This is a genomic window from Streptosporangium sp. NPDC023825 (assembly GCF_040639575.1).
Taxonomy (GTDB): domain Bacteria; phylum Actinomycetota; class Actinomycetes; order Streptosporangiales; family Streptosporangiaceae; genus Streptosporangium.
In genome coordinates, this window is record NZ_JBFAAE010000025.1 from 57672 (window position 1) to 115342 (window position 57671).

Genomic DNA, 57671 nt, shown 5'->3' on the forward strand with positions numbered 1-57671 from the left:
ACAGCCTGTGTTACTCCACCGCCGGCTTCAACCAGCTCCACGACTACACGATGACCCTGTTGCACGCCCTGGAGAGCCAGGGCCTGCGGCCCGAGCACTACCATCCCGAACTCGGCCACGGCCAGCACGAGCTGTCGATCCACCACGCCCCCGCCCTCCAGGCCGCCGACAACCACGTGATCTACCGCGAGACGGTCAGGGGCGTCGCCGCGCGCATGTCGATGTGGGCCTCCCTCGCTCCCAAGCCCCTCGCCGGCCAGCCGGGCAACGGCGCCCACCTCCACGTCTCACTCTGGGACCCCGGACTCCGGGCCAACGCCTTCGGCGACCCCTCCGACCGCTACGGCATGTCGGCCGTCGCCTATCGCTTCATCGGCGGACTGGTCGCCCACCTCCCGGCACTCACCGCGCTGACCTGCGGATCGGTGAACAGCTTCCGGCGCCTGACACCGAGGTCGTGGTCGAGCGCGTACGCCTGCTACGGCATGGACAACCGCGAGGCGGCGGTGCGGATCTGCTCCCCCACGGGACGCGACGCCGCGGCGTCCGCCAACCTGGAACTCAAGCCCTCCGACTCCTCGGCCAACCCCTACCTGTCGCTGGGCGCCGTCATCCACGCGGGCCTGGACGGCATCCGCCGCGGCCTCGACCCCGGCGACCCCGTCAACGTCGACCCCGCCACCCTCCCCGCCGGACGCGTCCGCCGCCTCCCGGCCTCCCTGGACGAGGCCCTGGACGCCCTGGAGGCCGACGACGTCCTCATGAACGCACTCGGCCCCCTGCGCGCCTCCGCCTACCTGGCCGTCAAACGCTCCGAGGCCAGGTCCTTCGCCGCCCAGGACGCCGCCTACGAGCTGTTCCACCACTCCCGGGTCTTCTAAATCCTTAAGCCCTAATATCGCCGTACATCCCCGCATATATGGGAGTGCGCGATAAAAAGCAGAACCGGAACGGCCCTGGTACTCGTCCTCCTGCTCGGCGGATGTGGCTTCGGAGACGGGCGGGACGCTTCCCCGGTCCCGTACGTGACACCGTCGGCGCTGCTTCCCGAGCCGCCGCCACCGGCGCCGTCGTCGGCGCCGTCACTGACCCCCCGGCCCGCGTCGCTGAGGTCACAGGGGTCACCGCCCGCCGAGGGAAAGGGCGGCCGCGACCCCGGCGACGTCAACGGCGACGGCTTCGCGGACCTGACCTTCGTCATGCTCCACGGCCCCTGGTCGCCCGACCTCGTGATCGTGTACGGCTCGAAGAACGGCCTGGATCCCTGGACCAGGACGGTGGTGCCCGGCGCCCACCTCGTGTTCGGCTGGCCCACGAACACGGCCGACCTCGACGGCGACGGCTTCGCCGACGTCCTCGTCCACGGCCACGTGGCGAGGGCGGGCGGTCACCCGGACATCCCGTACGTCCTGTGGGGCGGCCCGAAGGGGGTGGACCCGGAGGCGAGGCCGACCGCCGTCCGAACGCCCCTACCCCCCGACCATTTCTTCGCGGAGACGACGCCGGGCGACTTCGACGGCGACGGCGCGGCCGATCTGGCGCTGTGGACGCCGACGACGGAGGAGGCGAGCGGGAACGAGTCGACCATGAAGAGCCTCATCGTGCTGTACGGGCCGTTCACGCGGGAGGGCGTCCCCCGCCGTCGCACCGTCCAGCCCTCAAAGGTCACCCAGGACTCCGGTGGCCTGGTCGCGGGCAGGATCGGCGAAGGGCGCGCCACCGACCTGCTCGTGCGCGAGCCGAACGACGGCGAGCAGTCGGCGTCGTGGCTCGTCAGGGGCGGCCCGGGCGGGCTGTCCCGCCGGAGCCACCGGCTGAACGAGGGCAACGCCGTCGCGCTGGGGGACTTCGACGGGGACGGCAGGGGCGACGTCGTGGTCGCCGACAGCGGCGGCCGCAACAACGAGCCGGGGTACGAGACCGAGCCGCCCCACGTCGACGGCGTGATGACCGTCCACTTCGACGGGGCCCGGCGCGCGCCACAGGTGTTCAGGAACGTCGAAGCCGCGCGGACGATGGTGGCGGGAGACTTCGACGGCGACGGGACCGACGACCTCGCGATCGCCCGCCGCCCCGGCGGCGTCGAGCTGCTGCGCGGCGGGGGAAACGGGCTGCGGCGCGGCGGGAGGACGATCCGCCGGCTCGGACCGGCCACGGACCCGGCCGGCCGCAGGCTGCGCCCCGACGAGCGCCCGGCCTTTCCCCGGGCATCGGCCGACTACGACGGCGACGGACGGGACGAACTGCTGCTGAGCTGGTCCCCCGTCAACCACGTCCCGGAATGGGGCTCGGCGCTGTCGCTGTGGTGGGTGACGGACGGCGGCCGCGACGAGAACGCCTTCGGCACCGGCGGCTGGTGAGGCACCGGGTCCCGACGAGATCACCGCCGCTACGGAGCGGCCGGATAACCTTCCGTGCTGATCGTCAGCAGCACCGGCTCCGGCATCGTGAACGGTTTGCCGAAGGAGCTCACGTTCTCGCGGGTGTAACGGTTGACGTCAGGCTCGCTGAACACCCTGATGGTCTCGCACTTACGATCGATGATCACGTAGACGGGGATCCCCATCGAGGCGTACGCCTCCGGCTTGTCGCCGTAGTCCTCGGAGCGGGTGTTCTTCGACACGACCTCGATGACAGCCGCCACGATCTCCTTGCGCACCGGGTTCTCGTCGTCGCTGAGGCTTCCGGCAGGGATGATCACGATGTCGGGCTGCGGCCCCCGATGGTCACCCGGGGTCCCGACCCCCATATCCGGCAGGGCCCACCACGCGTCGGAGGGAATCTGGCGGATCGTCTCGCTGACGATCAGATTGTGAAAGGCCGACGCGGACGCCTGCATCACGATCTTCCCGGCGTACCACTCGACCTTGTACCCGTCACGCTCCGCCGCCAACGCGAGGAGCTCACTGAACGTCTTCGAATCATCTGACATCTCGGCCCCTCCTCACTTCGCCCACATCCAATGATGCCAGCGAACGAGATGCGGCGCCGCATCGGACGGACCGTCCTCAGACCGTGGTGGCCACAGCGGTGACCACGGCCGCCGTCGCGTCACGGTGTGGCCGCGCGGGTCACCCCCTCGCGGTGAAGACGATCTCCACTCTCCGGTTCTTCGCCCGGTTCTCCTCCAGCGGCCGCCCCCGGACGACGTTGGGCACCCGGGGACGCCTCTCGCCGAAACCCGCGACCTGGAAGACCACCCCCGTCAACGTTTCCTGGAGGGAGCGCCGCACGGCCTGCGCCCGCCTGAGCGACAGCGCGGTGTTGTAGGCGTCGTCGCCCTGGTCGTCGGTGTGCCCCTCGATCCTGACCGTCCCGCCCGCGGAGTCGGCCCGGACCCTCGCGGCGACCCGCCCCAGCCGCTGCCGCGCCCGCGGCGTCAGCACGGCCCTGTCGAGCGCGAACAGCACGTCGCCGGCGATCGCCACGGTGACCTGCTCGCCCCGCCGCGCCTCGCTCTCGGCGCCGTCGAGCGACTCCACCTCGGCGACGACGTCCTCGACGGGAGCGACGACGTCCTCCACCCCGGCCGTGACGTCGCCTCCCGGATCCGCCCACGCGGCCGTCGCGGGGCCCGCGGCCAGGGCGAGCCCGAGTGCCAGGATCGTGAGGCGTTCAGGAGATCGGGACATCGGTGAACACACCCAGCACCTTGAGGTCCACATTGATCTTCGTGACGTCCGGCGGCGGAGCGGCGAACGTGGCGTGCAGGGACAGCACCTCACCGGGCTCGGTGAACACGTCGTACTCGGAGCACAGGCACTTGGCCCTGGGATACTTCCCGGTGCGCGCGACGACGTACCGCTTGCCGTTGACCGGGTCGACCAGGCTGACCCCGGCCACGGTCAGGCCGAGACCGCCCGGGGTGTCGCCCATGTCGCTGTTCATCTGCCACCGGTCGTCACCGTTGTTGGTGACCGTCCAGGTCAGCGTGGAGAGCCGGCCCTGGCGCCGGATGCCGGTGATCTCCACGGTCAGGTCGGTGCCACTCGCCTTGACCTTCTTGCGGGCGATCACCCGCTCGCTCTCGGCGGGCGCGTCCACCTGCCCGGAAGGCTCGGCGGGCTCGCCGGTCTCCGTCGTCCCCGTGGCCTCCGTCGGCTTCGCGGTGTCAACGGGGTCCGCGACCTCCAGCGTCGTCGTCACCCGCTCCTCCCCGCCGCCCCCCTGCTGCCCGGGAAGCATCCCGCAGCCGCTCAACGCGGCCGCCAGCACCACCGCGACCGCCCCCGGTGTGAGCCCTCTTCGCATCCGTCCCCCTCCGCCCGTCGTGGATCGCGTCGAGCCCGACCGTACGCGGGCCACCTTCAGAACCCGCATAGACCCGCACAGACCTGTACAGCGCGCTATACGCGCAGGCCACGGCGCCGCGCCGCCTCACGGGCGAGCTCTTCGGCCTCGGCGAGGCCGTGCCGGTCACCGAGAGCGTCAAACTCTCCCACAGCGCCCGATACGGCATCAACCGCCTCAGCCACCTCGTCGAGATCCAGCAGGGCCGCCGCCAGGGTCAGCAGCGCCCGCGCGACGCCCCTGCGGTCCGCGTACTCGCGGAACGTCCCGAGTGCCTCCTCCGCGGCCCCGCGGGCGGCGTCGGGCCGTCCTTCGGCCAGGGCGACCCTGGCGACGAGCACCAGTCCCGCGGCCTCGGGGAGCCGGTCCCCCAGACGCCTGGCCAGACCGAGACCGCGTTCGGCCCGCTCGCGCGCCTCCGCGGGGCGTTTGCGGTCCAGGTAGAGCCCGGCGAGGTCGAGCGAGACGGTCGCCTCGCCGCGCGGATCGCCCAGCTCGCGGTAGGCCGCGAGGCTCCCGTGCAGCAGGTCCTCGGCCTGCCGCGCCCCGCCGAGCGCGCGCAGCGCGTCGGCCCTGCCGCGCCGGTCCCCCGCCGCCGAGAACGCGGCCAGGCAGGCCACGAAACAGGCCTCCGCCTCCGGCCGCCGCCCCTGGGCGAGGCGTACCAGGCCGAGCCGGTGGCGGGTACGGGGCACCTCGTGCGCCTCGGCGAGCGGAAGCGCCCGCTCGAGGGCGTCGGCCGCCTCCTCCAGACGGCCCTCCGTACGACGAAGGTCGGCCAGGGAGCGCAGCAGCAGCGCCTCGCCGTGGCGGTGGCCGGTGCGCCGCGCGGCCCGCAGGCCGAGTTCCACGACCGCGTGCCAGTCCTCGCGGTGCGCGCCCAGTTCGAGGAACGGGGTCAGGTAGAAGGCCAGCCGCCAGGCCGCCTCGTCCAGGCCGGCCCGCCGGAGGTCGGCGACGGTCGCGACCAGGAAGCCCCGCTCGGCGGCGAGCCAGCGGGCCGACTCCCGCAGCCGCGCGGTGTCCAGGTCCGCGGCCTGCTCCGCCGTACGGGCCTCGGTCCGGCCGGAGCCCGGTTCGGCGGGCAGGAGCAGTGCCCTGGCCCGCCGGGCGCGGTCGAGGATCTCCCTCGCGGCCGCGGCGAGGACCCGGGCGGGCGGCCCCTCCTCGGCGGCCAGCCGCTCGGCGGCGTAGAGCCTGGTCAGGTCATGCCGGTCGTACCTCTCCTGGCCGCTCGCGTCGAGCCCACGCGCCCGCAGCAGACCCGCCTCGGCCAGCGCCTCCAGCAACCGGCCGGCGGGCTCCCCGAGGACGGCGGTGGCCGCCCACGGGGCGACGTGGGGCGCGGACAGCGCGCCGAGACGGCGCAGCAGCAGGCGTTCCCGCTCCGAGAGCGCGTGGTAGCCGAGCGCCAGGCTGCCGCGCACGGCCAGGTCCCCCGCGCTGAGCTCGTCGAGGCGGCCCCGCTCGTCCTCCAGACGTCCCGCCAGGTGCTCCAGCGTCCAGCTCGGCCGCCGCGCGAGCCTGGAACCGGCGATCCTCAGCGCCAGCGGCAGCCCTCCGCACAGCACCGCGATCCGCGCGGCCGCCCGCGGCTCGGCCCGCACCCGCCGCTCCCCCGCCACCCGCGCCAGCATCTCCACGGACTCGTCCGCGTCGAACACGCCGAGCTCGAAGGCTCGCGCCGCCTCCAGGCCGGACAGCGGCGAGCGGCTGGTCACCAGCGTCATGCAGCCGGGCCCCGCGGGCAGCAGCGGGCGTACCTGAGCCTCGTCGGCCGCGTCGTCCAGCACCACCAGCAGCCGCCGGCCGCTCACCATGCTGCGGTAGAGGCGCGTCCGCTCGGCCAGGTCGGCGGGCACCGCCCCCCGCGGGCAGCCGAGCGAGCGCAGCAGGTCCTCCAGCACCGCGCCCGGCGTCCTGGCCCCGAGCGAGGCGTGCAGCCGCCCGCCGGGGAAGTCGAGGCCGGCGGCCGCGTGAACCGCCAGCGCGGACTTGCCCGTCCCCGCGGGCCCGTGCAGCACCAGGTGGACGGGCGCGCTCCCGGCGACGGGAACGGACCGGCGGATCCACTCCAGCGCGTGCTCGCGCCCGGTGAAGTCGGCGACGTCGGGCGGCGTCTCGTTCGGCACGGCCCGCGCGCGAGCGCCCCCCGCAGGCTCGTCCGGCACGGCCCACGCGGGAGCGCCCCCCGCAGGCTCGTTCGGCACGGCCCGCGCGGGAGTGCCGCCCGCCAGCACGCGCTCGTGCGCCTCCCGCAGCTCGGGACCCGGCTCGAGTCCGAGCTCCCCGACGAGCAATCGCCGCGCCTCCCGGTAGGCGCCCAGCGCCTCCGACCTGCGCCCCGCCTGGCCGAGAGCGAGGACGAGCTGCGCCCACGCCCGCTCCCGCAGGGGGTGCGAGGCCACGAGCGCGCGCAGCTCCCCCGTCACCTCGGCGCCGCGGCCGAGCGCCACGTCCAGCTCGACGCGCTCCTCCAGGGCGGTCAGCCGCAGCTCCTCCAGCGGCAGGGCGTACGCCCGCCGCAGTTCGGCCGAGTCGACATCGGCCAGCGCGGGCCCCCGCCACAGCGACAGGGCGGCACGCAGGCCGTCGGCCGCCTCGGCGGTCCTGCCCGCGTCCCTGGCCCGCCGGCCCGCGCTCACCAGGCGCTCGAACCTGTGCGCGTCCACCTCGTCGGGATCGACGTCGAGGAGGTAGCCGCCGGGCACGGTGCGGATCCCGCCGACCACCTTGCGCAGCGCGCTGACGTACACCCGCAGCACCGGTTCCGCCGAGGCGGGCGGCTCCTCGCCCCACACCTCGGCGATCAGCCGGTCGACGGTCAGCGTGCGTCCCGGCCTCAGCGACAGGGCGGCCAGGAGCGTGCGGTGCTTGGCGGGGCCGGGCGTCAGGTCACGCTCCCCCTCGACGACCCGCAGCGTTCCCAGCACGCCGAACCGCACGTTCATCCCTCCGCCGGGCGGACCTCGAACGTGCGGAACCCGACCCGGACGGGCGTGGCCGCGTCCGGCGCCGCGTGGACGCCGGTGGCCCCCGGGCCGTAGGGGTCCTCCGCGTCGACGACCTTCCCCACCGGCTCCTCGTTGAGCCACATGCCGAGGACGACCCGCTCGCCCTGCTGCGCGCACTGGGCGACGACACGGTTGTCGTCCGCCTTCCTCATCCGCACGGGTCCGTGCAGGACGGTGCCCCGCCCGCCGTGCCGCTTGATGATCGAGGCCTCGCCCGAGGCGGTCACCGCGAACTCGTAGCGGTCACCGGTGCCCACGTCGCCTCGGCACCACACGCCGAAATCCCCCGAGCCCTCCTCCAGCCGCATTCTGGAGCTGACCACGACGCCCCCGGCGGACCCCTCGGAGAAGGGGGCCGACTTCCACAGCCGCCATCCGGAGTTGGCGGTCAGCCGGTAGACCCCGCCGTCCAGCCTGGCACTGCCGCCGTCGGACGCGCCGACGGCCCAGGAGCCGGCGAAGCCGGCCCGGTAGGACGACGCGGACGTACCGAGACCGGCGTAGAACGTCCACCCGCCCGCCAGAACCGCGACGAGCGCGGCGGCACCCGCGATCCACGGCCACCGCCGCCCCCTCGCGGTCACCGCACCGGCCTTGGGGGACACAGCGGGCTCCCCGGGCGCGGCGGATCCGCCGGGCACGGCCGCTCCCCCGGAGGCGGCGGATTCCCGGGGCACGCCCGGCCCCCTGGGCACACCCGATTCCCCGGGCAGGGCCGGCCCCCTGGGCAGGGCCGGCTCCTCAAGGACGCCCGCTCCTCCGCCTCCGCCACCGGCCCAGGCGCGCTCGACGGCCTGGCTGGCCGTCGCCGGGGTCGGCCGGCCGCCGACCAGCTCGTCCAGCAGCCGCTGCGCGCTCGGCCGTCGCGCGGGGTCCTTGGCCATGGCCCCCTCGACGACGGCACGCACGCGCTCGTCGAGACCCTCGAGGTTCGGCCCGTCGTTGACGATCCGGTAGAGGACCTCGGACGGCGCGCCGCCGCCGAACGGCAACCGTCCCGTGCCGGCGAACGCGATCACCCCGCCCCACGCGTAGACGTCGGCCGCGGGCGTCAGCGGCTCGCCGCGCACCTGCTCGGGCGCCATGAACGCCGGCGTGCCCAGGATCGTCTGGCTGGCCAGGCTCTGGGTGTCGACGAGCTGCGCGATACCGAAGTCGATCACGCGCGGGCCGAGCGGCGACAGCAGCACGTTCGACGGCTTCAGGTCGCGGTGGATCACTCCCGCCCCGTGGATCGCGTGGAGCGCGGTGGCGATCCCGACCGCGAGCGCCTCCAGGTTGGCACCGGTCAGCGGTCCCTGCTCGCGTACGGCCTGCGCCAGATCGGGTCCCTTGACGTACTCGGTGACGAGGTAGGCGACGCCGTCCTCGACCCCGGCGTCGAGCACGGGAGCGGTGCAGAACCTGGCCACCCTGCGCGCCGCCGCGACCTCGCGGTCGAAACGCCGCCGGAAGGCCGGGTCACGGGCCAGCTGCGGGTGGATCACCTTCACCGCGGCCAGGCCCCCCGTCGGGGTCGTGGCGAGGTGCACCACGCCCATACCGCCCTGGCCCAGCTCACGCCTGAGCACGTAGCCGCCGATCATGTTCACCGGAATCACCTTATGCCGTCAAATCCGCGCACACCGGCATTTTGTACGCCAAAGAGCTCAGCCCTGAGCTCCTTCCCGCGGAGGCGCCCCGGCTGCGGCGGCCGGCCCTCGAACCGCCCCGCACGGAGGCTTCAGCACGGGGACGCGTCCCGGGCGGCCGGAAACGGGGCGACCACGGCCCGCACCCCCGTACGACGGCACCGTACGGGGAAAAGGTCAGCGAACCGGATGCCCCGCCCCCCGCAGCGCGTCCTTGACGTCACCGATCTTGAGCTGCCCGAAGTGGAACACCGACGCCGCCAGCACCGCGTCCGCCCCCGCCTCGACCGCGGGAGGGAAGTCCTCGACGGAACCGGCCCCGCCGCTGGCGATGACCGGAACCGACACCGCGGCACGCACGGCCCGGATCATCTCCAGGTCGTAGCCGTCGCGGGTGCCGTCACCGTCCATGGAGTTGAGCAGGATCTCACCGACCCCGAGCTCCTCGCCCCGGCGAGCCCACTCCACCGCGTCGATGCCGGTGCCCCGGCGGCCGCCGTGCGTGGTCACCTCGAAACCGGACGGCGTCGGCGGTCCGTCGACGACCCGGCGGGCGTCCACCGACAGCACGATGCACTGCGCCCCGTACCGCCGCGACGCCTCGGTCAGCAACTCGGGCCGGGCGATCGCCGCCGTGTTCAGCCCCACCTTGTCGGCACCGGCCCGCAGCAGCCTGTCGACGTCCTCGACCGAACGCACCCCCCCGCCCACGGTCAGCGGGATGAACACCTGCTCGGCCGTCCGGCTGACCACGTCGTACATCGTCGACCGGTCGGAACTGGAGGCCGTGATGTCCAGGAACGTCAGCTCGTCGGCCCCCTCCGCGTCGTAGCGGCGGGCCAGCTCGACCGGGTCGCCCGCGTCACGGAGGTTCTCGAAGTTGACGCCCTTGACCACCCGCCCGGCGTCCACGTCCAGACAGGGAATCACTCGTACCGCGACAGTCATCTGCAACCTCTCAGGAACTCACGGCGGCGAGGGCGTCCTCGAGGGTGAAGGCCTGCGCGTACAGGGCCTTGCCCACGATGGCACCCTCGACGCCGATCGGGACCAGCGAGGCCAGGGCGCGCAGGTCGTCCAGGGACGAGACGCCGCCGCTGGCGACCACCGGCTTGTCGGTGCGGGAGCAGACCTCGCGCAGCAGGTCGAGGTTGGGGCCGCGCAGCGTGCCGTCCTTGGTGACGTCGGTGACGACGTAGCGGGGGCAGCCGTCGCCCTCCAGGCGGGCGAGGACCTCCCACAGGTCGCCGCCCTCCTGGGTCCAGCCGCGGGCGGCCAGGGTCGTCCCCCGCACGTCCAGCCCGATCGCGATCCGGTCACCGTACTCAGCGATGATCTTGGAGCACCAGGAGGGGTTCTCCAGCGCCGCGGTGCCGATGTTCACCCGGCGGCAGCCGGTGGCCAGCGCGATCTCCAGGGAGGCGTCGTCACGGATGCCGCCGGACATCTCCACGTTGACGTCGAGCGCGCCGACCACGGTGGCCAGCAGCTCGCGGTTGCTGCCCCGGCCGAAGGCCGCGTCGAGGTCGACCAGATGGATCCACTCGGCACCGGCCTCCTGCCAGGCGAGCGCCGCGGACAGGGGGTCGCCGTACGACGTCTCGGTGCCGGCCGCGCCCTGGACCAGGCGGACCGCCTGACCGTCGGCGACGTCCACGGCGGGGAGCAGCTCAAGCGACATCGGTTCACGACCTCCGGTCGAAGACAAGGGTGAGAAAAAGCGGTACGAACAGCAAAGAGATGACAAGAGCCCCGAACCGGGCCGCCCACGAGGACCACAACAGCCAGACGATCACCTGGACGATCAGGAACAGCACCACCGCGACACCGTTCTGCGCCCGGCGGCGGCGGGCCATGATCCCGCCCTGGGACACGATGCGGACGGGCCTGCCCGGCAGCAGCGCGACCATCCTGCCGACCCGCTCGCGCCGCCGCGCCAGCCGCGCCTCCCGCTCGGCGCGCAGAGCCGCCTGGCGCGCCTGCTCGGCCTCCCGCTCGGCCCTGCGCCTGGCCCGCTCCTTGCTCATGGGGAACTCACCGGGCGCCCACCGGAAACCCGGCCGGTACCGCGGACGGGAAACCGGACGGGAAACCGAACGAGACCCCGGCCGGAATCCCGAACGGAAATTCGCCCGCGGCCCGCGCGATCACGTGAGGGTCCCGAGCCAGTTGGTGAGCAGCTGCGCTCCGGCGTCGCCCGACTTCTCCGGGTGGAACTGGGTGGCCGCCAGCGGGCCGTTCTCCACCGCCGCGACGAACGGCACGCCGTGCTCGGACCAGGTGACCAGTGGATCGGCGAAACCCGGTCCCGCCTGGAGCTCCCAGGAGCGCACGCCGTACGAGTGCACGAAGTAGAAACGCGTGCCGGCGTCGAGCCCGGCGAACAACACGGTCTCGGCGGGCGCCTTGACCGTGTTCCAGCCCATGTGAGGCAGGACCGGAGCCTCCAGGCGCTCCACCGTGCCCGGCCACTCCCCGCAGCCCTCGGTCGTGACGCCGTGCTCGACGCCCGTCTCGAAGAGGATCTGCATGCCGACGCAGATGCCGAGGACCGGCCGCCCGGCCGACAGGCGCCGCGCGATGATCCGCTCGCCGCGCACGGCGCGCAGCCCCGCCATGCACGCGGCGAACGCCCCCACGCCCGGCACGACGAGGCCGTCGGCCTCCATCGCCGCCTCGTAGTCGGCCGTCACCGTGACCTCCGCGCCGACCCGGGCCAGCGCGCGCTCCGCCGAGCGGAGGTTGCCCGAGCCGTAGTCGAGAACGGTTACCTTCTTCACCACCAGAGCACCGCCGCCGTGGTCGCCAGGGCCGCGAGGGCGGCGAGCAGCAGCGCGCCCTTCTTCAGACCCTGTTTGAGGAATGAGACGATCCCGCCGACGAGGAAGAGGGCCACGAAGGCCATCGCGACGGCCGTCCAGTTGTCGCTCACCGGCGCGTCCTCCTCCCCGCGACGGTCACAGCACGGGAAACGGTCACAGCACGCCCTTCGTGCTGGGCACCCCGGTGGCGCGCGGGTCGCGCTCCGAGGCCGCCCGCAGCGCCCTGGCCAGCGCCTTGAACTGCGCCTCCACGATGTGGTGGGCGTTGCGGCCGTACGGGACGCGCACGTGCAGGCAGATCGCGGCCTGCGCGACGAACGACTCCAGGATGTGCCTGGTCATCGTCGTGTCGTACTCCGGGCCGATCATGGGAGCCATGCCCTCGGGCTCGCTGTGCACCAGGTAGGGGCGCCCCGACAGGTCGACCGTGACCTCCGCGAGCGACTCGTCCAGCGGGCAGGACGCGTTGCCGAACCTCCGCAGGCCCGACTTGTCGCCCAGAGCCTCGCGGAACGCCGCCCCCAGCGCGAGCGAGGTGTCCTCGATCGTGTGGTGGGCGTCGATGTGCAGGTCGCCCTCGGTCTTCACGGTCAGGTCGAACAGGCCGTGCTTGCCGAGCTGGTTCAGCATGTGGTCGAAGAACCCGACACCGGTGGACACCTCGACGTTCCCGGTGCCGTCGAGGTCGACCTCGACCAGCACCGAGGTCTCCTTGGTGACGCGCTCGACGCGACCGCGGCGCGGCGCGGTCTCGATGCCGGCGCCGCCGGTGATGCTGCTCACAGGATCTCCTCCAGGGCGGCGCGGAACGCCGCCATCTCCTCAGGGGTACCGATCGAAACTCTCAGCCACCCGGGCGGCCCCACCTCGCGGATCAGCACCCCGCGATCCAGCAGGCCCCGCCACACCGCGTGCCTGTCCTCGAAGAGCCCGAACAGCACGAAGTTGGCGTCCGAGTCGGCGACCGTCAGCCCCCGGCCGCGCAGCCACTCCACCGTGGCGTCCCGCTCGGCCCGCAGCGCGTCGACCGCACCGAGCAGCTCGGCGCCGTGGGCGAGCGCGACCCGCGCCGCCGTCTGGGTGAGCGTGGACAGGTGGTACGGCAGCCGGACCAGCAGCAGCGCCTCGATCACCGCCGGGTGGGCGGCCAGGTAGCCGAGCCGGGTCCCGGCCATGGCGAACGCCTTGGACATCGTCCGCGTGACGATCAGCCGGGGGTTGTCCGGCAGCAGGGTCAGCGCCGACGGGGTGCCGGTGCGGGCGAACTCGAAGTAGGCCTCGTCCACCACCACCATGCCCGGCGCCGCCTCGACGATCCCGGCGATCACCGCCGGGTCCAGGGCGGTGCCGGTCGGGTTGTTGGGCGACGTCAGGAAGACGACGTCGGGCCGGTGCTCCTCGATCGCGGCGACGGCCTTGTCCGGGTCGATCCCGAAGTCGTCCTCGCGCATCCCGGAGATCCACTCGGTCGAGGCGCCGGTGGTGATGATCGGGTGCATCGAGTAGGAGGGCTCGAAGCCCATCGCGACGCGGCCGTGGCCGCCGAAGGCCTGCAGGATCTGCTGGAGGATCTCGTTGGAGCCGTTGGCCGCCCAGACCTGCTCCACGGCCAGGCCGTGTCCCAGGTAGGCGGCCAGCTCCCCGCGCAGGGCGAGCGCGTCGCGGTCGGGGTAGCGGTTGAGCTCGCCCGCCTGGGCGCGTACGGCCTCGGCCAGGTCGGCGACCAGGGACGCGGAGGGCCCGTAGGGGTTCTCGTTGGTGTTGAGCCTGACCGGGACGTCGATCTGGGGGGCACCGTACGGCGTGCGCCCCCGGAGGTCGTCGCGGATCGGCAGGTCTTCGAGTCTCACGCCGGGATCCCCCCGTCGAATCGGGCACGGACATCCCCGGCGGGCCAGGGGTGGGGGTTCCCCATCGAGGCGCGGATCGCCGCGCGACCGGTGGGCACGGGCCGGGAGGTCCTCACGAGGGCACCTCCCAGTCGAACCGCGCGCGGATCGCCGCACCGTGCGCGGGGAGGTCCTCGGTGTCGGCCAGCACGCACACGTGGGCGGCGGCACCGGCGAGGGCCTCGCGGCTGTAGTCGACGACGTGGATGCCGCGCAGGAACGTCTGCACCGACAATCCCGAGGAGTGGCAGGCGCAGCCGCCGGTGGGCAGCACGTGGTTGGAGCCGGCCATGTAGTCGCCGAGCGAGACCGGCGCGTAGGAGCCGACGAAGATCGCTCCGGCGTTGCGCACCCGGGCGGCCAGCGCGTGCGCCCCGGCGGCGTGGATCTCCAGGTGCTCGGCGGCGTACGCGTCGACGACGCGCAGCCCGGCCTCCATGTCGTCGACCAGCAGGATGCCCGACTGGCGCCCCGACAGGGCCTCGGTGATCCGCCCGGCGTGCTTGGTCGCGGCGACCTGGCGGGGCAGCTCCCGCTCGACGGCCTCGGCCAGCTCCACCGAGTCGGTGACGAGCACGGCGGCGGCGATCGTGTCGTGCTCGGCCTGGCTGATCAGGTCGGCGGCGACGTGCACCGGGTCGGCCGTGGAGTCGGCGAGGATCGCGATCTCGGTGGGACCGGCCTCGGAGTCGATGCCGATGCGCCCCTTGAGCAGGCGCTTGGCGGCGGCGACCCAGATGCTGCCGGGGCCGGTGACCATGGCGACCGGCGGGCACTCCTCGGTGCCGTACGCGAACATCGCCACCGCCTGGGCGCCGCCGACCGCGTAGACCTCGTCCACGCCGAGCAGCGCGCACGCCGCCAGGATGGCCGGGTGCGGCAGCCCGCCGAACTCGCGTTGCGCGGGCGAGGAGACCGCCAGGGAGGGCACCCCCGCCTCCTGCGCGGGGACGACGTTCATGACCACGCTGGAGGGGTAGACCGCCCGGCCGCCGGGGACGTACAACCCCACGCGGTCGACGGGCACCCAGCGCTCGGTGACGGTGCCGCCGGGCACGACCTGGGTGGTGACGTCGGCGCGCCGCTGGTCGCGGTGGACGAGGCGGGCGCGGCGGATCGACTCCTCCAGCGCCTCCCTGACCTTCGGGTCGAGCCTCTCCAGCGCCCCGGCGATCGCCTCGGCGGGCACCCGGGTGGACTCCAGCTCGACCCCCTCGAACCTGGCGGTCAGCTCGCGCACGGCGGCGACCCCGCGATGATGCACGTCCTCGCAGATGGGCCGCACCTTCTCCAGGGCGGCTTCGACGTCGAGGTCGGCACGGGGCAGCACGTCGCGAAGGTCCTCGGGCAGAGGCCCTCGCAGGTCGGTACGCGAAATCACCCGTTCAGTCTACGGAGGTCCGCCACCCGATATCGTCCCGTCCATCATCCGGACGACGCCTTTACTATGTAGATTTTAACCAGCCGCTACGCTTCCCCCGTGAGCAAGAGCAAGAACAAGGGCGGCCAGGGAACCCCCGCGACGGTGGCCCTGGCCCAGGCCAAGGTCGATTTCACCCTGCACCCCTACGAGCACGACGCGAACGCGCAGGCCTACGGCGAGGAGGCGGCCGACGCCCTCGGGGTGCCGTACGGGCAGATCTTCAAAACCCTGGTGGCCGAGGTGGAGAGCGGGCTGGCCGTCGCGGTGGTGCCGGTGGCCGGCAAGCTCGACCTCAAGGCCTTCGCGGCGGCGCTGGGGGGCAAGCGGGCGGCGATGGCCGACGCGGCCAAGGTCGAGCGGGTCACCGGCTACGTGGTCGGCGGCATCAGCCCCCTCGGGCAGCGCAGGCGCCTGCCGACCGTGGTCGACGCCTCCGCGCTCGGCTTCGCGACGATCTACTTCTCCGCCGGGCGGCGCGGGCTGCAGATCGAGACCGCCCCCTCGGAGCTGGTCCGGCTCACCCAGGCCGTCACCGCCCCCATCGGCAAAACCGGCTGACCGCCTCGCGGATCCCCGCAGGACCCGCCTCGCGGGTCTCCGCAGGACCCGCCTCGCGGATCCCAGGGAATCCACCTCGCGAGGCCCACAAGACGGACCCGCTCCCCCCGCCAGGTCCTGTCGAAGGTTGCCGACGCGGCGCGCGGTGGCGTTCGGTCAGACTCGGTTACGACAGGACACACCTGACCAGGGACATCGGGGGGAAGATGCACTACCTGACCGCCACCGAGATGATCGAACTGCTGCGTACCAGGCAGGTCGGTGCGGTCGAGCTGCTCGACGCGCACCTGCGGCGGATCGAGGAGGTCAACCCGGAGGTCAACGCGATCGTCACGCTGGTGGCCGAGCGCGCCAGGCGGGAGGCCGCCGAGGCCGACCGGGACCTGGCCCGCGGCCGGTGGCGGGGGCCGCTGCACGGCCTGCCGGTCGCGCACAAGGACCTGGCCGACACCGCGGGGATCCGCACCACGTACGGCTCCCCGATCTTCGCCGGCCACGTCCCCGACACCGACGCGCCGATCGTGCGGCGGATGCGCGAGGCCGGGGCGATCACGGTCGGCAAGACCAACACCCCGGAGTTCGGCACCGGCTCGCACACCGTGAACGAGATCTTCGGCGCCACCCGCAACCCCTACGACCTGTCGAGGTCGGCCGGGGGCAGCAGCGGCGGGGCCGCGGCGGCGCTGGCGACCGGCATGGTGGCGCTGGCCGACGGCTCCGACATGGGCGGCTCGCTGCGCAACCCGGCCTCCTTCTGCAACGTGGCGGGGCTGCGGCCCACCCCGGGGCGGGTCCCCTCCCCCTCGCCCGTCGCGGCCTGGTTCACCCTCGGCGTGCCGGGTCCCATGGCCCGTACCGCGGAGGACCTGGCGCTGCTGATGAGCGCGGTGGCGGGGTTCGACGCCGCCTCCCCCCTGTCGATCATCGGGAGCGGCTCCGCCTTCGCCGGGCCGCTGGACCTCGACCTGACCGGGCTGCGCGTGGCCTGGAGCCCCGACCTGGGCGGGCTGCCGGTCGACGCGGAGACGGCCGAGGTCACCGCGGACGCCCCGGCCGCGCTCGCGGGGCTGGGCGCGCGGGTGGAGCGGGTGGAGCTGGACCTGTCCGCCGCCGAGGACGCCTTCCGGATCTACCGCGCGTGGTACTACGCGCTGTCCTTCGGCGACCTGCCGCAGGAGAGCCTGGGGGCGAACGTGCGCTGGAACGTCGAGCGGGGCCGCGAGGTGACCGGCGCCGACCTGGCCCGCGCGGAGCGGCTGCGCAGCGGGCTCTACCAGCGGATGAACTCCTTCTTCGACACCTACGACTTCCTGATCGCGCCGGTCAGCCAGGTGCCGCCGTTCCCGGTGGACGACCCGTACGTCTCGGAGATCAACGGGGAGGCGCTGCCCGACTACCTGGCGTGGATGCGCTCGGCCTACTGGGTCAGCGTGCTGCACGCCCCGGCGGCGTCGGTGCCGTGCGGGTTCACCCCCGGCGGGCTGCCGGTGGGCGTGCAGATCATCGGGCGCCCCTTCGCCGACATGGCGGTGCTGCGGCTGGCCCACGCGTTCGAGCGCGCCACCGGCCACGGCTCGCGCAGGCCGCCCCTCTGACCCCGGCCCCCTCCGGCCCCGCTGACTCCGGCGCGGCGCCTACCGGCCGCTGATGTCGTACGACGACAGCGGCCCGTAGGGGTCGTTCCCGCCGAACGGGCGGCGCAGCGGGGAGTCGCGGTAACCCGCGATGCCCTCCAGGGCGAAGAAGAGACCGGCGGCCAGCGTCGGCCACGCGAACAGCACCCCGCCGGCGGTCAGCGTCAGCGGCCCCGCGATCAGCGGCCTGGACGTTCCCGAGGCGGTGACGCTCACGGCCCCGAGGTTGACCGCCGCCCCGACCACCAGCGCCAGGTACGCGCCGAGCAGGCCGCCCGCGGCCAGGCCCACCACCACCGGCAGCGGCCGGCCCCCGCGCGACACGCGGTAACCGACGGCTCCGCAGACGAGCCCGAGCACGCCGGTGATCACGGCGAACCAGCCGTCGGCGGCGATCAGCGCCTGCGTGGAGGGGTCGGCCAGCAGCGGTCCCCGGCTCGTCGCGACGTACGGGGCGCGCGGCGCCACCAGCGACCACAGGATCCCTGCGACGGCTCCGGCCGGCGCGAGCACCAGCACGGTGATCACGAAGTCACGCACGCCGCGCACCATGGTTCCCTCACCCTCTGTGCAGATGTGCCCGATGTTACATAGCCCTCGGCCCGGCGCCATCCGAGGCTTCGACCGAATCCCGTTACTCTGGCGGTGTGAATGAAGAGGTATGGCTGATCGAACCCTCCGGGCCGCTGCGCGGTGATGTCGAGGTCCGCGGTTCCAAGAACGGCGTCTCCAAGCACATGGTCGCCGCGATGCTGGGCACCGGTGAGAGCACGATCCAGAACGCCCCGGACGTGGGCGAGGTGGGGATCACCGCGCAGATGCTGCGGGCGCTCGGCATCGACGTGGAGATCAGCGCCGGGGAGATCTCCGTCGCCCCGGGCAAGCAGATCAACCCGCACGTCCCCGCGGCGTTCACCGGTCTCAACAGGATCCCGATCCTGATGCTCGGCCCGCTGCTGCACCTGGCGGGCGAGGCGTTCGTGCCGCTGGTGGGCGGCGACCCGATCGGCCGCCGGCCCGTCGACTTCCACGTCGAGGCGCTGCGCGCGATGGGCGCCGAGGTCGAGGTGAGCGACACGGGGGTGTACGCCAAGGCCAAGCGGCTGCGCGGCACCCGGATCGAGCTGCCCTACCCCAGCGTCGGAGCCACCGAGACGATCCTGATGTCGGCGGTGCTGGCCGAGGGCAAGACCGTGCTGAAGGGCGCGGCGATGGAGCCCGAGGTGGTGGAGCTCGCCCTGTTCCTGCAGCGCATGGGCGCCCGCATCGAGCTGAGCCCCGACCGGCGCATCGTGATCGAGGGCGTGGAGCGCCTGCACGGCGCCTCCACCTGGCTCAACGGCGACCGCATCGAGGCGTTCTCCTACCTGGCGGCCGGCCTGATCACCGGCGGGCAGGTGCGGGTGCACGGCTGCCCGCAGGACCGGCTGGTGACCGCGATCACCACCCTGGCCAGGATGGGCGCCGAGGTCGACATCACCGACGACTACCTGTCGGCGTCCGCGCCGCACGGGCTGCGGGCCGCGGCGGTGCAGACCGACACGCACCCTGGGTTCATGACCGACTGGCAGACGCCCCTGATGGTGCTGTTCACGCAGGCCCAGGGCATGTCGGTGCTGCACGAGACGGTCTTCGAGAACCGCCTGGTCTACGTGCCCGCGTTGCAGAAGATGGGCTGCGAGATCGAGGTGTTCGACGTCTGCCTCGGCGGTCCCGCCTGCCGTTACCACGACACCAACGCCAAGCACTCGGCGGTCGTGCGCGGCGTGTCCAGGCTGAGCGGCGCCGACGTGACGCTGCCCGACATCCGGGCCGGGTTCTCGGCCGTGCTGGCCGCCGCCGCGGCCGAGGGCACCTCCACGCTGCGCGGGGTGCACCACATCGAGCGGGGCTACCACCGGCCGTTCGAGCAGTTCGCCTCGCTCGGGCTGAAGATCAGTCGAGAAAAGGTGCAGGACGGGTAAGGATTGTCAATCGGGCGTTTGTAGGTGATCACCCGGTCGCACGTTACTATGCGTGACATCGCGCCCAGAGGTGAGACGTGGTCCCGGCGCGTGCCTGCGCGGGCTGGTGGCCTGCGGGGTGTTCGGCGGGCTGCTGGCCGCCCTGGCCGCGCTGCCTCTGGTCGGCACGGCCGGGCTCACCGTCAACAGCGTCGCGAGGACCCTCACCGACCTGCCCCCGAGCCCCCGGGAGAACCCGCTCCCCCAGCGCACCGTGCTGCTGGACAGGAACGGCAAGCGGTTCGCCCAGTTCTACACGGAGAACCGGACGGTGGTGACGCTCGCCCAGGTCGCCCCCGTCATGCGTGACGCGATCGTGGCGATCGAGGACTCGCGTTTCTACGAGCACGCGGGCCTGGACGTCAAGGGCACCCTGCGCGCCCTGGTCACCAACACCAAGGCGGGCGAGGTGCGGCAGGGCGGGTCCTCCCTCACCCAGCAGCTCGTGAAGAACATCCTGGTCGAGAACTCCGAGAGCGACACCGAGCGCGCCCAGGCCCGCGCGCCCAGCATCCAGCGCAAGATCAACGAGCTGCGGTACGCGCTGGCGATGGAGCGCAAGTACAGCAAGGCCGAGATCCTGGAGCGCTACCTCAACATCGCCTACTTCGGCGCGGGCGCCTTCGGGGTCGAGGCCGCCGCCCAGCGGTTCTTCTCGGTCCCCGCCGCCCGGCTGACCCTGCCCCAGGCGGCGACGCTGGCCGGCGCGGTCCGCACGCCGTACGCCACCGACCCGTCGCTGGACGTCAAGCGCAGGGAGCGGCTGCGCGAGCGCAGGGACATCGTCCTGGACCGGATGGCCCAGCTGTCGTACGTCACCTCGGCGCGGGCCGAGGCCGCCAAGAGGCGCCCGCTGGCCATCCGCCTCAAGCCGGAACCCGGCGGCTGCCAGGGGAGCGACTACCCCTACTTCTGCCTCTACGTGCACCGGGAGCTGCTGACCAACACGGCCTTCGGCCACACCCGCGCGGAGCGGGAGCGCCGCCTGGCCAGGGGCGGCATCGTGCTGCGCACCACCCTGGCGCCGAAGGCGCAGCGGGCCGCGCAACGCGCCATCGCCGCGCGGGTCGGCAGGAAGGACACCGAGGTGGCGGCCGAGGCCATGATCCAGCCGGGCACCGGGCGGATCCGGGCCATGGCGGCGAGCAAGAGGTACGGCAGCAACGCAGGAAATACCGCCAACGCCAAAAACGGTCCCGACACCACCTACAACCTGGCCGCCGACATGGCGCACGGCGGTGGCCAGGGCTTCCAGGCGGGCTCGACGTTCAAGGTGTTCACCCTGGCGACGGCGCTGGCCCAGGGCTGGCGGTTCGACCAGGGCTTCATGACGCCCGGCAGTTTCGTGCCCGACAGCGGTTTCACCGACTGCCGGGGCCGCAAGGTCAACGACCCCCGCGCGGAGATCTTCAACGCGAGCGGCGAGGGCAAGGGCGGCCCGCAGAGCCTGTCCACCGGCACCTGGAAGTCGGTGAACATCTTCTACATGATGCTGGAGCAGCGGGTGGGCCTGTGCCCGGTCGTCACGACCGCCAGGGCGCTGGGCATCGCCCGCGCCGACGGCACCCCGCTGCGGGAGGTGCCGACCTTCACCCTCGGCGTGAACGAGATGGACCCGGTGACCGTGGCGGCCGCGTTCGCCGCGTTCGGGGCGCGGGGCCGCTACTGCCGTCCGATGGCCATCGTCGAGATCGTCGAGCGGGACGGCAGGCGCTTCAAGGTGCCGCCCAGCTGCTCGCGGGCGATCGAGCGCGACGTGGCCGACGCGGTCAACCACCTCCTGGCCGGGGTGTTCACCAAGGGCACCATGACCGGCCAGAGCATCGGCCGCCCGGCCGCGGGCAAGACGGGCACCAACAACGGCTACACGTCGGCCTGGTTCGCCGGCTACACCCCGGACCTGGCCGCGGCGGTCAGCGTGGGCGACATCCGGGGCTCCTACCGCTACCCGCTGACCGACGTCGAGATCGGCGACGAGTACTTCGGCGCGGTCCAGGGGGCCTCCCTGCCGGGGCCGATCTGGGTCTCGTCGATGTCGGCGGCTCTCGACGGTACGCGCGAGAGCCGCTTCCACCACCCCGACATGGGCCGGTTCGGCGGCGGGTTCACCCCCGGCATGGAGGAGGAACTGGCCAGGGAACGCGAGGAGCGCGGCGAGGACGGCGAGGACTCCGAGGGCGACAGGCGTCGCGGCGCCCGGGGGGACCGCGAGGACCGCGGCGTCCGGGGGGACCGCGGCGCTCGGGGGGACCGCGGACGCCGCTTCCGCGAGGAGCGCACCTACCGGGAGGAGCGCCGGTACCGGGGGGAACGCCGGCATCGCGACAACGGCGCGCACCGCCGGTACCGCGGCCGCCCGCGCTGACCGCCGTCCCGCCCCCGTCCCATCGCCGGGACGGGGGCGGGACGGCGGACCGGTGGACCGGCGCCCACCCGGCGAACCGGTGCCCGGCCGCCGGGTCAGCGCTTGACCAGCACCTGCTGGGTCGGGAGGAGCACCGGGGGCCGGGCACTCTTCGCCGTCGCGGCGGACGGGCCGCACAGCGCCTGCACGAAATGGCTCCCCATCGCGTAGTCGATCGCGTGCGGCTGCGGGTAGCCGTTCGCGTCGAGCTGCTGGTACTTCATGAGGTTGAACCCCAGGGAGAGCTGGCGCCGGCCGTCCTCGCCGGACATGGAGATCGTGCCCATGCCGAACACGCCCCCGTCGTGGCCCCAGAACCGGCCGCAGGACAGGTCCTGGGCGTAGATGCCGAGACCGTAGTTCATGATGACGTCGCCCTGGGCGTTGGTGACCGGCACCGTCGTCCGCATCTGGGCCAGCTGCGCGGGCGCGAGCAGCCCGCCGCCCAGCAGTTCCCGGTAGAACCGGTTGAGGTCCTCCATGGTCGCGACGACGGCGCCCGCCGTGCCCGCCCACGACATGTCGTAGACGCTGTAGTCGCGCGGCGGGTCGATGTAGCCGTACAGCGCCTCGTACGCCTTGGAGTGCGGCCCGGGGATGACCGGTGTGCGCGGGAAGGACGTGTCGCGCAGTCCGGCCGCGCGGATCACGTGGCGGGTGATGTACTCCTCCGCCCCCGTGCCGGTCACCTTCTCCAGGAGCAGGCCGGCGATCACGTAGTTGGTGTTGGAGTACGACCACAGCTGCCCCGGCTCGCCCGTGCGCGGCGCCTGCAGCCCGAACCTCACCAGCTCCAGCGGGCGGATCCTGCGGAACCGGTGCTTGTCGAGGCTCTGCGGGGACGCCTGGACGAGGGAGGGGAAGGCGCCCGCGACGTAGTCGCCGATGCCGCTGGTGTGGTTGAGCAGCATCCGGACCGTGGTCTTCTGGCCGAGCTCGTCCGGCAGCAGGCCGGGGAGATAGCGGGCGACGGGGGCGTCCAGCTCGACGCGGCCCCGCCCGACCTGCTGGAGGATCGCCACGGCCGTGAAGGTCTTGGTGACGCTGCCCACCCGGTGGACCATCCGGGGGTGGACGGGCCGCCGGGTCCGTACGTCGGCGACGCCCGCCGCCCCGAGCCATCGCGCGCCGCCGTCCCGGACGGCGGAGTAGGTACCGTACATGCCGGCCTCGTGGACCGCGTCGAGGCTCCGCCGCAGCGCCTCGCGGTCGATCCCTGCCTCCCGGCCGGTCGGCGCCGCGGGCCCGGGGACGGGTTCGGCGGACGCGGGGGGCGCGACGGCCCAGGTCACGAGTATCGCGCTCAGCCCGAGGCCGGCGATTGTCCGTCCACGGTGGGGAGATCGCGCGAGAGTCATCGGCTGTCAGCTCCTCAGATCCGGAATACACGACAAGACGATCATCGCAATTCCGGCCCGGTTCTCCCTCCTCACCGCGGACGACCTGTCTCTGGTCCACCAGGACGAAGACCGGGGGCGCGCTCCGATGCAAAATGTCATGACGGGCGAGCCGTGCCGCCGCCCGGCCCCCGCCCCCGAGCCCGAGCGGTGGCGAGCGATCACCACCCGCTCCGGCGGGCTCGCCGGCGCCCTGACGCTCCGGCCCCGCCGCCTCGAACCGCCGGACCCGCTCTAGCGGACAAGCGGGATGCGCAGTACGAAGCAGGCGCCACCCTCGGTCACGTCCTCGACGTGCAGGCTGCCCCGGTGGGCCTGGGCGATGTCACGGGCGATGGCCAGCCCCAGTCCGGTGCCTCCGCGGCCGCGGCTGCGGGCGGTGTCCAGGCGGACGAATCGCTGGAACACGCGTTCGCGGTCGGCGGCGGCGATTCCTTCTCCGTCGTCGGTCACCGTCAGCTCCGCGTGGCCGCCCGCGCGGCGCAGGTCGACCTCCAGTCTGCGGGTGGCGTGACGCCGGGCGTTGTCCAGCAGGTTGGCGAGCAGGCGGGCGAGCTGCCAGGGCGCGGCCTGCACGGTCACCGCCGGCTCGACGTTGAGCCGTAGGTCACGACCGCCGGTCCACCGGGCCGCCGCCGTCTCGACCAGGGCGGTCAGATCCACTTCTTCCCGCGTTCTGTCGAGGTCGGACTCGATCGTGGACAGCAGGAGCAGGTCGTCGACGATGCTCTCCAGCCGGTCGAGGTCATTCGTCACGTGGTCCAGCAGGTCGGGCAGGTGGATGTCGTCCGGGTGCAGCTGCGCCGACTCGACCTGCACGCGCAGCGCGGCGAGCGGCGTACGCAGCTCGTGTGAGGCGTCGGCGGCGAATTGACGTTGCCGGTCCAGCACGTGCTCCGAGTGCGTTCGGGCCTCCCTGATCTGTTCGTTCAGCTTCCGCAGCTTCGTGGAGCGTGCGCAGAGCCGCGCCTCCATCGCCCCCATCGGCTCCATCGGCTCCATCGGCTCCATCGGCTCCATCGGCTCCATCGGCTCCATCGGCTCCATCGCCTTCTCGCCCGTGCCCGGCCCGGGCACGGGCGAGCTCGTACGCGGGGGCTGCCGGCCGAGCTCGGTCATCTCCTGCGCGCGGTGGACGAACAGCATCACCGCTCCGCCCGGGCCGAGGACGGAAGAGTCGATCATGTTCCCGTACCGGTTCCGGGGCGCGCAGCCGGAGGGCACCGCGTCGTGCTCCTGCGGTGTCACCACCTTGGCGGCCCCGCGCATCCGGCCCAGCGACGCCTCGAGGTACTGCAGCGCGCACCGGTCACCGGGATCGGTGTGGTCCTGGGGGAACGGGTCGGACACGCGCCGGCCCAGCACGTCCTCCCGCCGGCGTCCGCAGAGGTCGAGATAGGTCTGGTTGACGGCCACGATGATCATGTCCAGCGTCATGACCAGGCAAGGACCGGAAACGGCCGTGAACAGGGCGGCGACGTCGATGTTGTATGCCATCAGAGTCCTCTTCCAACGCTCGGCGAGCTCATGGATCCAGCGGTGTGCCCACCGGGGCCACCGAACCTGCCAGGGGCAGTCTCAGCACGAAGCACGCGCCACCGGTCTCGGCATCCCGGACGTGCAGGCTGCCGATGTGGGCCTGGGCGATGTCACGGGCGATGGCCAGCCCCAGTCCGGTGCCGGTGTGGTCGAGCCGGCGCGCGGCTTGCAGGCGGGTGAAGCGCTGGAAGATGCGTTCCCGTTCGGATTCCGCGACCCCTTCGCCGTCGTCGGTGACCGTCAGCTCGGCGATGTCGCCGTCGCGGCTCACCCGGACCTCGATCATTTGCCGGGCGTGCCGCTGGGCGTTGTCCAGCAGGTTGGTGAGCACCCGGCTGATCCGGATCGGGATGGCCACAACGGTCACCCCGGTTTCCAGCCGGTGCCGGACCGCGATGCAGTCGGCCCTGCGGCCGATCTCGTCCTCGACGAGTTCGGCGAGGTCGACCCGCTGCGGCTCGTTGGGCGGGCCGGCCTCCATCTCGGCGAGGATGCGCATGTCGGTGATGATCGCGTTCAGCCGCTCGACGTTCCTCAGCGCGTTGGCGAGCAGGTCGCAGAAGTCGGTCTCATCGGGATGCAGGCGGGCCTCCTCCAGCTCCATGCGCAGCCCCGCGACCGCCGTGCGGAGCTCGTGCGAGGCGTCGGACGCGAAACGCTGCTTTTTCTGCAGTTCGCGCTGGAGCTCGCGCACCATGTCGGAGGAGATCCGGATCGTCTGCGCAATCTGGCCTTCACCAGCCTGGAGGGAAGCCCCACGGTCGAAACGGGGCCCTGAGTGTGCTGTCAAGACACAGACTTCCTTTCATGCGATTTCGTGGGGGATATCGTCCGAGGGTCGTCACGGGACAGATGCGGCACACCCTTGGTCGTCGCGGGGGAGGTACGGCACACCCTTGACGGCGATGTTCGGTGCGGCGCCCACCACCGGGGATCCCGCACGGCGAGCGTCGTCACGTCACGGCCCTGACCCGATCACGCCGGTCTGCGGACCACAGATGTTCATGGCGGACCTTCGTCGCCGGACATACGTCGCCGTCCGGTCGTCAGCTATGACAGGGCAGGTCATCGTCCTGTGACAGGGGCGCGAACAATCGTGGTGGCGTGCGGCACCGTCAGACGGTGATCGGCCCCGGCCGGCCCCGGACGTTCGTCTCCACACCGTGCCCTCGGGCAGGGGGAGCCGTCGTCCACGCCGCGCCCTCGGGCAGGGGGAGCCACGGCAGAGCGCGCCCGCTGTCCGTCATCGGTGAGCGACGCCTTCGGCAGGGGCTGGACCGGCCACACGCCGGCGCAGGCGGTGTGAGCGGCACGGGCGGCACGGGCACGGGCACGGGCGCTGAAGATTTTCCGCGGGATCTGTCACAGGCCGGGGGGCCGTCCTGTCCTAGCTGGAGACCGAGGGCGAGCCAGTGCCCCGGCGGACACCGCGGGGGCCTTCACGGAGTTCCGCCGTGACCGCGTCGGCGTTGATCGCCGAGTTCGATGACGTCGCCGGCCGGACCGCCCGGCTCCTCCCACGGGGCGTGCCCTAGGCGATCAAGGCGCTGGAGGGCGGCCTCCGGCCCGGCGATCACGTTGCGTGACGCGCCCGAGCCCCCTCTGGGCCCCTTCCGGGGCGGCGCGATCCATCCCTTCCGACACACCGAGGTATGACGTCAATGAGAAACGCACCATCGCAAAAGCCCGCCGCTGCCGCCTCGTCGGCACGGATCGACACGCTCGACAGCCTTCGTGAGCATCTGCAGTGGGCGATCGAGCTGGAACACGCGACCTTGCCGCCGTACCTGTGCGCGCTGTACTCGCTCGACCCGGAGCGCAACCCGGAAGCCGTCGAGGTGGTGGGCAGCGTCTTCGCCGAGGAGATGCTGCACCTCGTGCTGGCCGCCAACCTACTCAACGCCGTCGGTGGCCGGCCGCGGCTGGACACTCCGGAGATGCTGCCGCCGCACCCCCGGCCCCTGCCGCACGGCGACCGGTCCCTGGTGTTGTCGCTGCTTCCCTTCGGTGCCGAGGCGCTGGAGATGTTCCTGCGTCTCGAACGGCCCGCACCGCCCGGCGCCGCGGCGGAGGGCGACGACTACGAGACGATCGGGCAGTTCTACGCCGCCATCGAACAAGGACTGCGTCACCTGTGCGACCGGCTCGGCGAGCGGGCGGTCTTCGGCGGCGATCCGGCCCGCCAGGTGAGCGCCGGCCACTTCCGGCACACCGCCGGGCGGCTGGTCGCCGTCGACGGCCTGGACTCCGCGCTGGCGGCCCTGCAGGAGATCGTCGAGCAGGGCGAGGGCGCCTCCCACGGCGAGGTCTGGGACGGTGATCAGGACGTCTTCCACCCCGAGCGGGACGAGGTCGGGCACTACTACCGGTTCCAGGAGCTCAAGATCGGGCGGCGTTACCTGCGCGGCGACACCTCGCGGTCCGGGCCCACCGGCGAGACGATCTCCGTGGACTGGGCCGGAGTACGGCCGATGCGGCACAACCCGCGACTGGCCGACCACGCCCCGGGCAGCGCGATCCGCACGGCGCAGGAGGAGTTCGACCACACCTACTGCGACCTCCTGCACCTGCTGCACCATGCGTTCAACGGCAACCCGAAGCTGCTCGTGGACGCGACGCACGCCATGTACGCGCTCAAGGCCCAGGCCCAGGCCCTGATGCAGATGCCCGACGAGGACGGCGCCACGGCCGGGCCGACCTTCGAGTACGTGCCACCCGAGTCACGTTGACGAAGCGCCGGCGACCGGCTGCCCGCGCGGCCGCCGGCCGCCGGCCGCCCGCCTTCCGCGTGAGGGCGCGGACCCGCCGGCTCTCAGGCCCCGAGGCAGGCGGGGCCGAGAAGCTGCTTCAGGTCGCCCATCAGGGCCGGGGACGGCGACACCCGCAGGCGGTCGTCGAGGCGCACGATCGTGGTCTTCGGACCGTTGTGGACCTGCAGGTGCACCTCGGTGGTGCCGGGGTGCGCGGTCAGCACCTCCTTGAGGCGGCCGACCACCGGCGGGGTGCAGCGGGCCAGGGCGAGGCTGACGGCCAGCGGGCCACCGGCCTCGCGGGTCAGGTCGGGAGCCGTCACCTCCATCGCGATGATCTTCCCGACGTCCTCGCGCTTGTCCAGGCGCCCCTTGACGAACACGATCGCGTCCTCGGCGAGCACCGTCGCGCAGAGCTGGTACGCCGACGGGAAGATCATCACCTCGATCGCGCCCTCCAGGTCCTCCAGCTGGGTCAGGACCCAGGTGTCGCCCTTCTTGGTGACCTTGCGCTGCAGGCCGCTCAGGATGCCGCCGACGGTGACGACCTGGCCGTCGGTACGGTGCTCGTCCTGCAGCGAGGCGATCGAGCAGTCGGCGCCGGAGGCGAGGATGTGCTCCACGCCGAAGAGCGGGTGGTCGGAGACGTACAGGCCGAGCATCTCCCGCTCGAACTGCAGCAGGGTGTTCTTGTCCCACTCCCCCAGCGGGATCTGCACGTCGAAGGTCTCGTCCTCGGCGCCCTCGACGGCGCCGAACAGGGAGTCCTGGCCCTGGGCCTCGTTCTTCTTGATCCCGATGATGCTGTCGACGGCCTGCTCGTGGATCATCACCAGGCCCTTGCGCACGTGCCCGAAGGAGTCGAAGGCACCGGCCTTGACCAGCGACTCGATGACCCGCTTGTTGCAGACCACCATGGGAACCTTGCGCAGGAAGTCCTTGAAGTCGGCGAAGCGGCTCTTCTCCCGGCGCGCGGCGATGATCCCGTCGACCACGTTGCCGCCGACGTTGCGGATCGCCGACAGGCCGAACCGGACGTCGGTGCCGCGCGGGGTGAAGTCGAAGTCGGAGTCGTTGACGTCCGGCGGGAGCACCTTGATGCCCATGCGGCGGCACTCGTTGAGGTAGAGGGCCGACTTGTCCTTGTCGTCCTTGACCGAGGTCAGCAGGGCGGCCATGTACTCGGCCGGGTAGTTGGCCTTGAGATAGCCGGTCCAGTAGCAGACCAGGCCGTAGGCGGCGGTGTGCGCCTTGTTGAAGGCGTAGTCGGAGAAGGGCAGCAGGATGTCCCACAGGGCCTTGATCGCGGCGGCCGAGTAGCCGTTGTCCTTCATGCCCTGCTCGAAGAACTCGTACTGCTTGTCCAGCTCCGACTTCTTCTTCTTGCCCATCGCGCGGCGCAGCAGGTCGGCCTTGCCGAGCGAGAACCCGGCGACCTTCTGCGCGATGGCCATGACCTGCTCCTGGTAGACGATCAGGCCGTAGGTCGTGTCGAGGATCTCCCTGAGCGGTTCCTCCAGCTCGGGGTGGATCGGGGTGATCTCCTGCTGGCCGTTCTTGCGCATCGCGTAGTTGGTGTGGGAGTTGGCGCCCATCGGACCCGGCCGGTACAGCGCGAGCGCCGCCGAGATGTCCTCGAAGTTGTCGGGACGCATCAGCCGCAGCAGCGAGCGCATGCCGCCGCCGTCGACCTGGAACACGCCGAGCGTGTCGCCCCGGGACAGCAGCTCGTAGGTCTTGACGTCGTCGAGGGGCAGGTCGAGCAGATCGATCATGGTGCCGGTGTTGACCTCGATGGCCTTCAGGCAGTCGTCGATGATCGTGAGGTTGCGCAGGCCCAGGAAGTCCATCTTGAGCAGGCCGAGCGTCTCGCAGGTCGGGTAGTCGAACTGCGTGATGATCACACCGTCGGAGTCGCGGCGCATGATCGGGATGTAGTCGGTCAGCACCTCCGAGGACATGATCACGCCGGCGGCGTGCACACCGGTCTGCCGGATCAGGCCCTCCAGGCCCCTGCCGAGGTCGATGGCCGACTTGACGTCGACGTCCTCCTCGTACAGCCTGCGCAGCTCGCCCGCCTCGTTGTAGCGCGGGTGGTCCTTGTCGAAGATGCCCGACAGCGGGATGTCCTTGCCCATCACCGCGGGCGGGAACGCCTTGGAGACCTTGTCGCCCAGCGCGTACGGGTGCCCGAGGACGCGGGCCGCGTCCTTGATGGCCGCCTTCGCCTTGATGGTGCCGAAGGTGGCGATCATCGCGACCTTGTCGGCGCCGTACTTCTCGGTCACGTAGCGGATCACGTCGCCGCGCCGGCGCTCGTCGAAGTCGATGTCGACGTCGGGCATGGAGACGCGGTCGGGGTTGAGGAACCGCTCGAAGATCAGGCCGTGCGGCAGCGGGTCGAGGTCGGTGATGCCGAGCGCGTACGCGGCCAGCGAGCCCGCCGCCGAACCACGGCCCGGTCCGACCCGGATGCCGTTGTTCTTGGCCCACATGATGAAGTCGGCGACCACGAGGAAGTAGGAGGGGAACCCCATCTGCAGGATGACGTTCATCTCGAACTCGATCTGGGCGCGGTGCTCCTCGTCGACGCCCTCGGGGAAGCGCCGCTCCATGCCCCGCCAGATCTCCTTGCGGAACCAGCTCTCCTCGGTGTCCCCCTCGGGGATCGGGAAGGTGGGCATCAGGTTCTTGAAGCCGAACATGCCGGTCGGGTCGACCTTCTCGGCGACCAGCAGCGTGTTGCGGCAGCCCTCGGCCCACAGGTCCGAGGAGTCGACGGCCCGCATCTCGTCGGCGTTCTTGATGTAGTAACCGCTGCCGTCGAAGCGGAAGCGGTCGGGGTCGGACAGCTGCTTGCCGGTCTGGATGCACAGGAGCGCGTCGTGCGAGGTCGCGTCCGACTCGTAGGTGTAGTGGGAGTCGTTGGTGACCAGCGGCGGGATGTCCAGCTCACGCGAGATGCGGGTCAGGCCGTCGCGGACCCGGCGCTCGATGTCGAGCCCGTGGTCCATGATCTCCAGGTAGTAGTTGTCCTTGCCGAACAGGTCCTGGAACCTGGCCGCCGCCGCGACCGCCTCGTCGTACTGGCCCAGGCGCAGGCGGGTCTGCACCTCGCCCGACGGGCAGCCGGTGGTGGCCATCAGGCCCTCGGAGTGCTCGGCGAGGATCTCGGCGTCCATCCGGGCCCACTTGCGGACGAAGCCCTCGGTGTAGGCGCGCGAGGAGAGCTTCATCAGGTTGCCCAGGCCCGTGGCGTTCTTCGCCCAGATGGTCATGTGGGTGTAGTAGCCACCCGCCGAGACGTCGTCGCGCCTCTGGTGCGGCTCGCCCCACAGCACCGGCTTCTTCTGGTGCCGGGAGGCGGGTGCGACGTAGGCCTCGATGCCGATGATCGGCTTGATCCCGGCACCGGTCGCCTGCTTGTAGAAGTCGTAGGCGCCGTGCATGTTGCCGTGGTCGGTGATCGCGATGGCCGGCATGCCCAGGTCACCGACCTGTTTGAACATCTGCTTCAAACGGGCGGCTCCATCCAGCATGGAGTATTCCGTGTGAACGTGCAGATGCACAAACGAGTCTGACATGCGGCCCCGTCCTCCCCCTAGTCGCACCGTCGGCGGGGAAAGCGTATCCAAATCTGAGTTTCGAAAGTGACTCATGCGCTCCGGGTCGCCTCTCCCCCGGCGGCACCCCGGACACTCCCGGCGCGAGGCCTACCCTTGACCCATAGTACGGGTAACGATATATGTCGATCATGGCGCTACGCGAGCAGAGCTACCTGATCCTGCTGGCCCTGTCCGAAGGCCCGCTGCACGGATACGGCGTGATCAAGACGGTGCGCGAGCTGTCGGAGGACCGCGTGCGGCTCGGTGCGGGCACCCTCTACGGCGCCCTGGAGCGCCTGTCGGGAGAGGGCCTGATCGGCGTCGTCAAGGAGGAGGTCGTCGGCGGCCGCCACCGGCGCTACTACGGCCTCGGGGGAGAGGGCCGCACGGTCCTGGCCGAGGAGACCGCCCGGCTGACCCGCCTCGCCGCCACCGCCCGGCGCCGGCTCGACCTCCTGCCGGGCACCCTGTGACCCAGATGATCCCGATGCTCCCGGTGGCCCGTTCCGGCTCGGACCGGTCGCTGGTTCGACACTGTCACGATCAGCCCTCCCGACCCGGCCCGTTGAACGTAAAGTGGCAGGTCACGCGGCCAACCCTCGATCATTTTCCCGGCATCCGCCACGTACTGGACATCAGATCTCAGGATGTGGACTTTTCTGCGGCGGGTGAGTCGATCACTTTACCGGGCTATGAGAGTATTCGGGGGTTCAGAAGGAGGTAAGCCGGTTGATGGCCGAAGCACAGCCCGAGGGGCGCCGTGTCGCCTCCCGCTACCAGCTGCTCGAAGCCATCGGCCGGGGTGGCATGGGCATCGTGTGGCGGGCCCATGACGAGCTCCTCGACCGCGAGGTCGCGATCAAGGAGGTCCGCTACGCCGACATGCTCGGCGAGGACAACCAGGAGGACTTCAACCGGCGCACCAAGCGCGAGGCGCGTGCCGCCGGGCGCCTGACGCACCCGAACGTGGTGGTCGTCCACGACGTCGTCGAGGAGGACGGGCGTCCCTGGATCGTCATGCAGCTGGTGGAGTCGCGCTCCCTCGGCAAGGTGTTGCGCCAGGACGGGCCGCTGCCGCCGCAGCGGGTCGCGGAGATCGGCCTCAAGCTGCTGGAGGCGCTGCGCGCCGCCCACGCCCAGGGAGTGCTGCACCGCGACGTCAAGCCGGAGAACGTGCTGCTGGCCGACGACGGCCGGGTGGTGCTGACCGACTTCGGCATCGCGACTCTCGAGGCCGAGACCGCGCTGACCATGACCGGCATCGCGGGCACTCCCGCGTTCATCCCGCCGGAACGCATCAAGGGCGGCAGCGCGCAGCGCGAGTCCGACCTGTGGTCGCTCGGCGCGACCCTGTACGCCGCCGTCGAGGGCAAGCCGCCGCACGACCGGGGCGGGGCGTTGCCGACCATGCACGCCATCCTGAACGACGAACCCGAGCCCCCGCTCCACGCCGGGCCGCTGGCTCCGGTCCTCGAGGGGCTGCTCCGCAAGGATCCCGCGCTGCGCATGCCCTACAAGGAGGCCGAGCGGCTGCTGCGCAGGGTGGCCGAGGGCGAGGGCGACCGGGACCGGCCCGCCAGGACCGCCGTCATGCCGGCCGTGAACCCGGGGGACGAGACCGACCCCGGCATCGGTCCCCGGCCCGGCGCCGTCCCCGAGACGGGCGCGAAGCTGGACGCCGCCCGCCCGGGTGCGAAGAAGGACGCCCCGCCCCCGCCCGCGCGCCGCGAGGAGCAGCGGAAGGCCGCCGCGAAGGCGCCCGCCGCGAACGCACGGCAGGAGTCCGCCCCCGTGGCGGCCGGTTCCGCGGCCGCCGGTTCCGCGGAGAAGGCCGGGCCGGCGAAGGACGCACCCGGCGCGAAGGGCGGCCAGGCTTCCAAAGCCGCGGCCGGCTCCCCCGTCTCGGATGCCGGGGCGGGTTCACCGGGTTCCGAGGCGGGAGCGGGTTCGAAGGCCGGCCGTCCCGCCGGCAAGGGCACGCCCGTCCCCCCGGCGGCCCCCGCCGAGGCCGCACCGCCGGTCCTGGCCAGGTTCGCCCCCAAGCCGAGGCCCGCCGCCGACTCGAAGCCCGCCCCGAAGCCCGAGCCCGGGGCCGGGGCGGCGGCCGCGTCCCCCGTCCTGCCCAGGTTCGCCCCCAAGCCGAGGCCCGCCCCCGATCCGAAGCCCGAGCCCGCCGCCGGCGTCGCACCGGCCCGCGAGGCGAAGCCGGGCACGGCACCCTCCGCGTCCCCCGGCGCGGCGGCTCCCGGCTCCATCGCCGGGAGGAAGCCCGCGCCCCGGGCGAGCCGCGAGGACGCCCCGCCGGCCGGGGAGCCGGAAGCCGCGCGGCAGAAGCCCGCCGCGCGCCCCAACCCCTTCCCGCCCGTGGGGCGCGAGCCCGCGCCGAGGCCGGAGCCCGCCGCGGCGCCCGTCTCCGCCTCCGGGGCCGAGCCCGCTCCGTGGGAGGAGCCCTCGCCCGCCTACGCCGGGAACCACGACACGCTCGCCTCGCGAGAGCCGGGCCGCTCCCCGGTGAGGCGGGGGCTGCTGGTGCTGCTGCCCGCGCTGCTCGTCGTCGGCGGGATCGCCGGCTGGCTCGGCCTGCGCAGCGGCGACGGCGACGAGACCCCGCAGGCCAGGCCGGGCGATCCGGGCGCGTCCCGCGCGTCGGACGCCCCGAGCGGCACCGCCGAGACGACCACGGAGGGCTCGCCGGACCCGGAGACGTCGCCGCCGTCCTCCTCGGCGTCCCCGTCGGAGTCTCCCTCGGCGTCCCCCTCGTCCAGCCCGAGCCCCACCAAGACGGAGGAGAAGTCCCCCCTCCCCTCCGGCTGGAAGATGCACAAGGACAGCAACGGCTTCTCGATCGGCCTGCCCAAGGGGTGGGGCGTGAGTCAGCGGCCGGGGCAGCAGGTGTGGTTCCGCGGGCCCGACCGGGTGAGCTACGTGATGGTCGAGTACGTCGACAAGGCGGGCCCCGACCCCAAGCAGGACTGGCTCGACTACGAACCGTCCGTGCGAAGCCGGTTCAACGGCTACGACCGGATCCGGATCGCGAACGTCAAGTACATGGTGAAGGCCGCCGACTGGGAGTTCACCTGGAACACCAGCTCTGGCAAGGCCCGCGTGATCAACCGGGGGTTCGTCACCAAGGGCGGCCGGGGATATGCGATTTACTGGCATACCCTGGCCAAGGACTGGAAGAAGAACATGCACCTTTTCGAGGGGTTCACCGCGACCTTCTCCTCGAAGAAGTGAGCGGGAGCCCTACCGCCCGCGGTCGGTGAGCTTGGGAGGGCGGGGATGGCGGAGAGAAAGGTGGCGGGCCGCTACCGGCTGCTCGAACACATCGGCGAGGGCGGCATGGGCATCGTCTGGCGCGCCCACGACGAGCTCCTCGACCGGGTGGTGGCCGTCAAGGAGGTCCGCTACCGAGGGGTCGACGAGGCCGCGCGCACCGACCTGAACCGGCGCACCATCCGCGAGGCCAGGACCGCCGGGCGCCTCGACCACCCCTCCGTGGTCATCGTGCACGACGTGGTCGAGGAGGACGGGCGTCCCTGGATCGTCATGCAGCTGGTCCGGTCCCGGTCGCTGGGGGAGATCGTCCGCTCGGGCGGGCCGCTCCCTCCCGAGCGGGTCGCCTCGGTGGGGCTGCACGTGCTGGGCGCGCTGCGGGCCGCGCACGCCGCGGGGGTGCTGCACCGCGACGTCAAGCCGGAGAACGTGCTGCTGGCCGACGACGGCCGGGTGGTGCTGACCGACTTCGGCATCGCCTCCATGACGCAGGAGACCGGCATCACCCGTACGGGCGCGATGGTCGGCACCCCGGCGTTCCTGCCGCCCGAGCGGCTGCACGGGCTGCCCGCCACCCCCGAGTCGGACCTGTGGTCGCTCGGCGCGACGCTGTACGCGGCGCTGGAGGGCCGGCCTCCGTTCGAGCGGGCCACGGCCGCCGCCACCATGATGGCCGTCCTGCACGGCGAGCCCAGCCCCATGGCCCATTCCGGGCCGCTGCCGACGGCGATCCTCGGCCTGATGGCCAGGGACCCGGCCGCCCGGATGGTCCCCGACCAGGTCGAGGCCCTGCTCGGCCGCGCCTCCTCCCCCTCCGCCGGGCCGGCCCCCGGGCGGGCGGCGCATCCCGGGCAGCGGGCATACGCCGCCCCTGCCTCCCCCGCCGCCCCCGGGTTCCACACCGACCCGCCGCGCGCCGACCCGCCACCGCGTCAGGACCCGGCGCGGGACGCGTGGCGGCAGGGGTACGGGGAGTACGGGGACTTCCCGGGCGGTCCGGGGCGACCGCCGCACCCGGCCGCGCCCACGCACCCGGGGCAGTCGCCGTACGCGGCCGGGCACACGCAGCCCGAGGGGCCCCGCCCCCCGGCCTCGCGCACGCGGCCCGAACAGTCCCCGTACACGCCCCCCGAGCCGTACGCGCACCCCGAACAGCCTCCGCGCCACGGACAGCCTTCGTACGCGCGCCCCGAGCCGTACGCGCACCCCGAACAGCCTCCGCGCCACGAACAGTTCCCGTACACGCGTCCCGGGCAACAGCCCTACGGTCACGAGCCCCCGCCTCCCGGTTCCCGGCCGGGGCGGGAGCAGCCCACGGAAACGGGGGCCGAGCCCGCGCGGCGGGCGAGGGCGGGGCGGCTGGCGCTCCTGGCCGGGGTGCCCGCGCTCGCGGTGGCGATCGGGGTCGGCGGATGGCTGTTCCTCAAGGAGATGGACACCACGGTGGACACCGGTGACGGCCGGGCCGAGGCCACGGGCCCGGCCACCGGCCCCACCCCCACCGCGCCGGAGACGACCTCCGCCCCGGAGCCGACCCCGACGGTGACGCCGCGCCCGGCCAGGACCGTCCCCGCGGGCTGGCGGCTGCACCGCGACCCGATGGGCTTCTCCGTCGCGGTGCCGAGAAACTGGCGGGTCAAGCGGTTCGCCGGCCGTGACAGGGTGGAGTTCCGCGCCCCCGGCGCGAGCGCCTTCCTGTGGATCGAGTCGACCGACGACCCGGAGAAGAACCCGGTCAGGCACTGGCAGAAGGTGGAGAAGGCCGGGACGGCCGACAACGTCTGGCCCGGCTACCGGCGGATCGGCATCACCGCGCTGGTGTACCGGGGGGTGCGGGCCGCCGACTGGGAGTTCACCTACCTCAAGAACGGGGTCCGCACCCGCGTCCTGGACCGGGGCTTCCGCACCCTCGCCGACAAGCCGTACGCGATCTACTGGGAGAGCCCGGCGTCCAGGTGGGACCGCTCGTTCTTCGACGTGTTCACCAGGACCTTCCGGCCATGAGCGGCCTGGAGAGGGCGCGTTTCTGGCGGACCCCGGCCCTGCCGGGGGTGGACCTCCTCAAGGCCAGATACGTGACCCACCGCTTCCCGCCGCACGCGCACGAGGGCTACGCGATCGCGATGGTCCTGTCGGGGGTGGAGGAGTTCGCCTACCGGGGCACCGTCCACCGCGCGGGACCGGGCAGCCTCAGCACGCTCAACCCCGAGGAGGCGCACGACGGCTACCCGGGCGTTCCCGGCGGGTGGTCCTACCGGGTGCTGTACCCCTCGGTCGAGTTCGTCTCCGGGATCGCCGCCGAGCTGATGGCCGGGCACGGCACGCCCTGCTTCCCCGAGACCGTCACCTACCACCGGCCCACCGTCGCGCTGCTGCGGGCCGCGCACGACGCCGCGGAGGGAGGCGACGACCTCGCCTCCTCGACGCTGGCCCGCACGGCCTTCGCCGCCCTGCTCAGCCGGCACGCCGCCCGCCGCCCCGCGGACGTGCCTCGCCGGGACGGCGACCCGGCGGTGCGGCGTGCCCGGGAGATCCTGCACGAGCGGCTCGTCGACCCGCCCACGATCGAGGACCTGGCGCGGGCGGTGGACGCGAGGCCCTTCACCCTGATCCGGGCCTTCAAGGCGGCCACCGGGCTTCCCCCGCACGCCTACCTGAACACGCTGCGGATCATCCGGGCCCGGCGGCTGCTCCAGGCCGGCACACCTCCCGCGCAGGTCGCCGGGGACGTGGGGTTCACCGACCAGGCCCACCTGAGCAGGCATTTCACCCGGACGGTGGGCGTGCCGCCGGCCGCGTACCAGCGCGCAGGAACGTACAAGACCGGGGCTTGAAACCGGATTTAAGCTCACCTGCCATGGAAACAACCACTCGTTCCTCCGCGATCAGGGACGGACTGGGCGTGGGGATCGCCGTCGGCCTGGCGGGGGTGGCCTTCGGCGCCGCGGCCGTCACCGCGGGGCTCAGCGTGGCGCAGGCGTGCGTGCTGAGCCTGTTCGCCTTCACCGGCGCCTCGCAGTTCGCCCTGGTCGGCGTCGTCGCGGGCGGCGGCAACCTGGTCGCGGGCACGGCCGGCGCGATGCTGCTGGGCGCCCGCAACAGCCTGTACGGCCTCCGCATGGCCGGGGTGCTCGACATCCGGGGCTGGCGCCGGCCGCTGGCGGCCCAGGGGGTGATCGACGAGACGACGGCGGTCGCCCTGGCCCAGCCGGACGAGGAGTCGGCCAGGACGGCGTTCCTGTTCACCTTCGTCAGCCTCTATCTGACCTGGAACGCCACCACCCTGGTCGGCGCGCTGGGCACCTCCTGGGTGGCCGACCCCGCGGTGTTCGGCCTGGACGCGGTCGGTCCCGCGACGTTCCTGGCCATCCTGTGGCCCCGGCTCACCGGGAGCGGCGCCGAGGCCCGCGCGCTGCGCCTGATCGCGGGCTGCGGCGCGGCGGTCGCGCTGGCCGCCACCCCGTTCACCCCGCCGGGCGTGCCCGTGCTGCTCGCGTCCGTGGCCGTGCTCGCGGTGATCCTGAGGAGGCCCAAGTGACCGTCTGGTGGGCCGTCGTCGCCACCTGCGCCGCCTGTTACGCGCTGAAGCTCGCCGGGCTGTCGGCCCCGCGCCGGATCCTCGACCACCCCGGGGTCCAGCGCTTCGCGACACTGGTCCCGGTGGCCCTGCTGGCGGCGCTGATCGCGGTGCAGACCTTCGGCGACGGGCAGGCGCTGCACCTCGACTGGCCGCGCACCGCGGGGATGGGCGCCGCCGTCGTGGCACTGCTGCTGCGCGCCCCGTTCCTGGTCGTCCTCGCGGCGGCGGCCGTCGTCACCGCCGTACTGCGCCATCTCCTGAGCTGAGGTCGTCACGTCCCGGACCGGGACCGGGGTCGCCCGTGCCGCGCGGGAACCGTACGCGGAAGGTGGCGCCGGCGCCGGGGCGCGAGGTCACCGTGGCGTCGCCGCCGTGCGCGGCGGCGACAGCGGCGACGATGGACAGCCCGAGGCCCGCACCCCCCTGGCGGTTGCCGTCGCGGGGATGAGCGGCCCGGTGGAAGCGCTCGAAGACCAGGGCGCCCTGCTCCTCGGTGAGACCGGGTCCCTCGTCGGCCACCTCGACCACGGCGTGCTCGTCGTCCACCCGGATCCTGACGACCGCCGGGGTCCCCTCGGGGGTGTGGCTGAGCACGTTGGCCAGCAGGTTGCCGACGATCTGGCGGATCCTGGCGGCGTCGCCGGGCACCTCGACGGGTCCCTCGCACTCCAGCGACAGCGGCCTGAGCGGCTCGATGGCGAGGGTGTCGGCCACCGCGTCGGCGGCGAGCGAGGTCAGCTCCACCGGGGATCGCTCCAGGGGACGGCCCTGGTCGAGGCGGGCCAGCAGCAGCATCTCGTCGACCAGGGAGCCCATCCGGGTGGCCTCGGCCTCGATCCTGCGCATGGCCTTGGCCAGGTCCTCCGGCCGGGTGGCCGCGCCGCGCCGGAACAGCTCGGCGTAGCCGCGGATGGAGGCGATCGGGGTGCGCAGCTCGTGGGAGGCGTCGGCGACGAAACGGCGCAGCCGGTCCTCCGACGCCTCCCGTTCGCGGAACGCCTCCTCGATCTGGGCGAGCATCTGGTTGAGCGCGTGGCCCAGGCGGCCCACCTCCCCGGTGGCGGGCGCCGCCTCGATGCGGCGTTCCAGGTTGCCGTCGCCGATGGCCGCCGCGGTCTCGACGATGCGGTCCAGCGGGCGCAGCCCCCGGCGGATCAGGTGGGTGGCGAGCAGGGTCAGGCAGACGAGCGCGAACACCGAGGAGCCGATCATCACCAGGGCGACGCGTTCGGTCAGCTCGTCGGAGGCGGCCACCAGCGCCTCGGGGGTGGTCAGGGCGAGCAGCCGCGCGCTGTTGTGGCCGCGCCAGTCCTGCAGCGCGCCGAACGTCGCCCCCGCCGCCGTCCCGAGAGCCAGGGCGACCAGGCCCACGACGGTCAGCACGAGGCGGGTCCGCAGCGACATCAGTCCTCCCTGGGCAGGCGCACGACGTATCCCACCCTGGGCACGGTGTGGATGAGCGGCGGGTGCGAGGCGTCGACCTTGCGGCGCAGGTAGCTGATGTAGGTCTGCACCACCCCGTCGTTGCCGCCGAAGTCGTACTCCCACACGTGGTCCAGGATCTGCCTCTTGGAGACGACCTTGCCCGCGTTGGCCACCAGGAAGCGCAGCAGCTTGAACTCCGTCGGGGTGAGGTCGACGCGCCGGCCGTTGCGCCACACCTCGTGGGCGTCCTCCTCGATGACCAGGTCGGCGAAGGTCACCCTGCCGGCCTCGGCACCGGCCCGCTGGGTCCGGCGCAGCACGGCGCGGATCCTGGCGATCAGCTCCTCCAGGCTGAACGGCTTGGTGACGTAGTCGTCACCCCCCACGGTCAGCCCGCCGATCTTGTCCTCGGTGGCGTCGAGCGCGGTGAGGAAGACCACCGGCACCTCCGAACCCGTCATCCTGATCCGGTGGCAGACCTCCGTGCCGAGCACGTCGGGCAACATCACGTCCAGGACGATCAGGTCGGGATCGAAGGTCTCGGCCAGCGACACCGCCGCGGCACCGGTTCCGGCGATCGCCGTCTCGAACCCCTCGTAGCGAAGGGCGGTTGCGACCAGATCGGCGAGATATGGCTCGTCATCTACGACCAGTATGCGGCTCACCCGACAAGTCTCACCCAGAAGATCTTGGAAAGACCATAGAAAACTCTGTGAAGAGCGATTCACATGCCGCTCTAAGGGCGGGCACACGGGCATCGAAGATCGTTTTGTTGCACTGGGTGACATGGAGAGAATCTCGGTTTTCGTACTGCGGCGCAAAGGGCTGGTCGCCCTGCTGGCCGTGCTGGGGTTCCTGGTGGGCATGGGCGCGACGCCGATCGCGATTCAGCGGCTCTCCGAGGAATACTCACATGCGGGAATGCCCGCTTTCGATGCCAATCAGGAAATTGTCAGAATTTACGGGAACGGCGGCTACCAGCGGCCGTTCGTCCCGGTGGTCGTGTTCCCCGAGGGAATGCGCGCCGACGAGCAGAAGGAGACCCTCGGCCGCGCCTTCGCCGCCGTCTCCGCCAGGCTGCCCCAGGCACGCGTGGTCTCGTACGCGAGCACCGGCGACCCCCGGCTGGTCGGCACCGACGGCCGGACCACGTTCGGGCTGGTCTTCCCCGGCACCTACTCCGACGGCAGCCCGCCGGGCGGCGGCCTCGGCGAGACGCCGAACGAGAGCCCGGTCATCGTCGAGGCGATGACCCCGGCGCTGCCGCCGGGCGCGAGCGTCCACGTCACGGGGCTGGACACCCTCGCGCCGAGCGTGGACGCGGGCGGCGTGGACGTCCCCGCCAAGATCGGCATCGGGGTGATCGCCGCGGTGCTCGTCCTGCTTCTGGTGTTCCGCTCGGCGCTGGCCTTCGTACCGCTCCTCATCGCGGTCCTGTCCATCTTCGTGTCGTTCATCGTGATCCTGGCGCTGACGCTGGTGACGACCGTGCACGACGTGGCCCTCACCACGATGCCCCTGCTGGGCCTGGGCATCGCGGTCGACTACTCGCTGCTGCTGGTGGCCCGCTGGCGGGAGGAGCAGGCGGGCGGGCACCGCGGCGACGAGGCCGTGCACCGGGCCATGGCGGGCGCGGGACGGGCGGTGCTGTTCAGCGGCGTCGCGGTCGCGATCGGCCTGGTGACCATGGTGGTGCTGCCGGTGCCGTTCCTGCGCAGCCTCGGCCTCGCCGGGATGATCATCGCGGCGGTGAGCGTGGTCACGACGCTGACCGTGCTGCCGGTGCTGCTCGCCCTCACCGGGCAGCGGCTCGACCGCAGGCGCGCCCGCGGCGGCCGGGACGAGCCTCCCTTCCGGCGCGAGGCGCGGGCCGGCCGGGCCTGGTCGGCGTGGGCGCGCGGCGTGGTGCGGCTGCGCTGGCCCGCCGCCCTGCTCACCGGCGGGCTGCTGGTGGCGCTGACGGTGACCGCCCTGGGCGTCAACCTCGGCCTGCCGGAGAGCAGGAACCTGCTGACCTCGGGGCCCGGCCACGAGGGACTGTCCGCGTTGCGCCAGGCGGGCGTCCCGGCCGGCTCGATCACCCCGTTCGACGTCCTGGTGACCGGCGACCCCGCCCGGACCGTCGAGAGGCTGCGGGGCGTGGAGGGCGTGTCGGCCGTGCTCGCCCCCGACGGCCCGTCCTGGCGCCGCGACGGCACCGCCGTCGTCACCGTGCTCCCGGCCGCGGAGAACGGCACCGAGGAGGGCGAGGCGACCATCACCCGGGTGCGCGAGGCCGCACCGGCCGGCGCGCGGGTCGGCGGCAACGCGGCGCAGAGCATGGACTTCCAGGAGCGCACCTACGGCGCGTTCCCCTGGATGCTCGGCCTGATCGCGCTGGTCACGTTCGTCATGCTGGCGCGGGCGTTCCGCTCGCTGCTGCTGCCGTTGAAGGCGATCGTCCTGAACCTGCTCTCGCTGGGCGCGGTGATCGGCGCGATGGTGGTGCTGTGGCAGTTCGGCTGGGGGACCAGGGAACTGCTGGACATCCAGCCCACCGGCTCCATCGGCGAGTTCGTGCCGCTCACCATCTTCGCCTTCCTGTACGGCCTGAGCATGGACTACGAGGTGTTCATCCTGGCCAGGATGCGCGAGGAGTACGACAGGTCGGGCAGCACGGAGCACGCGGTGATCGAGGGCGTGGGCCGCACCGGGCGGCTGGTCACCTCGGCGGCGCTGATCCTGTTCATCTCCTTCACCGCGCTGGCCATGACCCCCGAGCTGGACGTGAAGGTGTTCGCCAGCGGCCTCGCCCTGGGCATCTTCCTGGACGCCACCCTGATCCGCGGCATCCTGGTCCCGGCGGTGGTCGCGATGATGGGCCGGTGGAACTGGTGGCTGCCCGTCTGGGCGGCGCGGCTCCTGCGGGTGGAGCCCTCGCCGCTGAGGGGGGAGAACCCCGAACCGGTCCGGGTCCCGGAACCGGTCTAGGTTCCCGGAAACGATCCAGGGTCCCGGGACCGCTCCGGGACCCCGCGAACGCCGGGGGATCCCCCGAACGGTAAGACGGCCACCGCCTCCGAGAGGCGGTGGCCGTTCACGTGCGCCCGTTTCCCCGGGGATTGCGCCCCGGACGGCGAACCTCCCCGGTCTCCGGGATCCGGACGGCGAACCTTCCGCGACTCCTCGGAGACCCGGACGGCGAGACGGCCACCGCCTCTGGGAGGCGGTGGCCGTTCGCGTGTCGTCTTTCCGCTGTCCGGCGCCTCAGACGGCGGTCAGCACCGCCGCGGAGTTGAAGCCACCGGAGCCGCGGGCCACGACCAGCGCGGCCGACAGCCCGTTCACGACCCTGGCCTCGGTGACCAGGTCCACGCCCTCGACAACGGCGCTGCCGGCGGTGACGACGGTCGGCGGGATCACCCCGCCGGTCAGGGACAGGGCCGCCCACGCGACGTCGAGGGCCGCGCCGCCGGAACACAGGCGGCCGGTCATCGTCTTGGGCACCGTCACCGGCACGCGGCGGCCGCCGAACACCTCCCGCAGCGCCGCCACCTCTTGGGCGTCCCTGACCGGATCACCGGCGCCGTCGGCGAAGACGACCCCGACGTCGTCGGGGCCGAGCCCGGCGCGGGCGATCGCCTCGCGCATGGCCCTGGCGTACTGGCGGTGGCCGGGGGCCGGATCGGCCACGTGGTGGGCGTCGTGGGTGGAGGCGGTCCCGGCGATCTCGGCGTAGACCGTGGGGGCGCCCCGGCCGAAGGCGCTGTGCCGGTCCTCCACGATGAGCATCGCGCCTCCCTCGCCGGGGACGTGGCCGCCCGCGTCGGGGGCGAAGGGCCGGTAGGCCGTGGCCGGGTCGCTCCCGCGGCCGGCCGTCGCCTCACCGGCCTGGCAGGCCAGCGCGTACGGCGACAGCGGCGCCTCGGTGCCCCCGGTCACGACGACCTCGGTGCCCCGGCGGATCAGCCGGGCCGCCTCGGCCAGCGCGTCGATCGCCCCGGCCGCGTCCGCGACCAGCACCCCGCAGGCGCCCTTGAGCTGGTGCTTGATGGACAGCTGGCCGCTGCTGGCGGCGTAGAACCAGCCGATGGACTGGTAGGCGCTCACCGCCCGCGGGCCCTTGCTCCACAGCGCCTGGATCTCCCGCTGCCCGAAGGCGTTCCCCCCGGAGGCCCCGGCGGTCACCACCGACAGGTCGAACGGGTCCTCCCTCGCGGGATCGAGGGCGGCGTCGGCCAGGGCGAGCTCGGTGGCGGCGAGGGCGAACCAGGTCCACCGGTCGGTCTGCACCAGTAGCTTGCTGTCGACGAACTCGCGCTCGTCGAAGCCGGTGACCTCCCCCGCCAGCCCGATCGGCGCCCCGGTGGCGTCGAACGACGTCACCGGGCCGATCCGGCTCCGCCCGGTCAGGGACCCCTCCCAGTGCTCGACCACGCCGATCCCCGTGGGGGCGACCACGCCGATCCCGGTGATCACGGCTCTGCGGTCGCTCATCGGCCCGCCCCCGGCTCGGAGAAGATCATCGCGGACTGGAAGCCGCCGAAGCCGCTGCCGGCGGAGAGCGCGTGCCTGGCGGTCACCTCGCGTGCGACCAGGGGGATGTAGTCCAGGTCGCATTCGGGGTCGGGAACGGTCAGGTTGGCGGTGGGCGGGACCACGCCCCGCTGCAGCACCAGGGCGCAGGCGGCCATCTCGATCGAGCCGATCGCGCCGAGCGAGTGGCCGATCACCGACTTGATCGAGCTGATCGGCACCCGCCGGGCGTGGTCGCCGAGGCTCCGCTTGTAGGCGGACGTCTCGTGCCGGTCGTTCTGCTTGGTCCCCGACCCGTGGGCGCTGATGTAGCCGATGTCCTCGGGGTTGAGCCCGGCCTGGACGAGCGCGTCGCCGATGGCCTCGCCCAGTTCGAGCCCGTCGGGCCGCAGCCCGGTCATGTGGAAACCGTTGGCCCGCGCGGCGTAGCCGGTGACCTCGCAGTAGACGCGGGCGCCGCGCCTGCGGGCGTGCTCCAGCTCCTCCACCACCAGCACCGCCGCGCCCTCGCCGAGGACGAAGCCCTTGCGCCCGGCGTCGAAGGGCCGCGAGGCCGTCTCGGGCTCGCCGTTGCTCGGGCTGGTGGCGCGGATGGCGTCGAAGCACGCCACGGTGATCGGGGAGATCGGCGCGTCCGACGCCCCCGTGATCATCATGTCCGCCTCGCCGTCCTGGATGAGCCGGTAGGCCCGGCCGATCGCGTCGATGCCGGAGGTACAGCCGGTCGAGACGACGGCGGCCGGGCCGTTCACGCCGAACCGGACCGCGAGCTCGGCCGCCGCGCTGGAGGGCACCAGCGACTGGTAGAGGAACGGCTTGAGGTGGCGGTGGTCCACCTCCCAGTCCCTGCCGCGGTCGCTGGCGACCACGTACTCCTCCTCCAGGGTGATGGTGGCCCCCACCGCCGAGCCGAGGCTGATCCCGGCCCGCTCGGGGTCGGCCGCGCCGAGGTCGAGGCCGGAGTCGGCCAGTGCCTCGTCGGCGCAGGCGACGGCGAGCTGGGTGAAGCGGTCCATCCGCCGGGTCTCGCGCGGGGTGAGCCCGTGGGCGGCCGGGTCGAAGTCGACCTCGGCCGCGATCTGGGAGCGGAACGGGGACGGGTCGAAGGCGGTGACCCGGCGGATGGCCGGTTTGCCGTCCACGATCCGGTTCCAGAACTCCTCCCGGCCCACCCCTCCCGGGGCGATCACCCCGATGCCGGTGACGACGACCCGTCTCACGTTCCCACCTTCTCGGGATAGGGCTCGGTGTCCACGTGCCCGAGTTCGGGCCTCGGGGCGAGCGGGCTGAGCTGGAAGACCACGAGCACCTCGTCCTCGCCGACGTTGGTGAGGCGGTGCCTGACCTGGCGGGGGACGAGCAGCGCCTGCTCGGCGCCGACGGTGAGCGGCTCGCCGTCGAGGTCCACCCTGAGCGTGCCGGTCGCGACGAACACGTACTCCTCGGAGTAGGGGTGATAGTGCTCGGAGACCCCCTCCCCCGGCGCCAGCCGCACGGCCCCGCAGAAGCCCGACGAGGAGCCGCAGGTCGCCGGGGAGACCAGGGTGCGCAGGTCGCCGCCGCGTTTGGTGTTGGACGGCACGTCGTGGAAGCCCACGACGCGGCGGCGGCGCCGCTCCACCTTCTCCTTGATCAGCGACATCTGGAGCGCCGAGTTGGTGTTGATCCGATCGGTCATCCCCTGGGTGTCGACCGGTGCGTCGGGCCTCATGTGGAAGTCCTGCACCCAGCGCATGCGGGTGCGGTCGGGACCGAGCTCCTCGTAGACCCAGGTGATGTTCATGAACTCGAACGGCCCGGTCTCGACCCGGCGCGCCCGGACCGTCCAGGTGTCGCGGTCCCAGGTGCGCTCCGACACCCAGGACCAGACGCGGTCCTGCTCGTCGGGGTGCATGGTGAGCCGGAAGGTCACCGAGTCGTCCGACTCGGCGAGCACCTCCACCTTGGCGTACTCGGAGAAGAGCTCCGGCCAGGTCTGGACGTCGTTCGTCTGGTCCCAGACGAATCCGATGGGCGCGTCGATCTCGATCGCGTTGTCGGTGTGCCCGATCATGATGTGCGTTCTCCCCTCAGGCGCCGGCCGCCGCCAGCCGCTCGGTCACGAGTTCTCTCATCAGGGACGGCGTGGCCTCGGCCGTCAGCTGTTCCTCCACGTCCACCCCGAACCGGTCCTGGATCCGGGTGGCGATCTCCACCCGGGCCAGCGAGTCGAGGTCCAGCTCGTCGAAGCTGCGCTCCAGGGCGTCGTCCCCGGTGGCGGGGTCCAGGCCCACGGCGAGCAGCAGTTCGCGCACGTTCTCGTCGGTGAATGGCATCGTCGTTTCCTGTCCTCGGTCGGTGTCACGGAAGTGCGGGTCGGTGTCTCCGGGGCGCGGGCCGGTGTCCCCTGAAGCGCAGGGCGATGTCTCCGAGGCGCCTGCCGGTCGTCTCGGGAGGCTCAGGCCGGTGTTCCCGGGTACAAGCTGTCGTCGCGCACGGCGTCGACGAGCCAGATCCGGGCCGCGCCGACCGCCCGCGGGTCCGCCATCGCGGGGACGGGACGGCCCAGCTCGCGGGCGAGGTCGGCCTGGTGGGTCACCGAGGCGCGCCAGCCGTACCCGGCGAGCCACGCCTGCGGGTCCTCCACGGCCGACCGCCAGGCGGCCTGGGTGGAGGCGAGCCTGCTCATGGCGGGCCGCATCTGCGGCAGCTCGACGTACGCCCGGTTGACGTGCTCGACGGCGAGCCTGCTGCCGGGGGGCGACAGCTCGGAGACCCGGCCGAGGACGCGCGCGCCGTCTCCCGGCGTGAGATACATCAGCACGCCCTCGATCAGCCAGGCGATCGGCTCGCCCGGGTCGAGGCCCGCGGCCAGCAGCGGCGCCGGCCAGTCCTCGCGCAGGTCGGCGGGGACGACCGTACGGTCGCAGGCGGGCTGGGCCCCCTGGTCGGCCAGCGCCTTCTCCTTGAAGGAGATCAGGTCCGGCAGGTCGACCTCGAACAGGCGGGTGCCCTCGGGCCATTCCAGCCGGAACGCGCGGGTGTCCAGGCCCGCGGCGAGCAGGACCACCTGCCGCGGTCCCGCCGACACGGCCTCGCGCAACCGGTCGTCGAAGAAGCGGGTACGCAGGACGAAGTGCTCCCCGGCGCGGCGGCCCGCCTCGCTGATCCCGGCGATCCGCCCCGCGGCGTCGGCGAGCGGACCCGCCAGCGGGTCGTCGAAGAGCCGGTCGGTCCGCGCGCTCTCGGCCTCCCTGGCCTGGGCGATCACCACCGCGGTGCGGCTCACGCCGGTGGGCAGGCCGGGTTCTCCGGTGGGTCGGGTCATTCCTCGCTCCTGTCGCCGATGAAGTCGATGGCCATGGTGAGCTCGTAGGTCTTGCGGTAGACCAGCCGGTCGAAGGTCAGGCGCATGAACGCGTCGCGCGCCGCGCAGGCGACCGGGTGCCGCCAGCGGGTGAGCTCGCCGTTGACCCGTGACCGCCGGACCATCCGGGTGGTGCGGTCCACCCGCCGGGCCTCGTAGGCGGCCAGTGCCCGCGGCACGTCGCCGCCGGTGAGCTCGCCGGCCAGCACGAGGGCGTCCTCGATCGCCTGGCCCGCGCCCTGGCCGAGGTTGAACGTCATGGGGTGTGCCGCGTCCCCCAGCAGCGTCACCGGGCCGTGGCTCCAGCGCCGCAGCGGGGGCCGGTCGAAGATGTGCACCGGGGTGACGTCGTCCGCCCCGGTGGCCGCGATCAGGCCGGGGATCGGGTCGGGCCAGCCGGCGAACTCCGCGGCCAGCATGTCGAGGGCGCCCACCCCGAGCCTCGGGGCGACCCGGTCGCCGAGCACCCCGTCCCAGTAGACGTGGTCGTCGGCGAGCCGGTAGCAGACGAACCACCGGCCGCGGCCCCACGTGCTGAGGAAGGTGTTCGCGGGCACCCCGGAACCCGGCAGCCGGATCACTCCCTGGAAGGCGGTGAACCCGGCGTAGCGGGGCGGCGGATCTCCGGGGAGCAGCGCGGCGCGCACGGCCGAGCGCAGCCCGTCCGCGCCGACGAGCAGGTCCGCCCGCTCCTCGCGGCCGTCGTCGAACCGGGCCACGACGCGGTCGCCCGTCACGGTGAGGCCGGTGAACCGGGAGCCCGTCACGAGGTCGTCCCCCACCTGTCCGGCGAGGAGGGCGTGCAGCTCGGGGCGGCTGACGCTGTAGACGGGTGCGCCGAGGGGGCCGGCCATGCGCGCCATGGACCACTCCGCGATCCGGCGGCCGCGCGCGTCCCTGAACAGGTGCCGGTGCAACTCGTGCCCGGCCTTGCGGACCCCGGGCTCCAGCCCGAGCTCGCGCAGTGCCAGCACGGCGTTGTGCCAGAGCACCAGCCCGTGTCCGGCCTGTGCCGCGCGCAGCCCGGGAGCGCGTTCGTGCACGCTGACCTCGGCTCCCGCGGCCCGCAGCGCCAGCGCCGCGGTCAGCCCGCCGATGCCGCCCCCGACGACGACCACCCTCACGCGGGACCCCGCACGGCGGCCTCCGCGGAGGGCTGCGCGGAAAGCTCCGCGGAGGGCTCCGCTCCGGGCGGGGTGCCCGCCTCCCCGCCCTCCGGGGTCTCGTCCCCCACCGGCGCGCCCGCAGCCGTCTCCGCCCGGACCAGGAAGCGCAGGGAGCGGGCCTCGGTCATGCACTCCCGCATCGGCCGGACGAGCTCGCGGTGCTCCTCGGTGGCCTCCCAGGCGAGGAAGTCGGCAGGCCGGCGCCACTCGCTGGTGATCAGCCACTGCTCGGGGTCGGTGAGCGACTGGCAGACCTGGTCCTTGAGGTGCCCGGGTACGCCGCCGGACACCCGGTACCGGATCTTCTCGTAGGCGGCCAGGAAGTCCTCCTGCCGCTCGGCGGGCACCCTGACCAGGAAGACGATCCGGGCCCTCACCGGGGGCCTCCCCCACCGGGCGGTGGTCCGCCGAGTTCGGACTTGAACTCGAACCTGCCCAGCACCGGCACGCTGCTTCCGTACAGGCCGTCCGCGGCCTCGCTGGTCAGGAAGGCCACGACATTGGCGACCAGGTCCGGGGTGACGGTGTGGTCGAAGTTCATCCCCGGGCGTTCCCGGCGCTTGTCCGGGGTGTCCGCCATGGTCATCACGACCGTGTTGGCGTGGATGCCGCTTCGCTTCACCTCGTGCGCGATGGAGCGCACCCAGGCGACCAGGGCCGCCTTCGCGGCGGCGTACGCCGACAGCGCGGGCAGCGGCTCGTCCGCGAGCGGGGTGCTGAAGTAGACCAGCCGCGCCCCCTCGGTCAGGTGCGGCAGGACCGCCTGGGTGGCGGTGACGGCCGACAGGAAGTTGTCGCGCAGCATCTGCTCGTAGACGCCGCTGTCCATCAGGAACAACGGCCCGGCCCGGAAGCCTCCGACCATGTGGACCAGGCCGTCGAGCCGGCCGAAGCGCCTGACCGCCTCCTCGGCGGCCAGCCGGGCGCCCTCGGGGTCGGAGACGTCCGCGGCCAGCGTCTCGATCCGCCCCGCGACGCCGTGCCGCCGCTCCAGCAGGGCGAGGCGGTCCTTGTCGCGGCCGGTGAGCAGCAGCCGGTCCCCCCGGGCGCCGAGCAGTTCGATCACGGCCTCGGCGAGCTGCCCGGTCGCCCCGGTGATCAGGAAGACGGGGGCGGTCATCGGACCGGCTCCGCGACCCGGGTGGTCACGTGGTCCATCAGCGCCGACAGGAAGAAGGACCTCGCCCCCTCGGGGCTGCTCATGTCGCGCGGGACCGCGAGGTAGGCGTCCAGCTCGCGTTCCAGCCTCTGGATGCCCGGCTGCCGGGACAGGTGGGCCATCACGCTCGGCAGGTTGCCGTCGATCTCGATGACACGGATGACCGTGGTGTCCTTCATGAAGATCGAGGTGCTCAGCAGCCGGGTTCCGTCGGGGGTCTCCCACTCGGGGGGAGCGTAACTCGACAGCAGTTCCCGCACCGCCGCCTCCGCACCGGGCCTGATCTGGAAGGTGATCGCGTAGCGCTGCATCGGGCTTCCTTGGGTCGGGGGCGGCCGTCCGCCGCCTTCTGGGACCAGCCTGTTCGCGAGGGGCCGGGCTGTCTTCCGCCACGTGGCCGAACCTGCGCTCCCCCGGCGGTGGGGTCCTCTCCGCCCCGGGCGGGAGCCCGCCGCTCCTCACCGGCGGTCCCCGGCCTCCGCCCGCGCGAAACAGAATCACATTCGCCCGAGCAACCAGTCGCCTTACGCTTGATCGAAACCCTGATTAATTGAATTGCGGACATCGCAATTCACAAATATTTCACCTGCGCATGAAGCGTCCACAGATAACATGATTTATCCTGTTGGACCTTAAGAATCTCTGAGCCGCTTCTGTGAGAACCCATAGAACGGTCGGGCGACACAAGCGCTGGTGGTAAGCGCTGACGGGAGGCTGTTAAGTCCATCGACGTGCCACTCCGAGGGCTCCGGCGGGCGCACGGCAGACGTCCTCAATAGTCAAAGAATAGAATCTTAATGAAGTCTGTGACGGCCCATATGATTTGCTTGATATAGTCACTTTTTCTGACTACGCTCACCTTTCATGGGGGAACGACGGGGCAAAACAACCCAAGAATGCAAGCACCTCTCATGTTTAGCGAGTAGCCGATCTCAGCGGATCCCAACGGGGTGGGTTCGATGAGCACCTTCCTCGGCTATCTCGTCTCGGAGCTGAGCTGGACCGACCTGCTGTGCTCGACGGTGGCGGCGCTCCTGGCCGTCGTGTCGTTCACACTCGGCACCCGCCGGCACACCAAGTCCACGCTGACCAGGAGCGAGAACGCCGCCGCACTGCGCGAACGGCGCCGGATCGCCCGCAACCTGCACGACGGGGTGGGACACGGCCTGACCGTCATCGCCCTCCAGGCCCGGCGGCTGACCGGCTCACCGGCGACGGCCCACCACGTGGCCCAGATCATCGAGGAGACGGTCCAGGCGACCCTGGCCGACCTGCGAGGGACCCTGACCGACCTGCGGCACGAGCCGCCTCCCCCGAGGGGGCGGCGCGACCTCCCCGCGGGGGAGCCGGGGGAGCCGGGGGAGCCGGGGGAGCCGGGGGAGCCGGGGAACCCAGGGGAGGAGCCGCGGCGCCACGACGACGGCGCGCTCCTGTCGGCCAGGCTGACCGAGCTCGCCGGGCGCTTTCCCTTTCCCGACCTGGCCGTACGGCTGCGCAACGTCGCCGCCGAACGCCACGTCCCGCCCGAGGTCGCCCGGACGGCGTTCCGCGTCGCCCAGGAGGCGCTGACGAACGCGCTCAAGCACAACGCCGGCCCGGTCCACCTGGAGGTCTGCTTCGGCGAGAAGCTGAGCGTCTCGGTGGTCAACGAGACGCACGCCCTCGGGGTGATGGCGGTGACCGTGGCACCGCCCCTTCCCCGCAGACAGGGCGGCACGGGGCTGCGCGGCCTGTCGGAACGCGTCGCCGAGCAGGGAGGTCACCTGGAGTCAGGACCGCTGGCCGGGGGCGGATTCGTCACCCGCGCCGTCATTCCGGTGACTCCCGCCATCTTCAGAGAGGACGAGCCATGCGGAAGATCCGCGTCCTGATCGCCGACGACCAGCCGCTGATCCGCAGCGGCCTGCACGCCATCTTCGACGGGGTGCCGGACATCGTGGTGGTCGGGGAGGCGCGGCACGGGGTACAGGCGGTGCAGTCGGTCAAGACCCTCCGCCCGGACGTCGTGCTGATGGACATCAACATGCCGCGCATGGACGGCATCACCGCCACCAGGGAGATCTGCAAGCTGGGCGCCGCCTACCCCGCGAAGGTCGTCATCCTGACCATCTACGACCAGGACGAGCACGTCTTCGAGGCGCTGCGCAGCGGTGCCAGCGGCTTCATCCTCAAGCACACGCCCACCGACCGGCTGGTGGACGCCGTGCGCGAGGTCGCCGAGGGCGACGCCCTGCTGTCGCCCTCGGTGACGCGCAAGCTCATCGACGAGTTCGCCAGGCGCCCGGTGCTCTCGGCCGCGCCGACCGCCGTGCTCGACCAGCTCACCGAGCGGGAGCGCGAGGTGTTCCAGCTGCTCGTACGGGGATACGGCAACGACGAGATCGCACGCGCGCTCGTACTCGGCGACAGCACGATCAAGTCGCACGTCCAGCACCTCTACCAGAAGCTCGGCGTGCGCGACCGGGTGCAGATCGTGATCTTCGCGTACGAGAACGGCCTGGTCGCGGCCACTCCCCGGGGCTGACACGGCTCCGGTGCGCGAAGGCGGCCCCGTCTCCCCCGCGGGACGGCGGCCACCTCGCGTCCGGCCCGCCCCCACGAACACGGGCCGGCCCCCTCGGGGAACCTTCACGAAGGCGGGCCGGTCCTGCGGGCCTCACGAACGCGGACAGGCTCCCCTCCGGGCCTCACGCACACTCCGCCTCACGCACACGGCCCGGCTCCCCTGCGGGCCTCACGCACACGGACCGGCTCCCCTCGGGGAAGGAGACGGTCCCCTCCCCGGAGGAGCCCCGGGTTCACGCCGGCGGCGGGCGACACCGGCCGGGCCGGGTTCCTACGGTGAGACGGACCCGATCGACCGGCCACCGAGGAGTGCCCGTGCCCGACCAGATCCTGATCGTCGCCCGCCTCAGTCCCGGCGGTTCCGGCGAGGTCTCCCGCCTCTTCGGCGAGTCCGACGCCGGTGAGCTCCCCCGCGCGCTCGGGGTGACGCGCCGCGACCTGTTCCTCTACCGGGACCTCTACTTCCACCACGTCGAGTTCGAGGGCTCCGCCGCCGAGGCGATGGCGCTCGCCCGCGGGCGGGAGGACTTCCGGCGGCTGAGCGAGGACCTCGACCCGCACGTCAGGCCGTACGACCCGGACACCTGGCGCGACCCCGCCGACGCGATGGCGCGGCGGTTCTACCACTGGACTCCCGAGGAGCGCGCCCTGTGACGATCTCACCCGCCGCGCCGGCCACCGCGCCCGGAACGTGGGCGCGCTGCCCCGGCTGCGCCGCCATCGTGTACGCCCCCCGCCTGGCCCGTACCCAGAGTGTCTGCCCCGAGTGCGGTCACCACCACCGGCTGAACGCCGTCGAGCGGCTTCGCACCCTGGTGGACGACGGCTCCTTCCGCGCCGCACCGCAGGTGCGCGGCGGCGACCCGCTGGGCTTCACCGACTCCCGGCCCTACACCGAGCGCCTGGCCCGGGCGCGCGGGCGCACCGGTCTGGACGACGCCGTCCTCCACGGCACCGCCACCGTCGGCGGCCACCGCGTGGTCGTCGCCGTCATGGACTTCTCCTTCCTCGGCGGCAGCATGGGTTCGGCGGTCGGCGAGGCCGTCACCCGCGCCTGCGAGCAGGCGCTGGACGAGCGCGTCCCGCTGGTCCTGGCCATCGCCTCCGGCGGCGCCCGCATGCAGGAGGGCGGCCTGTCCCTGATGCAGATGGGCAAGACCGCCCAGGCGATGCGGCGCCTGCGGCGAGCGGGCGTGTTCAGCGTCTGCGTGCTGACCGACCCCACCTTCGGCGGGGTCACCGCCTCGTTCGCCACCCTCGGGGACATACTGATCGCCGAGCGCGGCGCGCTCGTCGGCTTCGCCGGGCCGCGCGTCATCGCCTCGGCGACCCGGGAGAAGCTCCCCCGGGGCTTCCAGAGCGCCGAGTACCTCGCCGGGCGCGGCATGCTCGACCGGGTCGAGCCCCGCGACGGCCTGCGTCCCCTGCTCGCCCGGCTGCTGTCCACGACCTGCCGAACCGGGGACGGACACGCCCAGGACCCGCCCCTCGGCGGGCCCGCGGCGGTGATCCGCGACCCAGGCGAGCTGTCCGGCGTGCTGACCGCCCAGGAGACCGTGCGGCTGGCCCGCGACACCCGGCGCCCGACCGCCCTCGACTACATCTGGCACCTGTGCTCGGACTTCGTGGAGCTGCACGGGGACCGCACGCACGGCGACGATCCGGCGATCGTCGGCGGCACCGGCCTGATCGACGGGACGCCCGTGATGGTCGTCGGCCACCAGAAGGGCCACGACACCTCGGAGCTGGTCGCCAGGAACTTCGGCCTCGCCCACCCCGAGGGGTACCGCAAGGCGCTGCGGCTGATGTCGCTGGCCGACCGGCTCGGCCTGCCGGTGGTGACCCTCGTCGACACCCAGGGCGCCGCCCCGGGCGTCGGGGCCGAGGAACGCGGCCAGTCCTGGGCGATCGCCGAGTGCCTCGCCGGCATGTCGGAGCTGTCGGTCCCGGTGGTCGCGACCGTGGTCGGCGAGGGCGGCAGCGGCGGGGCGCTGGCCCTGGCGGTGGCCAACCGGGTGCTGATGCTGCGCCACGCCGTCTACTCGGTGATCAGCCCGGAGAGCTGCTCGACGATCCTGTACGGCGACCCCTCGCACGCCCCCGAGCTGGCCGAGTCCCTGCGGATCACCGCGCCGGAGCTGCTGCGGCTCGGCGTCGTCGACGGGGTCGTGCCCGAACCGCGCGGCGGCGCGCAGGAGGATCCGGCGGCGGCGATGGACGCGCTCAAGGCGGCCGTCCTGGAGTCGCTGCGCGAGCTGTCCGGGCTGAGCGGCGACGAGCTGCGCAAGCATCGCCACGAGCGGTTCCGCGGGCTGGGAGTGATCGAAGGTGGATGAGCGGACCGCCGGGAGACCGGCCCCCGAGGCCACCGGGAGACCGGCCCCCGAGACCCCGGGGAGACCCGCCCCCGAAGAGGACGCGCACGCGGCGATGCGGCTGCTGCGCGAGGAGGTCGGCAACCTCGTCAAGACCGTTCCCGGCCCGGTGGCGGCCATCTCCCTGCGCCTGGGCGAGTGCGCCCTGGAGGTCACCTGGGCCTTCCCGCAGCCCGCCGCGCCGGACCTGCGGCCCGTCGCCGTGGCCGCCACCGATCAGGCCGCGCGACCGGCGGAGACCGGCCCCCTCGACGAGGCGCGGGAGCACTCCTCGTCGCACGCGGTGACCGCCCCCCTGGTCGGCACCTTCTACGTCGCCGCCGAGCCGGGGGCCCCGCCCTTCGTGCAGCCGGGCGACCGGGTGGACGCCGGCCAGACGATCGGCATCGTCGAGGCCATGAAGCTGATGAACCCGGTCGTCTCCGGGCACGCGGGCGAGGTCGTCGAGGTGGTCGCGGGCAACGGCGAGCCGGTGGAGTACGGGCAGGTCCTGGTACGGCTGCGGACGGACGACGCATGAGTTTCGCGAGGATACTCATCGCCAACCGGGGCGAGATCGCGCTGCGCGTGGCCAGGACCTGCCGCGAGATGGGCATCGAGACCGTCGCCGTGTACTCCACCGCCGACCGCGACGCCCGGTTCACGGCCTACGCCGACAGGGCCGTCCACATCGGCCCGCCCCCGGCCCGGCGCAGCTACCTCTCCGTGCCCGCCGTCATCGAGGCGGCCCTGCAGACCGGGGCGGAGGCGATCCACCCGGGCTACGGCTTCCTGTCGGAGGACGCCGACTTCGCCAGGGTCTGCGCGGACAACGGGATCACCTTCATCGGTCCCACTCCCGAGGTCATGGAGTGCGTCGGCGACAAGGCGCGGGTGCGCTCCCTGATGGCCGAGGCCGGGCTGCCCGTCCTGCCCGGCAGCGAGGGCGCCGTACCCTCGGCGGCCGAGGCCGAGCGGATCGGCGCCGAGATCGGCTACCCGGTCATCGTGAAGGCCGCCGCGGGCGGCGGCGGGCGGGGCATCGAGGTGGCGCGCGACCGGGCCGAGCTGCGCGACGTCTACCGGCGCACCACCGCGTTCGCCCGGCAGATGTTCGGCAACGGCGACGTCTACCTCGAGCGGTTCGTGCCGGTGGCCCGCCACGTGGAGGTGCAACTGCTGGGAGACTCCGCCGGGACCGTCGTCCACCTGGGAGAGCGCGACTGCTCGCTGCAGCGGCGCAACCAGAAACTCGTCGAGGAGGCGCCCGCCCCCGGGCTGTCCGAGGAGGTGCGCGGGCGGCTCGGCGAGTACGCGGTGGCCGGGGCGCGGCACGTCGGCTACACCGGCGCGGGGACGATGGAGTTCCTGGTCGGCCCGGGCGGGGAGGCGACCTTCATGGAGATCAACGCCCGCATCCAGGTCGAGCACCCGGTCACCGAGATGCTCACCGGCGTCGACCTGGTCAGGGAGCAGATCCGGGTGGCCGCGGGAGAGCGCCTGCCCTTCACCCAGGAGCAGGTCCGCTTCACCGGCGCGGCCATCGAGTGCCGGGTGAACGCCGAGGACCCCGCCGCGGGGTTCCGCCCCGCCCCCGGCCGCCTGGCGGTCTTCCGCCCGCCCGGCGGGCCCGGGGTGCGGGTCGACTCCGGATTCGCCCAGGGCGACGCGATACCGCCGGACTACGACTCGATGATCGCGAAACTGGTCGTCTGGGCGCCCACCCGGCAGGAGGCCGTCGCCAGGGCCGATCGCGCGCTCGCCGAGTTCGCCGTGGAGGGGCCGGGGGTGGCGACCACCATCCCGCTGCTGCGCGAGCTGCTCGCCCAGCCGCGGTTCGCCGCGGGCGAGCACAGCACCGGATTTGTGGACACGTTCATGAGCGAGCAGGGACATATACGCTGGTCTGCGTAAACTTTTCTGAATGCTGACGTAAATCCGGGGTACTCGCCACCACATGACCGATTCTCAGGGGATCATCGGAGCCCGCTACCGCCTGCTCGAACGCATCGGCCGAGGAGGCATGGGAACGGTCTGGCGAGCGCGCGACGAGGTCCTGGGCCGCGAGGTGGCGGTCAAGGAGGTCGTCCCCTCCCCCGACCTCACCGGTCCCGAACGCGAGGTCTTCACCGTACGGACCCTCAGGGAGGCCCGTGCCGCCGGGCGGATCGGCCACCCCGGGGTGGCGACGGTCTACGACGTGATCGAGGAGCAGGGGCGTCCCTGGATCGTCATGCAACTGGTCGACTCCCGCACGCTCGGAGCGGTGATCAGGGAGGACGGGCCGCTGCCGCCGATGCGGGTGGCGCGGATCGGGCTGGAGGTGCTGGGCGCGCTGCTCGCCGCCCACCACGCGGGCGTCCTGCACCGCGACGTGAAGCCGGACAACGTGCTGATCGCCGCGGACGGGCGGGCCGTGCTCACCGACTTCGGCATCGCCGTCCTGGAGGGCGACTCGTCGATCACCAGGACCGGTTCGCTCATCGGCACCCCGGCGTTCATCGCGCCGGAGCGGGCGAGCGGCGGGCCGGCCGAGTTCGCCTCCGACCTGTGGTCGCTCGGCGTGACGCTCTACGTGGCCGTCGAGGGACGCTCCCCCTTCGAGCGGGCTCACCCGCTGGCGACGCTCAGCGCCGTCATGCACCAGGAGCCGTCACCGATGCGGTTCGCCGGACCGCTCGCCCCGGTGATCCACGGCCTGCTCCACAAGGATCCCGCGCGGCGTATGGCCGCCCGCGAGGTGCAGATCCAGCTGACCTCGCTGGTGAACGGGACCGCGCCGCAGCCGACCATGCCCATCGAGATGCCCGTCGAACCGCCGGTCGAACCGCCGGTCGAGACGCGGGCCGGATGGTCGACCGGGCCGTCCCCGGTGATCCCCGCGGTCGCCGCGGCCCCGCAGGGCGCTCCCACCACTCCGGCCGGGGCCGTGCCGCCCGTGCCGGCCGTGCCGCCGTCCGCACCGGCCTGGTCCGGGCCGGAGCCCGAGCCGGGCCCGGACTTCGCCTCCCCGAGGCGGCGGCGCCCGGCGATGGCCGCCCTGGTCGCGGCGGCGCTCGCCATCGCCGTGACCGCGGGCGGGATGGCGTGGGTCGCCGCCAACTCCCCGTCCCAGGGCCCCAAGGACCCTCCGGCCTCGTCGAGCGTGGCGCCCGACAAGAAGAAGCCCTCGGACGAGCCCGAGCAGGCGAAGGTGCCCGCGCGAAACGACCCCGCGCGCAACGACGAGGGCGGGATCTCGGACCGCCCGGCCCCGGAGAGACAGGGGAACGGCGACCCCGCCCCGCAGGACAGGCCGTCGGGCGAACCGACGGACAAGCCGACGA

The 57671-nt window shown here is 72.8% G+C and carries 51 protein-coding genes (2 of these 51 cut by a window edge); 22 read left to right on the top strand and 29 right to left on the bottom strand.

Annotated elements, in window-relative coordinates:
* Window positions 1–881: the 3' portion of a glutamine synthetase family protein gene (locus AB0G15_RS22340; protein ID WP_362842777.1), read on the top strand. 517 nt of this gene lie to the left of the window's left edge; 881 of the gene's 1398 nt are visible here — the last part of the coding sequence; its start codon lies off the left edge, out of view; the stop codon is at window positions 879–881.
* A gap of 144 nt (window positions 882–1025) precedes the next feature.
* Window positions 1026–2360, top strand: coding sequence for a VCBS repeat-containing protein (locus AB0G15_RS22345; RefSeq protein WP_362842780.1), 1335 nt, complete (start codon window positions 1026–1028; stop codon window positions 2358–2360).
* Window positions 2361–2389: 29 nt separating this feature from the next.
* On the opposite strand, the gene AB0G15_RS22350 is transcribed toward AB0G15_RS22345, so the two are convergent.
* The 13 genes from AB0G15_RS22350 to hisD form a co-directional block, all read right to left on the bottom strand.
* Window positions 2390–2932, bottom strand: a complete 543-nt coding sequence (locus AB0G15_RS22350) for a Uma2 family endonuclease (RefSeq protein WP_362842783.1) — start codon at window positions 2930–2932, stop codon at window positions 2390–2392.
* 139 nt (window positions 2933–3071) lie between these two features.
* Window positions 3072–3632, bottom strand: a complete 561-nt coding sequence (locus tag AB0G15_RS22355) for an OmpA family protein (protein ID WP_362842785.1) — start codon at window positions 3630–3632, stop codon at window positions 3072–3074.
* Window positions 3616–4251: a hypothetical protein gene (locus AB0G15_RS22360; RefSeq protein WP_362842788.1), complete on the bottom strand. Its 636-nt coding sequence runs from the start codon at window positions 4249–4251 to the stop codon at window positions 3616–3618. Before AB0G15_RS22360 ends, AB0G15_RS22355 begins: the two co-directional genes overlap by 17 nt.
* Window positions 4252–4346: 95 nt before the next feature.
* Window positions 4347–7241 carry a BTAD domain-containing putative transcriptional regulator gene (locus tag AB0G15_RS22365; protein ID WP_362842791.1) on the bottom strand — a complete coding sequence of 965 codons (2895 nt, stop codon included), beginning with the start codon at window positions 7239–7241 and terminating at the stop codon, window positions 4347–4349.
* Complete coding sequence (locus tag AB0G15_RS22370) at window positions 7238–8890, bottom strand: serine/threonine-protein kinase (RefSeq protein ID WP_362842913.1); 1653 nt, start codon at window positions 8888–8890, stop codon at window positions 7238–7240. Before AB0G15_RS22370 ends, AB0G15_RS22365 begins: the two co-directional genes overlap by 4 nt.
* Before the next feature lie 222 nt (window positions 8891–9112).
* Entirely contained in the window at window positions 9113–9883 is a 771-nt protein-coding gene (hisF, locus tag AB0G15_RS22375) for an imidazole glycerol phosphate synthase subunit HisF (RefSeq protein WP_362676280.1), read from the bottom strand.
* A 10-nt stretch (window positions 9884–9893) separates the two neighbouring features.
* Complete coding sequence (gene priA, locus AB0G15_RS22380) at window positions 9894–10616, bottom strand: bifunctional 1-(5-phosphoribosyl)-5-((5-phosphoribosylamino)methylideneamino)imidazole-4-carboxamide isomerase/phosphoribosylanthranilate isomerase PriA (RefSeq protein WP_362842794.1); 723 nt, start codon at window positions 10614–10616, stop codon at window positions 9894–9896.
* Between the two features lie 4 nt (window positions 10617–10620).
* The gene (locus AB0G15_RS22385) at window positions 10621–10962 is read right to left on the bottom strand and encodes a hypothetical protein (protein ID WP_362842797.1); all 342 of its coding nucleotides are present in this window, start codon (window positions 10960–10962) and stop codon (window positions 10621–10623) included.
* A gap of 120 nt (window positions 10963–11082) precedes the next feature.
* Window positions 11083–11718: an imidazole glycerol phosphate synthase subunit HisH gene (gene hisH / locus AB0G15_RS22390; protein WP_362842800.1), complete on the bottom strand. Its 636-nt coding sequence runs from the start codon at window positions 11716–11718 to the stop codon at window positions 11083–11085.
* Window positions 11712–11867: a hypothetical protein gene (locus AB0G15_RS22395; protein ID WP_196453937.1), complete on the bottom strand. Its 156-nt coding sequence runs from the start codon at window positions 11865–11867 to the stop codon at window positions 11712–11714. The genes hisH and AB0G15_RS22395 overlap by 7 nt, the downstream gene beginning before the upstream one ends.
* A gap of 43 nt (window positions 11868–11910) precedes the next feature.
* Window positions 11911–12531: an imidazoleglycerol-phosphate dehydratase HisB gene (gene hisB, locus AB0G15_RS22400; RefSeq protein ID WP_362842915.1), complete on the bottom strand. Its 621-nt coding sequence runs from the start codon at window positions 12529–12531 to the stop codon at window positions 11911–11913.
* 5 nt (window positions 12532–12536) lie between these two features.
* Window positions 12537–13607 carry a histidinol-phosphate transaminase gene (locus AB0G15_RS22405; RefSeq protein WP_362842804.1) on the bottom strand — a complete coding sequence of 357 codons (1071 nt, stop codon included), beginning with the start codon at window positions 13605–13607 and terminating at the stop codon, window positions 12537–12539.
* A gap of 112 nt (window positions 13608–13719) precedes the next feature.
* Window positions 13720–15027, bottom strand: a complete 1308-nt coding sequence (hisD, locus tag AB0G15_RS22410; RefSeq protein WP_362842807.1) for a histidinol dehydrogenase — start codon at window positions 15025–15027, stop codon at window positions 13720–13722.
* A 99-nt stretch (window positions 15028–15126) separates the two neighbouring features.
* Here hisD and ybaK point away from each other — a divergent pair, with 99 nt between their 5' ends.
* A complete protein-coding gene (gene ybaK / locus AB0G15_RS22415; protein WP_362842810.1) occupies window positions 15127–15627 on the top strand; it encodes a Cys-tRNA(Pro) deacylase in 501 nt (166 codons plus the stop codon).
* Window positions 15628–15833: 206 nt separating this feature from the next.
* Complete coding sequence (locus tag AB0G15_RS22420; RefSeq protein WP_362842813.1) at window positions 15834–17222, top strand: amidase; 1389 nt, start codon at window positions 15834–15836, stop codon at window positions 17220–17222.
* A 39-nt stretch (window positions 17223–17261) separates the two neighbouring features.
* Here the strand turns inward: AB0G15_RS22420 and AB0G15_RS22425 are convergent, their stop codons facing one another.
* A complete protein-coding gene (locus AB0G15_RS22425; protein ID WP_362842816.1) occupies window positions 17262–17801 on the bottom strand; it encodes a hypothetical protein in 540 nt (179 codons plus the stop codon).
* A gap of 107 nt (window positions 17802–17908) precedes the next feature.
* Here AB0G15_RS22425 and murA point away from each other — a divergent pair, with 107 nt between their 5' ends.
* Both murA and AB0G15_RS22435 read left to right on the top strand, forming a co-directional pair.
* A complete protein-coding gene (gene murA, locus AB0G15_RS22430) occupies window positions 17909–19225 on the top strand; it encodes a UDP-N-acetylglucosamine 1-carboxyvinyltransferase (RefSeq protein ID WP_329093170.1) in 1317 nt (438 codons plus the stop codon).
* 52 nt (window positions 19226–19277) lie between these two features.
* The gene (locus AB0G15_RS22435; RefSeq protein ID WP_362842819.1) at window positions 19278–21629 is read left to right on the top strand and encodes a transglycosylase domain-containing protein; all 2352 of its coding nucleotides are present in this window, start codon (window positions 19278–19280) and stop codon (window positions 21627–21629) included.
* Window positions 21630–21724: 95 nt separating this feature from the next.
* On the opposite strand, the gene AB0G15_RS22440 is transcribed toward AB0G15_RS22435, so the two are convergent.
* Window positions 21725–22960: a serine hydrolase domain-containing protein gene (locus tag AB0G15_RS22440; RefSeq protein WP_362842822.1), complete on the bottom strand. Its 1236-nt coding sequence runs from the start codon at window positions 22958–22960 to the stop codon at window positions 21725–21727.
* Between the two features lie 205 nt (window positions 22961–23165).
* On the opposite strand from AB0G15_RS22440, the gene AB0G15_RS22445 reads away from it, so the two are divergent.
* Entirely contained in the window at window positions 23166–23303 is a 138-nt protein-coding gene (locus tag AB0G15_RS22445; protein WP_362842825.1) for a hypothetical protein, read from the top strand.
* On the opposite strand, the gene AB0G15_RS22450 is transcribed toward AB0G15_RS22445, so the two are convergent.
* Together AB0G15_RS22450 and AB0G15_RS22455 are read right to left on the bottom strand one after the other, a co-directional pair.
* Window positions 23300–24562, bottom strand: a complete 1263-nt coding sequence (locus tag AB0G15_RS22450; protein ID WP_362842828.1) for an ATP-binding protein — start codon at window positions 24560–24562, stop codon at window positions 23300–23302. The two genes, AB0G15_RS22445 and AB0G15_RS22450, sit on opposite strands and share 4 nt — an antisense overlap.
* Before the next feature lie 28 nt (window positions 24563–24590).
* A complete protein-coding gene (locus AB0G15_RS22455; RefSeq protein WP_362842831.1) occupies window positions 24591–25301 on the bottom strand; it encodes a HAMP domain-containing sensor histidine kinase in 711 nt (236 codons plus the stop codon).
* Between the two features lie 964 nt (window positions 25302–26265).
* On the opposite strand from AB0G15_RS22455, the gene AB0G15_RS22460 reads away from it, so the two are divergent.
* Window positions 26266–27333 (top strand): ferritin-like protein, encoded by a 1068-nt coding sequence (locus AB0G15_RS22460; protein WP_362842834.1) that lies wholly within the window; start codon window positions 26266–26268, stop codon window positions 27331–27333.
* 83 nt (window positions 27334–27416) lie between these two features.
* Here the strand turns inward: AB0G15_RS22460 and dnaE are convergent, their stop codons facing one another.
* Window positions 27417–30938, bottom strand: a complete 3522-nt coding sequence (dnaE, locus tag AB0G15_RS22465; protein WP_362842836.1) for a DNA polymerase III subunit alpha — start codon at window positions 30936–30938, stop codon at window positions 27417–27419.
* A gap of 170 nt (window positions 30939–31108) precedes the next feature.
* On the opposite strand from dnaE, the gene AB0G15_RS22470 reads away from it, so the two are divergent.
* From AB0G15_RS22470 to AB0G15_RS22495, 6 genes are all read left to right on the top strand, one after another.
* The gene (locus tag AB0G15_RS22470; protein WP_362842838.1) at window positions 31109–31432 is read left to right on the top strand and encodes a helix-turn-helix transcriptional regulator; all 324 of its coding nucleotides are present in this window, start codon (window positions 31109–31111) and stop codon (window positions 31430–31432) included.
* A 259-nt stretch (window positions 31433–31691) separates the two neighbouring features.
* Window positions 31692–34196 carry a protein kinase gene (locus AB0G15_RS22475; RefSeq protein ID WP_362842841.1) on the top strand — a complete coding sequence of 835 codons (2505 nt, stop codon included), beginning with the start codon at window positions 31692–31694 and terminating at the stop codon, window positions 34194–34196.
* 45 nt (window positions 34197–34241) lie between these two features.
* Window positions 34242–36239 carry a protein kinase gene (locus AB0G15_RS22480; protein WP_362842844.1) on the top strand — a complete coding sequence of 666 codons (1998 nt, stop codon included), beginning with the start codon at window positions 34242–34244 and terminating at the stop codon, window positions 36237–36239.
* Window positions 36236–37069 carry an AraC family transcriptional regulator gene (locus AB0G15_RS22485; RefSeq protein ID WP_362842847.1) on the top strand — a complete coding sequence of 278 codons (834 nt, stop codon included), beginning with the start codon at window positions 36236–36238 and terminating at the stop codon, window positions 37067–37069. Before AB0G15_RS22480 ends, AB0G15_RS22485 begins: the two co-directional genes overlap by 4 nt.
* A gap of 23 nt (window positions 37070–37092) precedes the next feature.
* A complete protein-coding gene (locus AB0G15_RS22490; RefSeq protein WP_362676323.1) occupies window positions 37093–37773 on the top strand; it encodes an AzlC family ABC transporter permease in 681 nt (226 codons plus the stop codon).
* Window positions 37770–38081 (top strand): AzlD domain-containing protein, encoded by a 312-nt coding sequence (locus AB0G15_RS22495; RefSeq protein ID WP_362842850.1) that lies wholly within the window; start codon window positions 37770–37772, stop codon window positions 38079–38081. Before AB0G15_RS22490 ends, AB0G15_RS22495 begins: the two co-directional genes overlap by 4 nt.
* Here AB0G15_RS22495 and AB0G15_RS22500 read toward each other — a convergent pair.
* Together AB0G15_RS22500 and AB0G15_RS22505 are read right to left on the bottom strand one after the other, a co-directional pair.
* Window positions 38050–39219 carry a HAMP domain-containing sensor histidine kinase gene (locus tag AB0G15_RS22500; RefSeq protein ID WP_362842853.1) on the bottom strand — a complete coding sequence of 390 codons (1170 nt, stop codon included), beginning with the start codon at window positions 39217–39219 and terminating at the stop codon, window positions 38050–38052. The genes AB0G15_RS22495 and AB0G15_RS22500 overlap by 32 nt on opposite strands.
* Window positions 39219–39905 carry a response regulator transcription factor gene (locus AB0G15_RS22505; RefSeq protein WP_362842856.1) on the bottom strand — a complete coding sequence of 229 codons (687 nt, stop codon included), beginning with the start codon at window positions 39903–39905 and terminating at the stop codon, window positions 39219–39221. Before AB0G15_RS22505 ends, AB0G15_RS22500 begins: the two co-directional genes overlap by 1 nt.
* A gap of 121 nt (window positions 39906–40026) precedes the next feature.
* On the opposite strand from AB0G15_RS22505, the gene AB0G15_RS22510 reads away from it, so the two are divergent.
* A complete protein-coding gene (locus AB0G15_RS22510; RefSeq protein ID WP_362842860.1) occupies window positions 40027–42210 on the top strand; it encodes an MMPL family transporter in 2184 nt (727 codons plus the stop codon).
* Between the two features lie 276 nt (window positions 42211–42486).
* On the opposite strand, the gene AB0G15_RS22515 is transcribed toward AB0G15_RS22510, so the two are convergent.
* The 9 genes from AB0G15_RS22515 to AB0G15_RS22555 all read right to left on the bottom strand — a co-directional run bounded on the left by AB0G15_RS22515 (window position 42487) and on the right by AB0G15_RS22555 (window position 49737).
* A complete protein-coding gene (locus AB0G15_RS22515; RefSeq protein ID WP_362842863.1) occupies window positions 42487–43716 on the bottom strand; it encodes a beta-ketoacyl synthase N-terminal-like domain-containing protein in 1230 nt (409 codons plus the stop codon).
* Entirely contained in the window at window positions 43713–44975 is a 1263-nt protein-coding gene (locus AB0G15_RS22520; RefSeq protein WP_362842866.1) for a beta-ketoacyl-[acyl-carrier-protein] synthase family protein, read from the bottom strand. The genes AB0G15_RS22515 and AB0G15_RS22520 overlap by 4 nt, the downstream gene beginning before the upstream one ends.
* The gene (locus AB0G15_RS22525; protein WP_362842869.1) at window positions 44972–45808 is read right to left on the bottom strand and encodes a cupin domain-containing protein; all 837 of its coding nucleotides are present in this window, start codon (window positions 45806–45808) and stop codon (window positions 44972–44974) included. Before AB0G15_RS22525 ends, AB0G15_RS22520 begins: the two co-directional genes overlap by 4 nt.
* A gap of 16 nt (window positions 45809–45824) precedes the next feature.
* Complete coding sequence (locus AB0G15_RS22530) at window positions 45825–46070, bottom strand: acyl carrier protein (RefSeq protein WP_362676339.1); 246 nt, start codon at window positions 46068–46070, stop codon at window positions 45825–45827.
* 122 nt (window positions 46071–46192) lie between these two features.
* A complete protein-coding gene (locus AB0G15_RS22535) occupies window positions 46193–47062 on the bottom strand; it encodes an SAM-dependent methyltransferase (protein ID WP_362842871.1) in 870 nt (289 codons plus the stop codon).
* A complete protein-coding gene (locus AB0G15_RS22540; protein WP_362842873.1) occupies window positions 47059–48225 on the bottom strand; it encodes an FAD-dependent monooxygenase in 1167 nt (388 codons plus the stop codon). The genes AB0G15_RS22535 and AB0G15_RS22540 overlap by 4 nt, the downstream gene beginning before the upstream one ends.
* Window positions 48222–48644 carry an antibiotic biosynthesis monooxygenase family protein gene (locus AB0G15_RS22545; RefSeq protein ID WP_362842875.1) on the bottom strand — a complete coding sequence of 141 codons (423 nt, stop codon included), beginning with the start codon at window positions 48642–48644 and terminating at the stop codon, window positions 48222–48224. The genes AB0G15_RS22540 and AB0G15_RS22545 overlap by 4 nt, the downstream gene beginning before the upstream one ends.
* Window positions 48641–49387: an SDR family oxidoreductase gene (locus tag AB0G15_RS22550; protein WP_362842878.1), complete on the bottom strand. Its 747-nt coding sequence runs from the start codon at window positions 49385–49387 to the stop codon at window positions 48641–48643. The genes AB0G15_RS22545 and AB0G15_RS22550 overlap by 4 nt, the downstream gene beginning before the upstream one ends.
* Window positions 49384–49737, bottom strand: coding sequence for a SchA/CurD-like domain-containing protein (locus AB0G15_RS22555; RefSeq protein ID WP_362676348.1), 354 nt, complete (start codon window positions 49735–49737; stop codon window positions 49384–49386). Before AB0G15_RS22555 ends, AB0G15_RS22550 begins: the two co-directional genes overlap by 4 nt.
* Before the next feature lie 648 nt (window positions 49738–50385).
* Between AB0G15_RS22555 and AB0G15_RS22560 the strand changes: the two genes are divergently transcribed.
* From AB0G15_RS22560 to AB0G15_RS22590, 7 genes are all read left to right on the top strand, one after another.
* On the top strand, window positions 50386–51297 hold the full coding sequence (locus AB0G15_RS22560) for a histidine kinase (RefSeq protein ID WP_362842881.1): 912 nt from the start codon (window positions 50386–50388) through the stop codon (window positions 51295–51297).
* Window positions 51276–51950, top strand: a complete 675-nt coding sequence (locus AB0G15_RS22565; protein ID WP_362676352.1) for a response regulator transcription factor — start codon at window positions 51276–51278, stop codon at window positions 51948–51950. Before AB0G15_RS22560 ends, AB0G15_RS22565 begins: the two co-directional genes overlap by 22 nt.
* A gap of 356 nt (window positions 51951–52306) precedes the next feature.
* Window positions 52307–52645 (top strand): TcmI family type II polyketide cyclase, encoded by a 339-nt coding sequence (locus AB0G15_RS22570; RefSeq protein ID WP_362842884.1) that lies wholly within the window; start codon window positions 52307–52309, stop codon window positions 52643–52645.
* Window positions 52642–54327, top strand: coding sequence for an acetyl-CoA carboxylase carboxyltransferase subunit alpha (locus AB0G15_RS22575; RefSeq protein WP_362842886.1), 1686 nt, complete (start codon window positions 52642–52644; stop codon window positions 54325–54327). The genes AB0G15_RS22570 and AB0G15_RS22575 overlap by 4 nt, the downstream gene beginning before the upstream one ends.
* Window positions 54320–54886: a biotin/lipoyl-containing protein gene (locus tag AB0G15_RS22580; protein ID WP_362842889.1), complete on the top strand. Its 567-nt coding sequence runs from the start codon at window positions 54320–54322 to the stop codon at window positions 54884–54886. The genes AB0G15_RS22575 and AB0G15_RS22580 overlap by 8 nt, the downstream gene beginning before the upstream one ends.
* A complete protein-coding gene (locus tag AB0G15_RS22585; RefSeq protein WP_362842892.1) occupies window positions 54883–56259 on the top strand; it encodes an acetyl-CoA carboxylase biotin carboxylase subunit in 1377 nt (458 codons plus the stop codon). Before AB0G15_RS22580 ends, AB0G15_RS22585 begins: the two co-directional genes overlap by 4 nt.
* 43 nt (window positions 56260–56302) lie before the next feature.
* Window positions 56303–57671, top strand: the 5' portion of a protein-coding gene (locus AB0G15_RS22590) for a protein kinase (RefSeq protein ID WP_362842896.1). Its footprint extends 242 nt past the window's final position; the window shows 1369 of its 1611 coding nt (coding positions 1–1369); its start codon is at window positions 56303–56305; its stop codon lies beyond the right edge, outside the window.

Coding starts and splice junctions, on each gene's coding strand:
- AB0G15_RS22350 (WP_362842783.1), bottom strand. CDS start 2,932: ATGTCAGATGATTCGAAGACGTTCAGTGAGCTCCTCGCGTTGGCGGCG.
- AB0G15_RS22355 (WP_362842785.1), bottom strand. CDS start 3,632: ATGTCCCGATCTCCTGAACGCCTCACGATCCTGGCACTCGGGCTCGCC.
- AB0G15_RS22360 (WP_362842788.1), bottom strand. CDS start 4,251: ATGCGAAGAGGGCTCACACCGGGGGCGGTCGCGGTGGTGCTGGCGGCC.
- AB0G15_RS22365 (WP_362842791.1), bottom strand. CDS start 7,241: ATGAACGTGCGGTTCGGCGTGCTGGGAACGCTGCGGGTCGTCGAGGGG.
- AB0G15_RS22370 (WP_362842913.1), bottom strand. CDS start 8,890: ATGATCGGCGGCTACGTGCTCAGGCGTGAGCTGGGCCAGGGCGGTATG.
- hisF (WP_362676280.1), bottom strand. CDS start 9,883: ATGACTGTCGCGGTACGAGTGATTCCCTGTCTGGACGTGGACGCCGGG.
- priA (WP_362842794.1), bottom strand. CDS start 10,616: ATGTCGCTTGAGCTGCTCCCCGCCGTGGACGTCGCCGACGGTCAGGCG.
- AB0G15_RS22385 (WP_362842797.1), bottom strand. CDS start 10,962: ATGAGCAAGGAGCGGGCCAGGCGCAGGGCCGAGCGGGAGGCCGAGCAG.
- AB0G15_RS22420 (WP_362842813.1), top strand. CDS start 15,834: ATGCACTACCTGACCGCCACCGAGATGATCGAACTGCTGCGTACCAGG.
- AB0G15_RS22445 (WP_362842825.1), top strand. CDS start 23,166: ATGACGGGCGAGCCGTGCCGCCGCCCGGCCCCCGCCCCCGAGCCCGAG.
- AB0G15_RS22450 (WP_362842828.1), bottom strand. CDS start 24,562: ATGGCATACAACATCGACGTCGCCGCCCTGTTCACGGCCGTTTCCGGT.
- AB0G15_RS22455 (WP_362842831.1), bottom strand. CDS start 25,301: ATGGTGCGCGAGCTCCAGCGCGAACTGCAGAAAAAGCAGCGTTTCGCG.
- AB0G15_RS22460 (WP_362842834.1), top strand. CDS start 26,266: ATGAGAAACGCACCATCGCAAAAGCCCGCCGCTGCCGCCTCGTCGGCA.
- dnaE (WP_362842836.1), bottom strand. CDS start 30,938: ATGTCAGACTCGTTTGTGCATCTGCACGTTCACACGGAATACTCCATG.
- AB0G15_RS22470 (WP_362842838.1), top strand. CDS start 31,109: ATGGCGCTACGCGAGCAGAGCTACCTGATCCTGCTGGCCCTGTCCGAA.
- AB0G15_RS22475 (WP_362842841.1), top strand. CDS start 31,692: ATGGCCGAAGCACAGCCCGAGGGGCGCCGTGTCGCCTCCCGCTACCAG.
- AB0G15_RS22480 (WP_362842844.1), top strand. CDS start 34,242: ATGGCGGAGAGAAAGGTGGCGGGCCGCTACCGGCTGCTCGAACACATC.
- AB0G15_RS22485 (WP_362842847.1), top strand. CDS start 36,236: ATGAGCGGCCTGGAGAGGGCGCGTTTCTGGCGGACCCCGGCCCTGCCG.
- AB0G15_RS22490 (WP_362676323.1), top strand. CDS start 37,093: ATGGAAACAACCACTCGTTCCTCCGCGATCAGGGACGGACTGGGCGTG.
- AB0G15_RS22500 (WP_362842853.1), bottom strand. CDS start 39,219: ATGTCGCTGCGGACCCGCCTCGTGCTGACCGTCGTGGGCCTGGTCGCC.
- AB0G15_RS22510 (WP_362842860.1), top strand. CDS start 40,027: ATGGAGAGAATCTCGGTTTTCGTACTGCGGCGCAAAGGGCTGGTCGCC.
- AB0G15_RS22515 (WP_362842863.1), bottom strand. CDS start 43,716: ATGAGCGACCGCAGAGCCGTGATCACCGGGATCGGCGTGGTCGCCCCC.
- AB0G15_RS22525 (WP_362842869.1), bottom strand. CDS start 45,808: ATGATCGGGCACACCGACAACGCGATCGAGATCGACGCGCCCATCGGA.
- AB0G15_RS22530 (WP_362676339.1), bottom strand. CDS start 46,070: ATGCCATTCACCGACGAGAACGTGCGCGAACTGCTGCTCGCCGTGGGC.
- AB0G15_RS22535 (WP_362842871.1), bottom strand. CDS start 47,062: ATGACCCGACCCACCGGAGAACCCGGCCTGCCCACCGGCGTGAGCCGC.
- AB0G15_RS22550 (WP_362842878.1), bottom strand. CDS start 49,387: ATGACCGCCCCCGTCTTCCTGATCACCGGGGCGACCGGGCAGCTCGCC.
- AB0G15_RS22555 (WP_362676348.1), bottom strand. CDS start 49,737: ATGCAGCGCTACGCGATCACCTTCCAGATCAGGCCCGGTGCGGAGGCG.
- AB0G15_RS22560 (WP_362842881.1), top strand. CDS start 50,386: ATGAGCACCTTCCTCGGCTATCTCGTCTCGGAGCTGAGCTGGACCGAC.
- AB0G15_RS22565 (WP_362676352.1), top strand. CDS start 51,276: ATGCGGAAGATCCGCGTCCTGATCGCCGACGACCAGCCGCTGATCCGC.
- AB0G15_RS22585 (WP_362842892.1), top strand. CDS start 54,883: ATGAGTTTCGCGAGGATACTCATCGCCAACCGGGGCGAGATCGCGCTG.